This window comes from Ruoffia sp. FAM 26254 (assembly GCF_045528545.1).
Taxonomy (GTDB): domain Bacteria; phylum Bacillota; class Bacilli; order Lactobacillales; family Aerococcaceae; genus Ruoffia; species Ruoffia halotolerans.
Map to the genome: position 1 here is coordinate 1 of NZ_JBGQQY010000001.1, position 57,081 is coordinate 57,081.

Sequence of the window (57,081 nt, forward strand, 5' to 3'; positions counted from 1 at the left end):
AGTATTTCTATTTTTGAACGTTCCTCTATGGTAAGATGTGTGTAGCTCATAACAGACCTCCGTGTTTATGTTTTTGTCGTTACTAACATTTTACACGAACCTGTTATGGGTTTCTTTATTTGTCGCACTTAATTTTACAATTCATCAATTAAATAAAGCTTGTCTTTAAATGAATCTCCATGAATTTGTTCATATAAAGTAAAATATTCTTCAAAAGTTATCTCCGAACTCGTACCTAGCAATTCAAATTCTACATCAAATAAATTCACAATCATATTTAATTGTTGGAAGCCATTCTTCTCGTAAAATTGCAGGCGTCGTAAGCGTTCCTCTATGATACCTTCATCCGTTTGAACAACTTCAATTTCTAAGCAAATATTCATGTCATGATATTTTTCTTTAAGAAGTGATAAAACTTTTGAACCATAACCTAGGCTGCGATATTCAGGAGAAATTGCAAAGTATTCAACAAAAATTAATTGAGAACTTTTTAAAGTTGAAATCATACCAATAAAGCGTTCGTCTTCAGTCATTGCGAAGACTTCAGCAAAACCAGTTTCTTGATGTGAGAATAAAGTTTCAAAAGGTTTGCGTTCATACGAAGGAAAGGCATTAATATATAAAGTTTCCAAATCATCTGTCAAAGGTGAGTGAATGGAATTGATACGTTGGATTTTCATGTTATAAACTCTTTTCTAATATACTTATTCTATTGTATCTTTAATTGAAAAGGATTTAAAGAGTCTACTTTTATTATATTTTCATAAAGATAATCAGCAAGGGGATCAAATTTGTTTCATGTATGGTAAAATAGGTGAACATTTTAATAAATTTAAATTGTTTAAGGAGGTATAGATATGGAATGGATTAAATTAATAGGTATTGTCATTATCATATTAGGTTTTATTCTAAAATTTGACACAATCGCAACTGTTGTTGTCGCAGGACTTGTTACTGCATTAGTATCAGGCATTTCATTCATAGAATTTTTAACGATACTCGGAGAGGCATTTACGAACCAGCGTTTTGTAACCTTGTTCTTCTTAACTTTACCGATGATCGGCTTGTCAGAGACGTTTGGTCTAAAAGAACAAGCGATTCGATTTATTGAAAAGATTAAAGGACTCTCAACAGGTGGCTTGTTTACAGTGTATCAAGCAATTCGTGAATTATCGGGATTTTTCTCAATTCGACTTGGTGGACATCCACAGTTTGTGCGTCCATTGATCTATCCAATGGCAGAAGCAGCAGCGGAGTCAGATACGGATGGTAAATTAGATGAAGACGACGTTGAGAAAATTAAAGCACGCGCATCTGCAGCGGATAACTATGGTAACTTCTTTGCGCAAAATACATTCGCAGGATCTGCCGGAATTCAATTAATCAGTGCAACATTGATTGACTTAGGTTTAAACGGTAACCAAAGCTCATTAGCCATTGCGTCAATCCCAATTGCAGTGATTGCATTAGTATTAGCTGCCATTTTCAACTGGCGTTTTGACCGTCAATTACGTAAAAAAGCGAAAGCTAAAAAGTAGGAGGAGAAATCAATGGAACAATTTGCAAGTACAGTTTTAGAAATTATGTATATCGTCATTGGTTTACAATTACTTTATACAGCTTACCGTGTATTCAACGATGAGACGAATCCTACACGTATCGGAACGACATTATTTTGGGCGACTCTAGGAGTCCTATTCGTTGGTGGTAGTTATATTCCCAATATCATTAATGGAGTATTAGTGTTGATCATTGGGGTAATTACTTTATTCAAACAAGTATCGATCGGAGAAATCAAAGCCACACCGGAAAAAGAAGTTAAAGAGAATGCTGACAATACAGGTAATGGTATCTTCTTACCCGTCATGACTTTAGCGATATCTTCATTATTGATTGCCCAAATTTTCCCAGCATTAAGTCAATCGGTCTTAGGTATTGGAGCTTTAATCGGGACGATAACACTATTATTCACTATTCGTCGTGGACCAAAAACATTGCTTCCAGAAAGTGATCGCATGATTCAACAGGTATCAACAACAGGTATTTTACCTCAATTGCTTGGTGCTTTAGGTACAGTATTTACTGCAGCAGGTGTTGGAGATGTTGTGTCTGGACTTGTTCAAGGAGTCATCCCAGCTGAAAGTCGATTCTGGGGAGTTTTAGTATATGTCTTAGGTATGGTGTTATTCACAATGGTTATGGGGAATGCCTTTGCGGCCTTTACCGTTATTACGTTAGGAATTGGTGTGCCATTCGTATTCTCACTTGGTGCGGATCCAATTATTGCAGGAGCTTTAGCAATGACTGCTGGTTTTTGTGGGACTTTAATGACCCCTATGGCTGGTAATTTTAACGCATTACCTGTAGCATTATTAGAGATGAAGAGTGAATTTGGAGTCATTAAAGACCAAGTTCCATTCGCGTTTAGTATGATTGTAGTGCATGTAATTTTAATGTACTACTTACCATTTATCTAACAGGAGGAGTTTTTATATGAAAATTTTAGTAACAGGATTCGATCCATTTGGTGGCGAAGCAATGAACCCTGCCATTGAAGCAGTAAAATTATTACCAGATACAATTAAAGGTGCAGAGATTGAAAAATTGGAAATCCCAACAGTTTTCCACAAATCTGCAGATGTTGTCCGTGAGAAAATGAATGAATTCAAACCTGATGTTGTTTTAAATATCGGTCAAGCGGGCGGACGTATGGGCTTAACACCAGAACGTGTCGCAATCAATCAAGATGATGCCCGTATTCCTGATAATGAAGGAAACCAACCGATTGATTTAGCTATTCAAGAAGACGGCCAACCAGCTTACTTCTCAAAATTACCAATTAAAGCAATGGTAGAAGCGATGAAAAATGTAGGCATTCCTGCCTCAGTATCAAACACAGCTGGAACTTTTGTATGTAATCACATAATGTACCAAACACTTTACTTAGTTGATAAAGAGTTCCCAGAAGTAAAAGCAGGATTTATGCATATTCCATTCATGACTGAACAAGTATTAGATAAACCAAATCAACCCGCAATGTCATTAACTGATATGGCTCGTGGAATTGAAGCAGCGATCAAAGCAATTGTTGAATACAATGATAAAGACGATATTCAAGTGATCGGTGGAGCGACGCATTAATTTTTAACTCGGTAAGGCAATCTGATATACTTAGATTAACAAACTTACGAAAAGAGGAATGGACATGTCAATATTTGATCGATTAACAGGAAAAGCAGGTAAAGTCGATAACGCGAGTGCTATGAATGTGATTCAAGATATTTTAACGTCAACAGAAGAAGTTGTTTCAACATACAAATTGATTCGTGACTTTATTGTGTTCACTAACAAACGTCTTATCTTAATTGACATCCAAGGAGTCGGAAGCAAGCGTGACATCCAAAGTGTTCCGTATAAATCAATTAGTCGTTTCTCAATCGAAACGGCAGGGACAACTGATTTAGATGCTGAAATTGATATCTTCATCTCGAGCGCTACGGAACCGATTATTCGCTTAGAATTAGGTCGTAATCGTGACAATTTAAATGAAATAGCCCGTACCTTAGCTGAAGAAATATTAGGTTAGACAAACAAAAGGACTCATTTACCTGGTTAAACGGGTAAATGAGTCCTTTTAATATAATTTAATCACTTTAATCACCGTGACCGCTTTACTTCTACAGCCATTTATTCCGTTTAAACAGCCAGTAACCAATTAACACTAAAATTAGAGTAGTAATACCAATGATAATCATTGAAGATGCAGCCTCTTCACCTGGCACAGGAACGTTCATTCCCCAAGCGCTGGTTATAATGGTTGGAATTGTTAAAATAATGGACCATACAGTTAATACGCGCATAACTTGGTTCATATTATTATTGACCACATTCGATAAGATATCGCTCACTTTTTCATTGAGTTGCTTCAATTCATGCACCATGCCACTCGCTTGATGCAATTCAACATTAACATCACGCAGATGCTGCAAGTCATTATCCTCAATATCTAACTGGTTAAACTGTTCTTTTAGATGTTCTAGTACATCCCGATCATTATTAATGGCTGAATTAAAGAAGACGAGCGCTTTATTTAATTTCATTTGCGTGTAAAAGATTTCATTTTTTGTAGACTCTGTGACATCTGATTCTAAATCCCGAATTTCTCGGTCGATTTCCTCTAAAAGAATAATGAATAATCGGGCGATAAACCATAGTATATTCAATACTAGGCCCAACTCATCTAAGCCGTTAAAAGAATTCAATCTCATTTCTGTAATGTGATTGAGAGTTTTTAAGGAATCGATACTAGTGACAATGACTAAACCAGGTTTAAATACAATGGCGATAGGGGCAGTACGATACACGTCACGGAAGTCTTGTGTTCGCTCTTTAAAGGGGTAGTTAAAGAGTACCAAGGTGTATAAATCTCCATCATCGCCTTTATACGACTCCCACCGGGCAACTTCGTAAGAATCTAGACCACTCGTTATAAAATCCTCAGGAATATCAAATTGATCAAGCATCTGTTGAATTTCCTGTTCATTCGCTTGCCATAAATGATAGAAATCATACGATTTATCTTCTTGATTCTTCCCATAAGCCATTGTGTAATGTTCTAGCATGTCGCTCCTCCTTAAGTTAAATTATTCCACCAAATGACCAACAACATTCCGACGTGGTTCTGAACCCCAAAATGTCCAGAAATCTAATCCAACCACTTCCCCATTTTCTTGAGTCGAAACGGGAGCGCTTTTATTTATACTAATAAATGAAAAAGCCATTACAAAGGTGATTAATAAATTAATAATTTTTTTCATTGTAAATCCTCTTTAAAATTTATGAAACGGTGACAAACATAATTTACGATATAAATCGGTGCGCTGAACATTAATAACAAACCTAGACCAGGCTGGAAAAATGCGGTCACTATTATAATCAAATGCGCTAGTATTATCAGTAATGACATAACAGGATTTTTAATCGTTAGTAAAAATCCAATTATTATAGATTTCTTCAATGTAACTGAATGATTTGCAAAAATATAAAGTGAAAAATACAGTAAATTATGAGACTAAGAAAAATTAAAGCATATTTAAATGCGATAACGAGCGGACTCTGAGTTGTAACTGAACTAAGAATGAGTAAATCTAATCCAATGATTAAAATAAAAGGGAGAGATATCAAACCAAATTTAAGGCTTTTTCTCCACAGTTGTTTAAATGCGCTTTTAAATCGAAAAAATAACGATGAATTCGTTAATTCATCATTGGAAAAATAGCCATCGATCACATGAACTAAAGCGAAAAGGCTAGGGAATAGAGTTATCAAAGGTAAACTGAATAAAATAAATAGTAAATTTACGTAAACTAGAAAAGGTAAAAAATGTAAAAAATTAATAAGGTTATTTTTAATTAGACCTACCCCTTTCGAAGATTAGATTTCCAAAAATGTATACCTATTAAAAGATAAGCATCACTATTGGAACATAGCGTAAAGCGAATACAATTAGAATAAGAATCACTCAAACGAATACTTTAATGTATTAGAATTACTTTAATATTATTAAATCACCCTTATGATAATTAGTCAAACTATACAATGTTAATTATATCAATATAATAATATGAATGATTATTAATTGATAACAAAAAAACTGAATAACTTATCGTTACTCAGTTTAAGGTACCTATACTTTATTTAATGTTATAACCATGTTCTTTTGCTAGATCAATGTATTCTTGTAAGTCGCGTTTAAATACCCAATTTGTGAATGATTCAGAAAGTACTTCACTTGCTGTACGGTATACTAATGAAGGGATGTTACGAATACAGTAGACAAAGATATCGTCCACTTTAAGTAATGGTTCATCATAAGTTGTCTCAGAACTGAATTCAACGGCTTCACCAGGTTGAGCGGCTAAATCAACAACAAGCGTTCCTTTTTTCATGTTTTTAACATGGTCATAAGTTAACATATGATTTGTTGGATCAGTTACCGCAATTGCGTTAATAATCACATCGTATTCACTATAAGTTTTATAAAATTCATCTAAATTACTATGGTAGAACATACGAATATTATCAATAGCACCAAGTTTAGATGCAGCATTCATTGCACCTTGAGATACATTTCCCGAACCAAGAATCGCGATATTCGTTGTCGAATTGAACAGTTTACCGTAACTTAACATTGAATGAATGGTACCTACATAACCTGCGGTAACGCTGTTTTTGTAAGTAAAGTTACTTCGGATAAATGGAATAGGTTCAATCTTATCTTCAAAAGCAATGGTTGGTTGTGTGTTATCAATGTTTAAGATGATTAAATGTTTATCAGTTGCGACCCCTTCCATGAATGCTTTACCTTTGGCTTGTGGGTGGATCCAGCCAATGATAATTTGGTTATCTTGTAATAAATCATATTCCTCTTCCGGTATACCTTTCATCGAGTAAAGAGCATCTGCTTGCTCATAGACCTCTTTACGTGAAAGTATTGTACAGCCTTTATCTTCATATTCTTTATCAGTAATTTCTAAACTTTCACCAAAGCCAGCTTCGATTAATATATCATTTTCTAAGCCTTCGATGTGTTCTGGTAGTAGAGTAAGTCTCTTTTCTCCAGCATTACTGGGTTTTAAAATCCCTAATTTCATATAATACCTCCTATGTCCTTGTTACATTCTATTATAACCTTTACTAGTAAATATTTCAGTGAATTAAATAATTATAATAAAATTATGAAGATAGTATTGACATATAATATAATTAGATGGTATACTTCTGTTTGTCGTTGTCACGACCAACCACTTTTTTTATTGCCGGGGTGGCGGAACTGGCAGACGCACAGGACTTAAAATCCTGCGGTGGGTGACTACCGTGCCGGTTCGATTCCGGCCCTCGGCATAATAAGATATCGGTTTTTAATAATCTTTACTCTAGTAAAGAGTGAGGATTATTTTTTTGGTTCGTTAAAAAAACGGAACTTACAATAAAGCAAGCTCCGTTTGTATGTTATGTTAGTTACCATCCACTACATATTCCTCAGTCACTTCTCCGTTTACTAAATGTAACATAGGAGCGGAGTTTACGGCATTATGAAGGTCATCGTATTGGAATGATCCAGTCACGCCTTCGAATTGAATATTTTCCATAGCGTCACGGATCGCTGTTGGATCATCTGACCCTGCTTCTTCGATTGCTTGGAAGATTAAGTGAGCGCCATCGTAACTTAAAGCGTCGAATGTATCGGGTGCATGACCGAAGCGTTCTTCGAATTTCGCAACGTATTCTTGGGCACCAGGATTGTCACTACCTGTATGGAAGTGCGATGTAAAGTAAAGATCAGTAGCGTTTTGAGCGCCAGCAATTTCAGTTAAAGTATCACTTGCGAAGCCATGTCCACTTAGAATTGGTTGCATTAGACCCATTTCACGTGCTTGGCGAACGATGATTTAGATTATCTGTGTGACAAAATTCGAAACCGATACGGATTCAAAGCCTTGGTGCATGCTAATTCGTTATTGCCAGGGGCGACTGCAATCAGCCGCAGCAGCCTTGTCGGAGGACATGCAGGTGGTATGTCTGGACTTGAAGGTGCTGAAAGTCATGGTAAAGCGTACTAAGAAAACATTTACGGACTATAATCAATACAGAGACCGGCCATTCGGATTGAAGTGGGCAACGGCTTACGCCATGGATGGTGTGACACGTTTCCTTACAAGTGCTTTAACACGAAATAGGAATGCTATCTAAAATAAGATAGCAATAACTGATTATTTGACAGTTGGAATGAAAGCCGTCATGTTGGCTGAAACAGCTGGTCTGATACTCCTGCATGCGATTAAACAATGCAGAGTTTAATCGTTTGATAGCCAGGTGAAGTCGAGGAATTGTGTTTTACAGTTGAAAGTTTGTACGGAGATGTTGAAAATTATCCTAGCTATTTCTAAAAAATTGGGATTGGGGCAACGCCCCAAAAATAAAAAGAATCGTCTGAGACGAGGTACAAACTAAAATGTAAATTTTAGGTGTGACCGAGTGGAAGATGATTACTTTTTACTGCATGTGTGTACACACATGCGAAGTTCACCACAATACTTTATAATAGAATTACTATTCTTAGATTTGCGGAGGTTTTGATATGGATAAAAAAGCAAACAGACAACGGAACATTCAAAAAAAGTTTTTTGTTTCTGAATTAGAAAATAAAATTATTGAGAAAAATATGAGGGAAGCAAACCTACAAAATTTTTCTACTTACGCACGAAAATCTTGCTTAGATCCCGACTTCCGGGAAGGGCGACCAAAAAAATTCAATCAGCAACAAATCAATCTGGCCATGAATCTATTGGAAAGGCATTCCTATAAAGAGGTAGAGAAAATGACTGGCATCAGTAAAAGCACCTTGACGCGCAATAAGAGAAAACTGCAACTAAGTACTGATCTATAGAGTCTATTCTAATAAAGAGATTTATAATCTGTAAGCTTTGAAATAAACCTAATAAAAAAACTAAACTTCAAAGAACTTATTTTAATAGAGGAGACTGTTGCAATGGAAAATATAACTCAATTACTTCAACCTTACATTTCGCTAGCAGAACTTATTCAGATTTTGGTTTCATGTATTAGTTTAGCCATAGCTCTAAGTTCACTATATCAATCTAAAAAATCTATTCAGCTGACTGAAAAGTCAATATTAAGTGCCAACAGACCTTACGTTATGTTTTATATAGAAACTTTAGATACTGTTTATTTTGAAAAGTATATTGTCATTAAGAATTTTGGGAAAAGTGCTGCAAAAATTTTAGATTTAACCTTTATTTCCAAATTAGATGAAAATAATGACCTTAATCGGTTAGGGTCACTAGTTGGTGGAATAATTGCTCCAAATCAAAAATTCACTACAAGCATGGATACTACTTTTAATGAAACGATTACAGGTAAAATAAAATACCAAGATCTTGACGGGGCTATCTACGAGGAAGAATTTAAAATCAAAACAGATATGTCATCAAATCTGTTATGGCAAAAAATAAAAGACCAAGGAGATAGTGCTGAAGCGACAGCAATAAAACAAGCTTCTCAAAATATTGTTAAAGCATTCAAATAACGTTGCTTGATAAAATAAATTCCAAAAAAACGAGAAGAAGATTCCAGAAATACTGAAGAATTAAAAAGAAAAATTATCTAAGTCAAAAAGGAGTGATTTACATGGAATGGTACGAGAATCGAGTTTTATCTGCAATAAATGGGACTAATCCAATGCTGATAAAAGAATTAAAAGGTGGCTATGCTGTTTTTGGAGATGTTCAATTTTTGCCTGGCTACTGTGTGCTATTACCCAAAAAGGAAGTTAACTCTTTGAATGTCTTAACATTAGAGGAACGTGAACAGTTTCTTTCCGACATGAGTATTCTAGGTGATGCTATTATTCATAGTTGTACACCTATTAGAGTTAATTATGACATTTTAGGAAATACTGATAATTTTCTGCATGCCCATGTTTTTCCACGTTATGAATGGGAAAGTGAAGAACGGAAAAAAATGCCTGTATGGCTATACGATAGTTCCAACTGGCACAATAAAGAAACCTCTTATAACCCTATAAAGCATGATGAAATACGTAATAGCATTCTGGAATATTTGAACAAGAATTATGAATAAGAGTTACTTAGTCGTGGCATTAAACATAAGAGACCATCTTCTGTATAGTGTTTAACCTTCACTCACGGATTATGTAAGCCCGCATTCAAAAAGTGCATATAAAAATGATCTGTCGTTTTTTTCAGTGTATCATATCTTTATCGTACTTGATTAATTGGACATAGAATTTATTACGGGTTTATGGACACGTATTTCAGATCATTTAGAGAAAAATCATACCAAAATAGCAGTGTCCAGAAATGAACCATTTTCTGGACTGGTATTGGTGAAGGGCTTTCTGTAAAAAGTGATGACGACTCTCAAGGCAGTAAAGGTATCGGAAAAGCTGCACTATTTGTAAATTCTATTTTTCGAACTATTTTTTATAATTCAAAATCAATTGATTTTGGAGAAAATTCAGTAGGTATTATGCACTTTCTATCTTTTCCTTTTGAAGAAAATGACGAAAGTGATATTACTGAACCTGAAGGGAAATTTGTTGAATCAAAATGTAATCGCATACCTAATCAAACAGTATTTGGTGGTTATGAACGTGTTGATTATGGAACAGATTTATTCATTATGGGATTTGATGAAGATGACGGAAATTGGAAAAATCATCTGATTCTATCGATTGTATATAACTTTTTTATTTCCATTTATCAAGAAAAGTTAACTATTCCAGCTTCACTGAAGAAGGCGGGGACATATAAGACATCGAAATCAAGGGTAGCAATTGAAGTGAGTAAGCCCATAAAGTCTTGCTCGCCATCATTATAGAACACTTCATCAACAACTGTTCCGCCTAAATTTTCAAATTCTGCTTTGAAAGGCTCAGCTAAACCAACCGAATAGTCTTTTGATTGGTCAGTAATAACCACTGCATTGGTTGCGCCTAATTCGTCCATCGCAAACCTTGCAGCTGCGTTTCCTTGGAATGTATAAGTAAAGGCTAAACGGAAGATATTACTGATAACTTCACCGTTCTCATCTAAAGCTAAATTGTCTGCTGTTCCTACGGGATACATAGTTGGTAACTGACTTTCAACCGCAGTTGGACGGGATGCGTAAACTAGGTCAGACGTTGCAGGACCAAAAACTACAGATACACCTTCACTAGCTAAACGAGTCGCAATCGAAGTTGCTTCTGCTTTATTCGATGTGTTATCGTATTCTACGATTTCGACCATTCGACCACCTAAGAGACCGCCCGCTTCATTAACTTCCTCGGCAGCTAATGTTAGATTATCCATCATTGGTACAGCGTATGCTGATCCGACACCAGACAGTTCCAAGTTTGCTCCAATGCGAATTGGTTCTTGATCCTGTGCCTGTGCAGTAGTCATATCAGGTGTTAAACTTGTCCCTAAAGTAAGCATTGAAAGTAACGTTAATCCTAGTTTTCTTAATTTCATAATAATAATCCCCTTTTATAATATTCAATAGAAAAAATAAAAAGCCCTAATCTATCTTTCGGATAGAATAGGACTTTTAAAAAAGATTTTCCTATTCTGTGTTCAAACATGAATAGGACTGAGCAGTTATTCGATTTTTTCGAATAAGCTAAGTCCTGAGGCCGTTAATAATAATAATAATGGCGTTATTTAATTTCATGTTTGATAACAGAAGCATTGGAGTTTCCCCTTAAATTTTAATGATTTCTAATGTAATTCAAAAATATCACATGGAATTTAAATGTGCAAGCATTATTAATGGATTTTATTCGTGCTATAGTTTTATGACAATAAAAAACGGAACTCACTAGAAGTAAGCTCCGTTTATCTGTCTATTTATTAGTTCCCATCAACTTCAAATACTTCAGCTACTTCTCCATCGATATAATGTAACATTGGGGCAGTTTCTACGGCATTATGGTATTCATCATATTGGAATGCACCAGTGATTCCTTCAAACTGAATATTTTCCATTGATTCGCGAATTGCTTCAGGGTTATCTGTTCCGGCTTCTTCAATAGCTTGGAAGATTAAGTGGGCAGCGTCATAACTTAAAGCATCAAATGTGTCAGGTGATTCACCGTAACGTTCTTCGAATTTCGCAACATATTCTTGAGCGCCTGGGTTTTCACTACCAGTATGGAAGTGAGAGGTAATATATAAGTCTGTTGCATTTTGTGGGCCAGCAATTTCTAATAATGTATCACTTGCGAAGCCATGTCCACTTAGAATTGGTTGCATTAGACCCATTTCACGCGCTTGTCGAACAATGATTCCACCTTCACTAAAGAAACCAGGTATATATAAAATATCAAAATCAAGGACAGCCAATGAAGTCAATAGACCCATAAAGTCTTGCTCGCCAGCGTTGTAGAAGAGTTCTTCAGTAATTGTCCCACTTAAAGCTTCGAATTCTGCTTTAAAAGGATCGGCTAGACCAACCGAATAATCATTGGATTGGTCAGTAATAACTGCTGCGTTTGTTGCACCTAATTCGTCCATAGCATATCTAGCAGCAGCTTTACCTTGGAAAGAATACGTAAAAGCTAAACGGAAGATATTGCTTATTACATCACCATTCTCATCGATTGTTAGATCATCAGACGTTCCAACTGGATACATTGTCGGTAACTGACTTTGAATGGCAGAAGGGCGTGATGCATAAATCATATCTGATGTTGCTGGGCCAAGAACTGCTGCTACATCTTCACCGGCTAGGCGAGTCGCAATGGATGTTGCTTCAGTTTTGTTCGAAGTATTGTCATAGTCAATAATTTCGATCATGCGGCCACCTAATAAACCGCCCGCTTCATTGATTTCTTCAGCAGCTAATGTCAGATTATCGATGATAGGTACACCGTAAGCTGATCCGTATCCAGAGAGTTCTAAATTCGCACCAATGCGAATTGGTTCCTCTTCTTGTGCGTTTGCAGTGGACATAGCAGGCGTTAAGCTAGCCCCTAAAGTAAGCATTGATAGTAATGTTAGTCCCATTTTTCTTAGTTTCATAATAATAATCCCCTTTTTTAAGTTTTAATAGAAAAATAAAAGCCCTATTCTATCTTGCGGATAGAATAGGGCTTTTAAAAAGAAAATCCTATTCTGTCAACAAACACGAATAGGACTTGGCATATATTCGAATTTTTATCGAATAAGCTAAGTCCTGACAGCGTCGACGACGACGTTGTTTAATTTTGTATTTGTTAACAGAATCATTTAGTTTTCTCCTTGAATTTTAATTTTTCTAATGTGATACAAAGATAACACACGGAATTAAAATGTGCAAGCGTTATTAAATACTAGTTAATGAATATTATTAATATCATTAAGGAAAACATAGAAAAGGCATATCAATACCCTCAAGACGGTGTTATAATGACAAATGTAGGTAATCGATTACAATATGAGTATATTCGCAATGTATACCTTTTACAAACTGACAGGTATTTTTAGCCTTAATCGAAAATATAATTAAAAAAATAGTTAATAGAAAAATTAAAAGAAAGAGAATAAAATGAGTGAAAATATTATTAAACAAACCAAAGATGATAAAAAGTTCTTAATTATGGCCCACCGCGGATTCTGGGGTGGGAATGTAATTCAAAATACCCGTCAAGCTGCAATTACCGCTAAAAAAGCGGGAGCAGATATTATAGAGGTCGACGTATGTCGCTCAGCTGACGGCGTGTATTATTTATTTCATAAATTAGTCGTAAGAATGTTACTAGATGTTGATAAAGAGTTTGAAGAGATGACCTCTGAAGAGATTGATTCTTTAGTGTTACTCAATTCGAATGGACAAAAATCTGGCTACCGAGTAGAAAAGTTAGAAGACTTTCTAGATTGGCTTCCAATAAACTATATTGTAAATATAGATCGAACGTCAGATTACTGGGATGATGAAGCTCTTTTTGACATATTAATCAAATCAGGTAAGAAAGAATTATTATTCCTAAAAGCACCAGCTGAACCAAAGTCATTAGAGTTGTTAAACGAAGCGAATGTGAATATACCAATCGTTGCGATTGCCTACGAACAAGCTGACTTTGAACGAGTAAAGACTTATGAAAATATTCGATTAATTGGTGTTGATTTAAGAATTGATGATTTAAATCATCATTCATTGCTAGAAAGTAATTGGTTAAATAAACTGATTCACCAAGATATGATGATTATTGCCAATTCTGAACACCTTGGTAGAGAGTATAAACTATTCGATGTGCTGGACGATACAGCCGCAATTCTTTGTAGTGAAACTTATGTCTGGAGTATTATGAGAAAATACGGAGTCAACGTCATCAAGACCGATTGGCCTAATTTCGTGAATGATTACCGTAACCGTATTAGAGAAAGAAACTAGAAAAACCGCTAAAGTTGAAAAATGCTTTAGCGGTTTTTTTACTATTAATTTTTCAAATCACGGCGGTTATATCCAATGAAACCAAGCGCCGATAGTACAATAGCTACAACGATTATGACAAGTAGAGGGAACCCATCGAATTCCACTGGCGTATGGTAAAAGACAGATAAGTTATTTAACCATTCTGGAAATTCCATAAGTTCACCTAAATAACTCACGATGAAAGAGAATGTTAAGTAAAGCCAAATTAATTGCATGACTTTAGGAATAAAGCCGAGTATGAACGTTGCCAAGCTTAAAAGGAACCATATGCTAGGAACATATAACAAGGCCATTTCAACAAAAGTTACTAGAGATAAAGGTTCGTCCATCACAAGGCTGGCAGGGTAGTAAATACCTATCGCCATTAAAAGTTGCATAATTGCAATAAATACTAAACCGATACAATAATAGGTCAGTAACAACTTCGTGCGTGAAACAGAACGACTGTATATATTTTCCAATCGCCCAATATCTTCCTCATGCTTCAGGCTCGTGATCATCGTAACAGCCGGGATGCCAGTAAATAGCGACATAATCGCGAACAATAATCGTGTAAATTCTTCAGTTAAAGTAGCAGTGTCTAAATTTGGTAGAAAAGCTTGCAAAATATCCATGTCAGCAAAGTACGTTTCAAGATCACCTAAGATCGCTCCAAAAGCTGCTGCTATAAGGAAAATTCCTAAAGCCCATGAAATGAGTTTAACCTTTTCTTGACTCCAAACAAAACCTGGTAAAGTTTTTAAGAACCAAGAAGCATTTTTTCTACCTGGACGTTGCGGTAGTAATCCTTGAAAAATATCGCGACGACGATTTAATATAAAGCCAACGCCAATTAGAATTACTGATCCAACCGCTAATCCAATGATTGGCCACCATTCATTCGTCGCAAACACTTCAGTACGCACAGTCCAACCTAATGGTGAGAAAAGTGACAGAGTTTCATTACTAACGTCACCAACTGCACGAATAAGATATGAAAGAATGAGTACAGTGAAAGCAATCCCGCGAGTTCCACGTGTTGTCTCACTTAATTGAGCAGCGACCATGGTAGCTCCTGAAAAGAATAACCCAGTGGACCCAAGAACAGCTCCATACAATAATGAAGCCTCCCAAGTAAAATCTGCATTATCCATAACACCTAAACCGACCGCAATCACTATTGTTATGACTCCATTGAGTATAAGCATTAATAAAGTCGAAGCGGTAGTATAGGATAATTTTCCAACAGGTAATGATTGAACGAGCTCTAACCGTCCTTCTTCTTCATCCAACCGCGTTGTTGTGCTTACTAATAAAATGTTCATAACAGCCATGCCAATCGCTGTAAATAACAACATCTCTCCAGCAAAAGCAATCGCAGCCGTATAATCCTATGGTGACTGTGCAGGACCTAGCATTGCTGTCATGGCTGGGTTTTGCATTGTAATACCTAGGCCAACTAAGTCGCTTTGATTTTCATAAATCATCGGATAAACGTAAGCCACACTTATAGTTAGTCCAACGATCCCAACCAGCCAAAGAAATATATTTAGCCGATGCTGTCGAAATAATAAACTAAAAATCCGGCCAGTCTCTTTAAAAAGCTGTGTGAGCATAAATTACTGACCTCCTTGCGGATTCTCATAATGATGTAGGAATAAATCTTCTAAAGTTGGCGGTTGGCTTTCTAACTTAACTAAATTAAAGTCTGAAAGATGTTGCATAATTGCTTTAAGTCTCTGACTTTCAATCTGCATTTGATAATGATTATCGTCCATCTCCACCAAATCATGGATACCTTCTAATTGAGCCAAACCAGGCACTGGCATTTCAGTTTGAATCGTTAATTTACTTCGAGTTAAATGACGCAACTCATCGAGTGTGCCTGACTCGATAATTTGGCCCTTACGAATAATCGACACACTATCACACAGACGTTCCACTTCGGATAAGATATGACTCGATAGGAGCACACTTTTTCCATTTTCCTTTGCTTCAAAGACGAGCTCTTGGAAAAGCCGTTCCATTAATGGATCCAATCCAGAAGTAGGCTCATCTAAGATATAAAAATCCACATCTGCTGCAAAAGCGGCGATTAAAACAACTTTCTGACGGTTTCCTTTTGAATAAGTTCGACTCTTCTTAGTCGGGTCAAGTTCAAAACGCTGAATTAAATCATCCAGACGAGTTTGGTTCACTGGACCTCCATGCATCTTCAGTAACAGATCAATAGTTTGACCCCCAGTGAGGTTTGGCCAAAGATTTGCGTCACCTGGAACATAGGCAATGCGTCTATGAATATCAACGGATTGTTTCCACGCATCTTGGTCAAATACTTTAACGTGCCCCGAATCTGCTTTTAACATACCTAGCAGAACTCGAATTGTCGTTGATTTACCAGCACCATTTGGCCCAATAAAGCCATGGACTTCACCTTTGTTAACATTTAAATTGACTTTATCTAAGGCTGTGAAATTTCCAAAGCTCTTCGTTAAATTTTTTACTTCAATGACTTTTGACATGTTGTCCTCCTTATTTAGAACCGTCAGTAACGTATGCTGGTTTGTAATATACTGTCTTCAATAAATGAATGTAAGCAAAGAATTCATCGTAAAGTGGTGTTAGGTCTGCTGAATTGAGTTCTGTAAAATCCGTATCAGAAAATTGTGTCACAAGCTTATTCCGATAACCTTCTATTGACCAATAGATTAGATTCAACGCTTTCTCCGCGTCAATATCCTCACGAAATTTAGTTAAATCAATGTCTTTATTTAATACTTTATCAACTTGCTTTTCAATCGCTAGTTTCGCTTGCGATAAACCTACATATATAGTTGTGTAGCGGGATATATTTACAAAAATATGACCTAAAAAATCAAAAGTATCCTTAAATCTAGGGTATTCTTGATTTTTTATTTCTGAAAAATGAATAATCCGATCAAAAATATCCGTAATGTCATAATTAACCTTCTGAAAATACATCGTATCAATGCGTTCTAAAGCTAATTCAATTAAATACTTAAACAAGTCTTTCTTGTTATTGAAATAATTAAATAAACTCCCCTTACTAATATTCGCTTCCTTAGCAATTCGATTTGTTGAAGCGTCATCAAACCCTTTCTCAGCAAATTCTTTAAAGGCTGCATTTAGAATGCGTTCCTTCTTTGCATCATCAATTCGATTAAATTGCTGACTTTCAAACATATAGCACCTACTTTCTATAGTTGACCACCCTGGTCAACTTATTTGGATTTTAACATTATTGACCAGGGTGGTCAATCACTTTTATTTTCTAAAGCGAATAAATTAGAAAATTTTACCGAAAATATTTTAGTTTTATCAATTTGTATCATTAGGATAGTCCGATTTAATCGCTTTAATATAGATAGTTAAATATTATAAAAGTAGGATCATATGAATAAATTTTCATTCAATATTATCGAAAAATATCTTGAACATAGGTAAATAAAACATAGAGTCTAAACAGCAATGATTACTATTTACAAAAAAGGTGGAATGAGAAATGAAAAAAGTATTATTGATTTCGTTGGCAAGCATAACTTTGGTGGCAATAGCGCCCGGGGGAGAAGCAATGGTTACAGCACAGGAAAGTCAAGTAACAGAGAGCCAAGAAAAAACAACGTCGATCTCTATTGAAGGATTGGCTGAACATTATCATACGGGGGATGAGATTGAGTTAGTTGCTTCAATTGAGTGAGAGACTGAAGGGTCATGGCAATGGTATATCAAGGACAGTGAAGCATCGGAGTGGGAACCCGTAGCGGGTTTAACAAGTCAGATATTTTCAAGAGAGGCTACGACTAATGGTTTACAAATTAAAGCTGCATTACTAGAAAGTAATGGAGATTTAATTGAAGATTCAGAAGTGGTCGAAGTTGTTATTGATGACCACCATAGTGGGGATGAAGATGGGAATGGGGAACGAATTTATAATGGATTCTTCTATAATGATGAGATAGCTGATCGTGACTTATCTGATTGGGAAGGCGATTGGCAATCGGTCTATCCTTATCTTGAGTCAGGGGATTTGGATGAAGTTTTTGAATCTAAAGCTAGCGAGAACGACACAATGACAGCTCAAGCATACAAAGAATATTACACGACAGGTTATGAAACTGATTTGGATCGAATTGTTATTAATGATGATACGTTTACATTCTACTATGAAGATGAAAATGAAGTAAGTGCCCAATATGAATATGATGGTTATGAAGTTTTAACTTATGATCGTGGTAATCGAGGAGTGCGTTTTATCTTCAAAAAAGTAGATGGCCAAGCAGCGGATATGCCAGAGTTTATTCAATTTAGTGACCATAGTATTTCTCCGACAGATTCCGCTCATTTTCATTTATATTGGGGGGATAATCGTGATGAATTGCTAGAGGAGGTTGATCACTGGCCAACATACTATCCTTCTGAACTAGATGCTTCAGGCTTAGTCCACGATATGTTAGCCCACTAAGAATGCACTTTGTACTGCAGTCCTATTTAGAAAAGGAGATTGTGTATGATATTAAAAAATATAGCAAACACTTGATGGTGATGTTTATTAGCATGTTGATCGTAAATAACCTAGGGATGTCGAAGGTTGCATTTGCTAATGAATCTGAAGAAGGAAAAATAACTGTTGTTACTTCATTTTATCCAATGTATGAATTTGTTAAACAAGTTGGAGGTGATCGAATTAACGTCAGTCAATTGGTGCCAGACAATGCGAGTCCTCATGGCTATGAACCAAGTGTCTATAATATTGTGGCAGTTAATAATGCAGATGTATTTGTTTATAGTAGTAACACAATGGAACATTGGGTTGAATCACTACTTAACAATGTTGACAAAGAAGAGCTTGTAATTGTCCAAGCGAGTGGAAATGGAACAGAACAGCATCATAATCATTCAGAGCAAAATCTCACTGAAGCAGAAGAGGAAGGTTATGAGGCAATGGGTGTGGAAATTATCGACGAAATTGATGCTTCAATCATCTACTACCAACAAGGAGGAAATACTTCTATCGCTCAGACGATTGCTTTGGAAACCGGAGTAGAGGTCGCTCAATTATACGATTTAGAAGTAGCTCCTCAAGACCAGGACTTAGGCTATATTGAAGCTATGCAGGAAAATCTAAAAGCATTGAAGTTAAGTATTCAGTAGAAGACTAATCGAAATATAGATAGCTTCATGATACGGCTCAGTTTAAGAAAAAACGATAAAGTATTTTCCTTATTAGGAGGAATAGTCTAACGGGACCTGTCATGAGTTGACAAGTCCCGTTAACGGTTTAATTTCCCTTGTCGTGAGATGACCTGTCCCGTTAGTCGTCCAATTTCCCTTGTCGTGAGGTTTCATATAATACTCAGTTCAAATTAGATAGATTTATGATCACCCCTTAAATTCATTCACGAATTTAGGGGGTATTTATATAGGGAAAATCAAAAAAACGCCTCATAAACCAATCAGTCTACAAGGTGTATGATAACTTTAATTCTTTTTACGTTTTGCTTCTTTAATCAATTTTAACGCGCGTTTGCGGGTTATGATATTTGGACTTTTTAAGTGACGATAAGCACTTGATGCGTTCATTGCTCCCATGAATATTCGCTCCTCTACTTCAATTACCAGCTGGCTTTATGAACACCTGGGATTTGCCCAAGATGTGCATACTTTCTAAAGTTAACTCGTGACATTCCGAATTTTCGCATGTAACCTCGTGGACGGCCATCGATTTTATCGCGCAGTTTTAAGCGGTTAGGGTTTGAATCAATGGGTAATTTACTTAAACCTTCATAGTCTCCCGCTGCTTTTAACTCACGACGTAGGCCTGCATATTGTTCTACCAAGGCGATTTGTTTTTCATATTTTGCTTGTTTTGATTTTTTGGCCAAGTATGTAAATCCTCCTTATTTTTTAACTTCTGTGAATAAAGTACGACGTTTTAATTTTGGTGAGTACTTCATTAGTTCTAGTCGATCAGGGTTATTACGGCGATTTTTCGTTGTTAAGTATAAACGCTCGCCAGTCTCTTTGCTTTCCAATAAAATATTAATACGCATGGTGTACTCCTTTTATTTAAGTATTTAAATAGTAATGATTACTATTTATTCATAATATCAGGATTGGTCAAAGATGTCAATTTAAAAGTAAAATTGGAGGGAAGAAGTTGATCTATATTGAAACCAAACGTTTAACCTTAAGAAGTTGGAAAGAATCAGATATTGGCGAATTTATCCGAATGAATCAAGACAGGGAGGTTATGCGGTATTTTCCCAATGTGCTAACTGGGGAAGAATCGATTGATTTTGCAAGAAGAATCCAAAAAGAATTCGAAGAAAAGGGGTATGGGCTATATGCCGTGGAGGAGAAGGAATCCGGAGCGTTTCTTGGTTATGTAGGGCTTCATCAAGCGAACTTTGAAGCTGATTTCACACCATGTGTCGAAATTGGCTGGCGACTCAAACGAGAAGCCTGGGGGAAGGGCTATGCGACTGAAGCAGCTAAAGCATGCTTAGCATATGCCTTTGAAACGCTAAAACTAGATAAAATATACAGCTTCACTGCCAAAATCAATCAACCATCCAAGAATGTTATGAAAAAAATTGGGATGGAGTATCTCAAAGACTTTGATCATCCTCAGCTTTCAAGTGGACATCCATTAGAAAAACACGTTCTCTATAGCATTTCCTCAAACGAATAAATCGTATCGAATGCAACTTGGGATAAAGTGCAGTACAATAAAATTACAAGGAGGCGAAGATTATGAAAATAACGACAGATATGCTCCATCCAGAATTACGTCAAGTAGGAAAATGGATTCGTCGTTTACAACCTAAGATGAATCAACGAAAAATGAAAAAATTAGGGCGCTTTTCTCAAAAAGTTTTATATGGTAAATACTCGGGACCCAATCGCTTAAGAGAAGTGTGGATTCCACGTAAAGACGGATCATTGCTTCGATTATGCGTCTTTCGACCCCGTGAACGAATGTCATCAGATAAAGAAATCTTTCTAAATCATTCAGGTAAACAATGGGATGCTTCAATTGATAAAGCACCCGGGCTACTCTGGCTTCATGGGGGTGGCTACTCACTAGGTGCACCGGAGCAGGATGCAAGTCTTATTGATGACTTTATTAGAGTAAGCGGATCTGTTGTCGTTGCACCCGATTACACACTATCTGGCGATGCACCTTATCCTGCGGCATTAGAAGATGCTTACTTAGCTTTACAATGGTTAAAAGATCTTGCATCAGAGTACGGTGTGCGGTCTGATCAACTATTTATTGGTGGTAATAGTGCGGGTGGCGGACTCACTGCAGCTCTATCACTTTTAGCAAGGGACCGCGGCGAAGTGAATATTGCCTTACAAATCCCTTTGTACCCTATGTTAGATGCAAGTAGACAGACTGCTTCAGCGCAAATAGAGAATAGTCCAGTATGGAACAGCCAATATAATGAAGTTGCTTGGAAGATGTATTTAGGACCTGATTATCAAGCAGAAAACCTACCTATCTACGCTTCACCAGCACAAGCGACAGATTATTCAAATTTACCGCCAACTTATACGCATGTTGGAACAATGGAGCCTTTCTTCGATGAAACAGTCAGCTATATTAGTCATTTACTTGAGGCTGGTGTGCCAGTGCATTTTAAATTATTTGAAGGGGCGTATCATGCCTTTGATATCATTCAACCGAATACGCCAATTGCGAGAGAAGCGCGTGCTCATTTACTTACGACATTCAAATACGCTGTCGACAATTACTTTTCAGAACAACCCAATTAAAGAATCCAGAGAGGTTTGACTTTAAAATGTTAAGTTGCTACAATGCTTGTAATTAAAGCAAAGCAATTATTTTATCACCGGATGAAATAGTAGGCTCTTTTCCTTTTGTGTAGGTCTTAGAAACAAAAGGGAGGGGGTCTTTTTTGTTTGAGGAGGAAATGAATTTGGTCGGTCTGAGTAATCAAGCGTCAAGGACGCGAAAGCAGTTTATGCACTATGTTTCCTTAGCGATGGTAAGTATGATGGGACAATCGCTGTTTATCTTTGCGGATACATTCTTTATCGCAAATGGTGTCGGTTCACGGGGTATAGCAGCTTTAAATATTGTATTACCAGTAGTTAATGTATTTAATGGGATTGGCTGGATGTTTGGAATAGGTGGGGCAACTTTATTTGCGATTGCCCTTGGTAAGAAGCAATTTACTGATGCGAACCGTTTATTTAATATGACTTTTATGTTTACAATTAGTGCTGCAATTGTATTTGCGGCGATGACGAGTCTGTTCTCGGAACCCATTTTGCAATTTTTAGGTGCGAATGAAGGGACGTACCCTATCGCGAAAAGCTATTATGATATATTGATGTTCTTTTCACCACTGTTTATGGTCAATTTTGTTTTTATTTCATTTTTAAGAAATGATAATAATCCACGTCTTGCGATGTTTGCGATGTTAACAGGAGGGTTAGTGAATATCGTATTAGACTACATCTTTATATTCCCTTTACAAATGGAGTTAAAAGGAGCAGCAATGGCGACAGTGTTCTCTCCAGTAACGTCGATTCTAGTGGCAACTTTACACTGGCGCAGGGTTGATCATCACTTGCACTTTAATAAAGTAAGTATGCAAATTAAGAAACTTAAAGATATTGTAAGTCTGGGATTTTCTTCATTCTTTAACGAGTTTTCTTCAGCCGTCGTGATGTTTTTATTCAATATTGTATTATTAAGATTGGTTGGAAATATTGCTGTATCAGCCTATGCAATTATTGCCAATATTAATATTATAGTAATTGCTATATTTACAGGCTTAGGTCAAGGTTTTCAACCACTAGCAAGTAAGTTCTTAGGACAAGGAAATTCGAAAGAATTAAAACATGTGTTAAAACTTGCGCTCATTGCGGCGGTATTCCTTAGTTTGATCATTTTTGGAATAGGTTTCTTTTTCCCAGGCGGGTTAGTAGCAATTTTTAATAGTGAACAAAATCAAGAGATGGCACTGATTGCGCTTCAAGGGATTCCATTATACTTTATGTCATTCTTATTTACGGGAATGAATTTTGTTGTGATTTATTATTTGGCAGCGATCAATCAAGCGAGATCTTCGCTCATCTTATCGGCACTGCGTGGTTTTATTTTAATCATTCCGGTGCTACTTGTGATGGCCTTGTGGTTTAACCTTATCGGCGTGTGGCTCACGGTGATAATTGTTGAAGTTATGACATTTATATTCGCATTATATATTTTACGTAAGTCACTCAGCAGACTAGCGTAAGTAAAAACCCCCATCAACTGAATGATGGGGGTTTGTTGTTTAAATTATTTAATTAATTGAACTTGTACTTCTGAATCGATATATTCTTTTTCGCCAGCAACTTGTTCAACTGAACCAAATGGCATTTGAGCCACTAATTCGTATGATTCTGGTAGGGCGAATAGTTCACGGATTGCTTTATCAAATCCTTGTTCGTAGCCTACGTTAAAGTGTTGTAGTGATCCACCTAAGTTCATTTCAGCTAATGCTAACCAAGTAGCGTATTGTGAGTTAGCTGAGTTGTTTTGTTTGTATGCTTCAGTACGTTGACCTTGAGTAGGCATTTTAGCTACTGCATCGCGGTCTTCGAAGAATAATACTGTACCGATACCGTTTTTAGCCCCTTCCATAATTGGTGACATGAAGTCCCAAGTTGCTTGGTCTAAAACTTCTTTTTGAACATCTAAGATTAAGTTCCAAAGTTTAGTGTTTGCTTCACCAGTTAAAACAACTAAACGTGATGTTTGGCTGTTGAAAGCTGAAGGAACATCTTTTTGAGTTTCACGGATTGTAGCTACGATGTCTTCGATTGAATACTCGCTGTTTGTACCTAAAGCGTAGATTGAGCGACGGTTTTTGATTACATTTTTAAATTCTGCCATAATAAATAAATTCTCCTCTATTTCTAAATAATTAACTTACTGTTTATATTATAAAGGGTGTTTGAATGAATGTAAACCTCTAATTCGAGATAATAGACACAAAGGCGAAATTGTCGATTAGTTCATAAATTTTATTGCATAATGAGGGGAATATTTGGATAATGTTCCCTGATTAATTCTAAAACTTTCTTAGTCCGCATGTTTTTATTCGTAATATTCATAATCATCGCACCATCTTCCCCTTCGATGATTATTTCTTCAGTATAATCATTGCCGCGTTTTCTTCGAATAAAGCGAGAGCAATAGACAAAACGATGAATACGACTAACATCATAAATCTCCTTGTGATATTGAATTGTATCCTTACTAGCCGTGACATACGTTGCGTTGACAATTGAATAAATCGAGTAACCCAAAAGAACGAGTCCAATAATTAAAAAAATCAGGGGTATAAATGCAATGATGCTTAACTGATTATCAAAGTCGTCTTGGCCGAGCATCGGGAAAAGGATAAAGGAAAATGTGGCTCCATACCAAGTAAAGATTAAGCCGATGATTAAGAAAATAGCTGTAGCTAATTTCCCTCTTTTGATTGTAAAGTAAGTTTCCATTATGAGCACTTCTTTCAATTGGCTTAATTAAAGTATAAAGCTAATCTAAGTAGACTGCTATTGATATGGATAAATGTGCAATTATTCATTTAAAATGAGTAAAGAAATAGGCCAGCAACATGCATGCGCACCTCACTGGCCTGATAATTTAAAGATTATTAATACTCTGCATTATGATAAACATCAGTGACATCATCATCATCTTCAATAATATCGATCATAGCTTCAAAATCTTCTACAAGTGCCTCATCAAGTGGCACAGAAATATTTGGTTTCATCGTTAATTCAGATTGAGCTAAAGTGTAGTTTTCAGCTAAAGCATCACGAACAGCAGTAAAATCAGTTGGAGCTGTGTAAACTTCAACAACATCTTCTGACATTTCCATATCTTCGGCTCCCGCTTCAAGAATATTCATCATTAAAGTATCTTCGTCGTCTTCTAAACCTTCACGTTCAATTGCAATATAACCTTTACGTTCAAATTGAAAAGCGACAGAACCTTTTTCACCTAAATTACCACCATTATGATTAAAAGCTGTACGGATATTAGTTCCTGTACGGTTATGGTTATCTGTTAGTCCATAAACTAAGACACCAATTCCGCCCGGTCCATAACCTTCATAAACAACTTCATCATAGTTTGCGCCATCAGCTGAATCCGTTGCGCGCTTAATTGCTCGCTCAACGTTATCATTTGGCATATTCGCACTTTTTGCTTTATCAAGTACGAGACGCAGTGAAGGATTCATATCTGGATCGCCGCCGTTTTTTGCAGCTACATAAATTTCACGGGATAGCTTTTGGAAGATTTTACCTTTTTTAGAATCTTGTGCATTTTTTCGTTTTTGTATATTTTTCCATTTTGAATGCCCAGCCATCTAATCACTCCTTTTGTTAGTATCATCTAAGTAATCATATAATGAAACCACCTAATTGTAAAATAACTACCTAGTACAAAGGAGAATTTCCTTAAATTTAAAGCATATAACAATCTTTTTATCTATTCACTTGTTACAATGAAGATAAGAATATTCAATATGAGAGGACGATTTATATATGGAATTAGGCGTACACGATTTAGTAACATTAAATGACGGAGAAACCCCTGAGGCAGCATTTGAGCGAACAAAGTGCTTTGTTCAAGAGATAGAAAAGTTAAATTACAAACGCTATTGGTTTGCAGAACACCATAACTCACCGACCCACGCAAGTTCATCGCCAGAATTATTAGCAGCTTATATGTCTGCGGTGACATCAAAAATCCGCTTAGGTACGGGTGGAACAATGATTATGCACTACTCACCATTGAAAATAGCAGAAAACTTCAAAACTTTAACAGCATTAGCTCCCGACCGCATTGATATTGGACTCGGACGTGCACCTGGAAGTGGTCCGAATGAAATTGTTGCACTGGCACAAGGTAAACCTAACTCTTTTGATGATCAATACGACAAGATTGAAATCATTCTGGATTACTTATCAGACCAACAAGCAGATGGCTATTATGGAAGAACGAACGCGATGCCACAAGGGACATTAACTTTAACGCAGCCATGGATGTTAGGATCTTCTGGTCAATCTGCGAGTAAAGCGGGAGAAATGGGCTTAGGCTATAGTTTTGCGAAATTCTTTGGTTTAGAAACAGACCCTGAAGTATTCAAACAGTACCGCAATAAGTTTCAAGCGAGCCGTTTCTTTGAAAAACCATCTGTGATGGTCAGTTACTTAATTGTAGTGGCTGATACACAAGAAGAAGCTGATTACTTGGCTAAACCTATGGAACTATCACAATTGGCCTTGTCACGCGGACGTATGATTAAAAATGTCAGTCCCGAAGAGCTGAAAGATTATAAATATTCTGAACAAGAATTAAATTTCTTAAATAATCATTATGATAAACGCTTCATAATTAAAGGAACACCTGAGAAAGTTCAATCCATCTTAGAGGAAGAACAACAATTATTAGGTATCGATGAATTAATGGTTTATGCACCAATTCATGGTGAGAAAGAACGCTTAAATTCATACAAACACCTCGCGAAAATGTTCAATAAAATATAAAGCAATCCCTAAAGGAGGAATCCAATTTTAATGAATCAAGAATATGAAAGACTATTTCAAGCTGTAAACCTTCCTAATGGCAGTCAGCTTTCATCGCGATTTGCGATGGCACCAATGGTGGCAGCAGGGTCAACTTACGACGGCTTTGTCGGTGAAGATGATCTAAAATATTTTGAACGTCGCAGTCAAACAGGAGCCTTATTATTAACTGGAGCAGCGAATGTAGGACCATTTGGTAATGCTTTTGGTTATGGTTTAGGCATCCAATCAGATGCGCACATAACTGGTATGAAGAAATTAGCCAGTACCATGAAAGCACAGGGTGCAAAAGCAATGCTTCAGATTTTTCATCCAGGTCGCCAAGCTAAGTATTCCTATCAAGATGAAGAAAAAGTGTATGGGCCTAGTACAAAAGACTTTGTTTTCTTAGATTATCCAGTCACTGGTATGACAAACGAAGAAGTTTATGAATTTGTACAGTACTTTGCAGATGCTACTAAACGTGCGATTGAAGCAGGTTTTGATGGTGTTGAAATTCATGGGGCGAATCATTATTTAATTCAACAATTCTTCTCAGAATTATCGAACGAACGTGAGGATGAGTGGGGCGGAAGTCGAGAGAAACGAGCAGCCTTTCCTTTAGCTGTAGTTAAAGCCGTTCAAAAAGTAGCAAATGAACACGCTAAAGATGATTTCATCATAGGTTACCGTATAAGTCCGGAAGAAATTCATGGCGAGATCGTCGGCTATAACCTTGATGACGCCTTATATTTAATTGGCCAAGTAGCTGATTTGGGTGTGGATTATATTCATGTGTCTCAATTTGGACCTACCGGCTTTAAAAACAAAGCCCGTCTCGGTGAGCATAAAGGTGAAGTAATTAATGAAGTTATCCGCGAATTATTGGCCGATCGCACATTACTTGTTGGCGCTGGGGATTTAACAAGTCCTGATAAGTTGTTAGAAGCACTAAATTATGTAGATATTCTTGCGATGGGATCAGCAGCGATTGTCGAACCAGATTTAATGCAGAAATTAAAAGCAGGCGCGGAGGATTCTATTTCTTTACATGTTGAAGACATTTCTGACTTAGCCTTGCCAGAGCGATTTTATATGATGGTTGGGTCATTGAAAGGGAACGGATCCGTTCCCAAAGAAACGATCAAACAAATTGAAAAGTAAGATTTGACTCCTGGGTAATGAGCGAAGTGTGTCTGAATTTATTATGTTAGAAATTAATTTAGTACACGAATGAAATCCGTCCATATCGTATTGTCCGTGATTATAGGACCAGTATAAAATTACAAAAAAGCACTCAACCCAGGTTGAGTGCTTTTGCTATATCTATGCTTTCTTTTCTTTATAAGATATTTCGAAGACTTTAAGCTGTTCAAGCAGAGTTTTTAAATTAGCCATACTTGAAACATAACTGATTCTAAAGTGCCCGCGACCTGCCTCACCAAATATTTGAGCAGGTGTGACAGCGATTTTAACTTCATGGGCTAAATCTAGACAGAATTGGTAATCGTCACCTTCATACCAAACTGGGATTTTACTGAAAAGATAAAAAGCACCTTCAGGAATAATGAAGTCATATTCCAATTCTCTTAACCCTTCGATAAGAAAATCACGGCGTGCTTGATAATCTTCTAACATGCGTTGGATTTCGACATCGGTATTGTCGTAAGCTTCGATACTAGCGTATTGAATTTGAGTACTAATCGCTGTCAGAACTGACTGATGTAGTGGGTAGATTGAGTTAATTAATTCTGAAGGTCCGGCTAAGAAAGCAGAACGCCAGCCAGTCATTGCATGAGATTTTGACGTTCCATTAATCAACAAAGTTAATTCAGGTATAAATTTTGCCATCGACGTATGTTTAGATCCGTAACTAAATTCAGAATACACTTCATCTGAGATGACATAAATTTGCTGCTCTTTAATGACTTCAGCTAAGGCTTTAATCTCATCGTGAGTATAAGTAACTCCCGTAGGATTTGTCGGGTGATTTAAAAGCAGTGCTTTTGTCTTATCAGTGATGCTTTCTTTTAATAATTGAGGTGTTAACTTAAATTGAGTTGAACTAACATCAATGGCAACAGCTTTTGCGCCCGATAAAGAAATTTGAGTATTATATATAACATAATTAGGATCAACGACCAACACTTCGTCTCCTTGATTAACTAAGCCAGTCACCGCCAGGTATAAAGCTTGGGTTGCGCCCGCTGTGACGATGATTTGATTATCTGGAGAATAATCCAAATCATATTTACGTTTCAAGTAACGCTGAATCGCTTCACGCAGCTCATACACCCCTCGAGAATGGGCATAGAAACTTTGATCGGCATTGATTGATTTGATCGCTGCTTGTTTAATATTTTCTGGTGTCGGAAAATCCGGTTCACCAACATTGAAAAATAACAAATCTTCAATGTGACTGATTTGGTCGTTAAAAAGACGGATGAGATTCTCCGACGTGTTTAGTAAGTGTTTATTAATGTTTTTATAATCTATTCTCATCAACTCCTCTAATAATATGCTTAAGTCTAACATATTCTTTAATAAAATGTTTGACAAAGTAAAATTTGTATACTATTATAGTCTCAACAGATAAATAAAACGCTTTGATGTGGAAAGTAAATCAATCAAACTTTTTAGAGAGCTCACGCTTGGTGAAAGTGAGTAAGTGACGATTGGTTGAAAATGGCTACTGAGCGGTCATTCTGAATGCGTAACGCAATAAGGATGAACGGATGCACCCGTTAGAGATGCCACAGTATATGGTTATTGTACATTAAACACATGTACTGGTAGAGGTTATTTCAGTGATGAAATGACAAATTAAGGTGGTAACACGAAGTTTATACTCTCGTCCTTTTCATAGGATGGGAGTTTTTTTGTAGTTAAGTTTATGACGTAAGTCATATTTTTGTCAAATAATAGACTAGTCAATATATTTTTAAATAAGGAGAGGTTGAAATGAGAAAATGGTTAAAAAGATTAAGTGTAGTCGGATTAGCAGCAAGTTTATTAGTCGGTGCAAGTGCTCCGGTACAAGCACAAAGTGAATTTGAAGGGGAAGAAGTATCGGTTGGGATCGTACCTGGGCCATCTGAAGAAGTCTGGAATGTCGTTGTTGAGAAAGCAGAAGCGGACGGAATCACCATTGATTTAGTTTTATTCAATGACTATGTTCAACCAAACATTGCATTACAAGACGGTTCCCTTGATTTAAATGCCTTCCAACACGTAGCATTTTTAGATGACTGGAATGAAGCGAATGACGGAAGTTTAACTGGAATTGGTTATACCTTTGTTTCACCTATGGGTGCATACTCAGAAAACATCGAATCTTTAGATGACTTACAAGAAGGCGATACAATTGCTATTCCAAATGATCCAACAAACGGTGGACGTGCTTTACTTGGTTTAGAATTGGCGGGTGTCATTGAAGTAGATGATGAAGTGGGGCCTTTAGCAACAGTCAATGATATTACTGATAACCCATTAAACTTGGAATTTGAAGAATTAGATGCAGCTCAATTAGCTTTATCATTACCAGATGTTGCAGCAGCGTTCATCAACTTAAACTTCGCAACAGATGCGGGACTGAGCTTAGATGAAGCCATTTTCGTTGACGCGGATTATCCAGAAGAGTTAAATGAAGCTTACCGAAATGTCATTGCAGCTCTTGAAGAAAACCAAGACAACGCCCTATATTTACAAATCGTTGAGTACTATCAAACAGAAGAGGTCGCTCAAGCTTTATATGACACAACTAACAATGGTGACAAACCAGCCTGGGAAAATGCGCCAGTGATTGGAGAAAATGCTGAAGACGCAAGCAGCGAAGAAACAAGTCAAGAAGAAAGTAGCGAAGAGTCAACGGAAGAAGATGCTGAATAGTCAAAGATAAAAGGAGAAAAGTGCTATGTTAAAATTACTTAAGAAGTTAGGAAAAGTTGCCTTAACGAGTTCACTCATTCTAGCGCCAGCTACTCAAGTGGCATTTGCACAAGAAAGTTCAGGTGAATTTGAAGGCGAGAAAGTCAATATAGGTGTTGTTGGAGATAGTGGTGCAGAAGTTTGGGGCTATGTAGCGGATAAAGCTTTAGAACAAGAAGGTATTGAGATTGATGTCACACTATTAACTGACTATAACCAACCCAATGAAGCTTTAGCGAATGGGTCTTTAGATTTAAATGCCTTTCAACACGTTGCCTTTTTAGAAAACTGGAACGAAGCAAACGACGAAGATTTAGTGAACTTAGGCTTTACTTTAGTTACACCCATGGGCTTATACTCAGACAAAATTACATCAGTTGAAGAAATTGTGGATGGTGACAGTATCGCAGTCCCTAATGACCCAACAAACGGTGGTCGCGCCTTATTAGCCTTAGAAATCGCAGGATTAATCGAAGTAGATGACGCTGTAGGCGTATTACCAACGATTGATGATATTACTGAGAACCCATTAAATCTAGAAATTATCGAATTAGATGCAGCTCAAATTCCACAATCATTACCAGATGTTGCGGCAGCGATTATTAACACAGGTCATGCAGAAGACGCAGGTTTATCTGTAACAGAAGATGCTATCTTCGTAGATACAGATACACCAGAAGAGTTAAGTGATACTTACCGTAATATTATTGCGGCACGTTCTGAAGATGCTGAAAGTCCATTACTATTAAAAATCGTAGAACTATACCAAACGGCTGACGTAGCTGAAGTCATTATTGAATCAAGTAACGGTGGAAGTATTCCAGCATGGGAAGGCTATGAGCCTGCTGAAAGTACAGATGGATCAGAAGAATCAATTGAAGAATCAAAAGAAGAAGATACTGAATAAACATAAAAAAAGGAGAGATTTATCATGAAAAAATTCTTAAAATCATTAGGTGTATTATCATTAGCGGGTAGTGTTTTAGTTGGAGCAACTTCAGCAGTTCAAGCTCAAGGTGAATTTGAAGGCGAAACAGTAACCGTTGGTGTCGTAAGTGAAGCAGAAGAACAAGTTTGGGAATTTGTTTCAGAACAAGCCCTAGAACAAGAAGGTATTGAACTTGAATTAGTATTATTTACAGATTATGTTCAACCAAACGTTGCTTTACAAGACGGATCAACAGATTTAAATGCTTTCCAACACGTGGCTTTCTTAAACGAATGGAATGAAGCAAATGATGGTAATCTTGAAGCCTTAGGTTTCTCATACGTTACACCCTTAGGAGTATATTCTGAATCAATTACGTCGATTGAAGAAATTCCAGAAGACGCAGTAATTGCAATTCCTAATGACCCAACAAACGGTGGTCGTGCATTATTAGGCTTAGAATTAGCCGGCTTAATTGAAGTGGATGATGAAGCAGGAATCTTACCAACAGTTGCGGACGTAACTGATAACCCATTAAATATTCAATTTGAAGAATTAGAAGCAGCACAAATTGCGCAAGCTTTACCAGATGTGGATGCAGCAGTTATTAACAACACATTTGCTTTAGACGCTGGTTTAAGTGTTGAGGATGCTATTTTCCTAGATGCTGAAAATCCTGCAGACTTACCAGATGATTACAAAAACGTTATCGCAGTAAATGGTGACAACGCAGACAACGAATTATTTGCTAAAGTCGTAGAATTATACCAAACAGACGAAGTCGCTGAAAAATTAGCTGAAGCAAGTAACGGTGGAGATGTTCCAGCATGGACTGAAGAAGGCGAAGAAGAATCAGATTCATCAGAATCAGAAGAAACAACGGAAGAATCAGAAGAGTCAGAAGAATCGGCTGAATAGTCAAACACTTTAAAAGAAACAAACTTAAAGCGTAAGTAAGCTACAATGAAGAAAGTGGTTGTAGACTTTATTTGCGCTTTTTTAATAAAAAATGGAGGTTCGCAATGAAAAAATTATTATATTCATTCTTATCAATCATTACTATCGCAAGCTTTTTACCAATTCAAGCCTCTGCCCAAGGGGAATTTGAAGGTGAGAAAGTAACGATAGGCTTAGCCAGTTCAAATGCTTATGATTATTGGGATGTTGTCGTTGAAAATGCGCTAGAACAAGAAGGCATTGAAATTGAACTTGTGCTATTCTCAGATTACAATCAACCAAATGAAGCCTTACAAAATGGCTCATTAGATTTAAACGCTACGCAAGGGTATCCGTTTCTATTTTCTTGGAATGATGAAAATAATGGAACAATTACACCGATAGGGAATACATTAATTACGCCATTAGGTTTATATTCTGATAAACACACGTCAGTGGAAGATATTCCAGATGGCGGAACGATAGCGATTCCAAACGATCCATCAACTTATGGACGCGCGCTTCAAGCCTTAGAAATTGCTGGGTTAATTGATGTCGATGAGGCGGCGGGCATTTTCCCAGAAGAGAAAGATATTTTAGATAATCCCAAAGATTTACAGTTTGAATTATTAGACCCAGCAATGGCAGCTGTAGTACTGCAAGATGTTGATGCGGCAATTATTAATACTGGTTTTGCTTCAGATGCAGGACTTAAAGTTTCAGATGCGATTTTTGCGGATGCTCATAATTTAGATAATGTGAATCCGATGTACATTAATGTGATTGCAGCCCGTGAAGAAGACAAAGACAACCCATTATATTTAAAAATCGTCGAGTTATTCCAAACAGATGAAATTGCTGAAATTATTAAAGAATCAAGTGACGGTTCATTAATCCCGGTATTCAGAGAATACGACGTTGATATTGAGAATCAAACGGTCACAGAAGTGGCAGAGTAGAAACTTAGTAATAAAGGCAATAGAAAGTAGGAACTAAATTGGTACAAGTTATTCCAGAAATTCAAGCAAATAAAGAACAAATCGTAACATGGCGTCGTCATTTCCATCAACATCCTGAACCTAGTTTAAAAGAATTTAAAACAGCTGAGAAAATCCAAGAAATACTTACGGATCTCAATGTTCCTTTTGAAAAAGTAGGTGAAACAGGAACTTTAGGGACGATTACAGGAACAAAGAATGATGCGACCCAAAGCCAACGCGAGCGAAAAGTATTACTGCGTGCGGATATTGATGCCTTAGAAATCACAGAGGCGACTAGTCATGATTTCCCATCATTAAATGAAGGGATAATGCATGCGTGTGGTCATGATGCCCACAACTCAGGGCTTCTTGGTGCGGTTGCTTATTTAGTATCACACCGTGAACAGTTTGCTGGAACTGTCTTAGTGGCTTTCCAACAAGCAGAAGAAATTGGGAGCGGTGCGTACCAATTTATCGAAAGTGGTCTATTAGATGGCGTAGGTCAAGTGTTTGGTATGCATGTAGACCCAGCCTTACCAGTCGGTACCATTCAAGCAGTGCCAGGACCTACTATGGCATCTTGTGATATCTTTACAATTAATGTCATAGGTAAAAGTGCCCATGTTGCCCGCCCACATACTGGCGTTGATGCTTTAGCTGCCGGAGCAAATATTGTAACGGAATTACAAAACTTAGTATCCCGCTTACTGAATCCCTTAGAACCAGCAGTGATCGGGATTGGAAAATTCACTTCAGGTACGCGTTATAATATTGTTTCCAATCATGCAAAAATCGAGGGGACATTACGTACATTAAGTCATGAAACACGCGAACGTTTTTTAGCTAAGATAGAAGAAACGGCTCATGATATTGCGAAAGTATTTGGTGCAACGATTGAGTTTGAAAACTATCCGGCTGCAGCTCCAAACATTAATGACGAGGATGCAACATTACGTGCCCAACGTGCGGGAGCGAAAATTGTCGGAGAAGCAAACGTCATCAAACAAAGCCAACCAAGTATGGGCTCAGATGACTTTGCAGATTTCTTAACTAGGATTCCAGGAACTTATGCCCGAGTTAGAGTAAGTAGCTCTGAAGATACTTCATACGGTTTGCATCACGAGAAATTCAATTTAGATGAAGACGTGTTACCAATCATGGCATCTTTCCACGTTGAATTCGCATTAGATTACTTGAATCAAGCATAGATTATTTAGGATACGTCATTGTGGCGTATCCTTTTTTGATAGGGAGAATTTTGGGTTGAAAAATGTGTCCTTGAGAAATATTCAAGGCACCAAACCATCCTTGAGAAAATTTCAGGGATGCAAAACACCGAAAAGGATCCCTGAGAAATATTCAAGGCACCAAACCATCCTTGAGAAAATCTCAAGGATGCAAAACGCCAAAAAGGATCCCTGAGAAATATTCAAGGCACCAAACCATCCTTGAGAAAATCTCAGGGATGCAAAACGCCGAAAAGGATCCCTGAGAAATTATCAAGGCACCAAACCATCCCTGAAAAAAATCTCAAGGACACGAAACACGAAAAATTGTCCCTGAGAAAATCTCAAGGACACGAAACACGAAAAAATGTCCTTGAAAAAATCTCAGGGACACGAAATACGAAAAAATGTCCCTGAAAAAATCTCAGGGACACGCCCACACCCCAATACAAACAAAAATCCCCAACAATTCCGGTTATACAACCAAAACTGCTGGGGAAATGAGCATTTAGCCCAAACCATAAAAACTAAAATAATCTCTGCTGAATATTAAACGTGACATCATTTGTCTCTTCATTATAAGCAGCGATTATTTTTTCCTGATCAGGTGTTAAATCTACTTCAGGGATTTTAAGTATCGTGTGTAAGACTTCACGAGGATAATACAAGCGTTGCTCTCCACGCGGTACTCCGGTTAACGACTGCACTAAGGCACTGACTTGTGACAATTCAACGACTTGATTTTGTTTTGTTAAGAAATCAATCTGTGTTCTCGTACTTGTTGAGTCTGGGCGATAGAAATCATAGGGCAAGTCAAAGGAACTATTTTCACCAAAGTAATATTCTGGGTCGAAGCCTTCAGCCCGCATTTCGTTTTGAATTGAAGACGTTAATTCATCACGCTGGTCATCGCTCGATAAGAGTGACTTGAATGGTTTCCGGTTTAAGAAACGGTATGCTAAATCCTTCAATATGTCGTCATCTTCAAGTAACCAATGTGAGAAATAACTACTTAAAACGTAGTCATCTAGACGTAAATAGTCTTCTAAATCCCATTCACCTTCTAAGAAAGGAATCAACAAATCAATGGAATGTCTCATTGTTTCCGGTTTTTGGTCGTAACAATATTTGGCACGAGCAAGTAAGTTACGTAACACTTCTTCCATTCCGCGTGAAACGGGGTGGAAATACACTTGCATATACATTTGATAGCGACTCACAATATAGTGTTCAACTGCGTGCATCCCTGAGAAATCAAATACAATTTGATTGTTGAATGGCCGAATGACACGCAAAATTCGAGTAATATCAAAAGCACCGTAACTCACGCCAGCATAATAGGCGTCGCGAATTAAATAATCCATTCGGTCAGCGTCAATTTGACTGGAAATTAATTGAACGACTTGCTGATTAGGGTAAGTTTTATTAATGACGCTGGCAACTTTTTCTGGAAAATCATCACCCATTAACTTCAATACATGATTAATTTCAGTATCTGGTGACATAATAATTTTTTGAGTGACTACTTCATGGTCGGTATCGAAAATCCCTTCAAACGTATGTGAGAAGGGCCCGTGACCAATATCATGCAGAAGTGCCGCACATAAGGCAACAAGGCGTTCACTATCGTCCCATAAGCCATCACCGGCTTCGAGACTAGGATAATTACGTACGAAATTGTTGATGATGCGACGTGTAATCTCATACACACCTAAGGAATGGTTGAAACGGCTATGCTCTGCACCGTGGAAGGTGTAAGAAGACGTCCCAAGTTGACGAATTCGACGCAGACGTTGGAATTCGACCGTATCAATTAACTTTAAGATAATCGAATCTTGAATATGAATGTAGTCATGAACGGGATCGCGAAATACTTTCTCTCGAGGCAAGATTTGTAATTGATATTTATCATTATTAGTAGCCATCATTAACTCCTTAAGGTAATTGATTAGGTTGGATTTTGTATGACCGAGCGGTTGTCTTGTCGAATGCTTTTTCGTATAAAGCTTTTAAATCAGGGTCTTCATAGTCGCCTTGAGTGAGTGAACCGTATTTCTCCATCGTTGAAATTAATAATTTTTGATATCCAGCGACTTGAATTGGTTCACCGATGACTGCTTCAATCGTTGTCATTGAGTTAGGATTGATTAAAGGATAGTCACTACCCGCTTCACCTGTACGGTAATAAGCCTGGAGTAATTCAGCGCGTGCCTGTTGGTCACCATTGACACTTAAGTAAGCAGCCGTTGTGACACCAGATTTGAAGCGACGTTGCGCAATGCCACCAATTTTTTTCCCGTTGACAACTAAGTCGTATTTTCCAGGACAATAAGAATCTGGAATTTCATAGCTTTCTACATTGACACCGAATGGCTCTAAGGACTGCGCCACTAAAGCAACCATTTGTTCGTAAGCATGATCAATCGATAAGTCAAAATGACGATTATCACTCACCAATCCAAAGTTTATGACCCCCGGGTCATTAACAACAGCTAAGCCACCATGAGGACGTTGAACTAGTGTGTATCCAAGGTCAACGAGATAATTATTCGCATTGCCCAGTTCTGGCAGACGAGTATCTTTTGCCCCAAGTAGGATAGTTGGATAGTCAAATGGATAGAAGTGTACGACACCATAAGGTTTACGAGCGTCATCGTTTAGAGCTGGAACCCAGCGGATGAAGCTGTCTTGGTAACTGAGTGCACTGTTTGGATCCCTTTTTGATGGATTGTCTTGTTCTGAAAATACAAGCCATTGTTGGGATGATATATATTCTTGATTTGAAAGCATAGAAACCTTCCTTCATTTTGTAATTATTTTATAGTTATGTATAATTATAACAAAAAATCGATTATAATAGTAAATAACTATAGATTGTGTGGTGAAAATGTGCAGAGAAAAAATATTTATCTTGAAGTTGATCAAAAGATTCGCTATCATAAGCAAGCTCATAAAGATGAATGGTTGTTAGAGACTAAAGGAGAGTTAGTTGATTTAAAGACTTTTTCAAAAATCTCCTATGTCGACCGCGAAGATATTCCAATTGAAGTAAAGTGGTATACTCAACGTGACGCAGGGCATCTGATAGCAGAGATTAAACAACCGCAATATACATTAACGTTTAATCCATCTAAACAAACATATACATCCTATATGACACCGCAAGGGCTATGGGAATTAGCAGTTGAGACCGAAAAAGTTCAATTTTCTGAAACAGAAACAGGTGTGAAGTTAATGATTCAATACCAAGTATTAATTAACGAAGAACCGCTTGGAGACTATGAATTTCAATTGCATTATCGTAATTAAATCGGTAATATATTAGAATACGAGGAAGGAAGTGGAAGCTTTGATTTTAAAACAATTTGAGAATGAAAATATTGAAGAACTTTCTTCGATTGAAGTTGCACATGCGATTCTTGAAGAGACAGGTGATGTCTATGATTTCACTGCATTAATGGTTGCGATTCAAGACTATTTAAATGTAAGCGAAGAAGAGATGGAAGCGAAAATGACACGCTTTTATACAGACATCAATATTGATGGACGCTTCATTTCATTAGGAGATAACCGTTGGGGACTACGCGCTTGGTATCCCATCGATTCAATCGATGAAGAAATTGTAAGTTCAATTGATGATGAAGATTTACCACGTCGTCGCAGACGCAAGAAAAAACGCAAACTAAATGCGTTTGACGAAAATGACGACATGATTGACTACAACGATGATGATCCAGAAGATCTAGATGATATCTATGATGATGAAGAAGACTTTGACGATGAAGAAGATGAAGTCGAAGAAGTTGTTCCAATCGTTAAAGACGAAGAAGATGACGAAGACGACAACCAAGAACTTGGTGTCTATGCACGTGATTTATCTGAACTAGGTGACGATGATCTAGAACTTGATGAAGAAGACGAGGACTTTGATGAAGATATCGATGATGAAGATATCGATGATGACGATTTTGAAGATGAAGAAGACGAAGACTAAAATTTTTTATTGACGAAACGACAAAGTTGTCGTATTATCTAAATTGGGCACCTTTCAAGAGGAAGGTCAATCTACTTAATTAGCACCCCTATTCCATCGGAATAGGGGGCTTTTCTATTTATATCCCGAAAATATATAAAGAGGAGCTTACAATAATGGCAAAATATATATTTGTTACAGGTGGCGTTGTGTCATCAATTGGTAAAGGTATCGTCGCTGCGTCTTTAGGACGTTTACTTAAAAACAGAGGATTGAAAGTTAATATTCAAAAATTCGATCCATACTTAAACATTGACCCAGGTACAATGAGTCCATATCAACATGGAGAGGTTTTTGTAACAAATGATGGAGCAGAAACTGACTTAGATTTAGGCCATTATGAACGATTTATCGACATTAATGTTAATGAATACTCAAGTGTCACAGCCGGTAAAGTCTACGATGAAGTTCTACGTAAAGAACGTCAAGGTGAATATAATGGCGCAACCGTCCAAGTTATACCACACGTGACAAACGAAATTAAAGACAAAATTATGCGTGCAGCAGAAACAACTGACGCTGACGTTGTTATCACTGAAGTCGGTGGAACAATTGGAGATATTGAAGGATTACCGTTTATTGAAGCACTACGTCAAATGCGTACAGAAATCGGGCACGAAAATGTTCTTTACATTCATACAACTTTAATTCCTTACTTAAAAGCAGCAGGAGAATTAAAAACGAAACCAACACAACATAGTGTGAAAGAATTACGATCATTAGGTATCCAGCCAAACATTTTAGTAGTGAGAACTGAAGAGGCATTACCACAAAGTATTAAAGATAAATTAGCTCTATTCTGTGATGTAACAACGGACGCGGTGATTGAGTCACGAGACGTTGAAACACTTTATACAATCCCATTAAGCTTACAAGAGCAAAAAATGGACCAATTAGTCTTAGATTACTTTGGTCTTGATTTACCTGAAGCAGATATGACTGGTTGGAGAGAATTAGAACAACGCGTTCTACATCTAGAAAACAAAGTAAAAATCGGTTTAGTTGGTAAATACGTTGAATTACCTGACGCATACCTATCAGTAGTAGAAGCCTTAAAACATGCCGGATTCTACCACAATAGTGATATCGAATTATCTTGGATTAATGCTGAAGATATTAACGCGGACAACGTAGATTCTTACTTGAAAGATGTTGATGGTATCTTAGTGCCAGGCGGCTTTGGTGAACGTGGTGTTGAAGGTAAGATTGAAGCCATTCGTTATGCTCGTGAAGAAGAAGTGCCATTCTTTGGTATTTGTTTAGGTATGCAATTAGCGACCGTTGAGTTTGCACGTAATGTTGTTGGCTTAAAAGGGGCACATTCTTCAGAATTAGACCCAGAATCACCACATAAAATCATTGCCTTATTAGCAGATCAAACAGAAGATATGACTTTAGGTGGAACATTACGTCTAGGTCTATACCCTGCAAAATTATCAGAAGGCTCATTAGTTCGTGACTTATACGACGGAAGCGAAATGATTGAAGAACGTCACCGTCACCGTTATGAATTCAATAATGAGTACCGTGAAGCTTTAAGCGAACACGGTATGTCATTCTCAGGTGTGAGTCCTGACGGGAAGTTAGTTGAGATTATTGAATTGAAAGATCACCCATTCTTTGTGGCACCGCAATTCCACCCAGAATTCACTTCACGTCCAAACCGTCCACAACCAATTTTTAAAGGCTTTATTGAAGCAAGTTTAGAACATCAAAACAATCGCAAATAACAATTGACATTGGTGTAAATAATCACTATAATTCCATAAAAGTAGTAAAGCTTTAATCGTGTTCCGTGAGACGCGAAAGTGTTGCTAACTGATTTCTTTATAGGCATTTTATAGAGATTAATAGTGAACCCATTTTGTACAATGCAAGGGGAACACTATCGTTATGCACTCTTTCACGTCGTAAACGACCGGTAACATGATCTGTTATCGGTCGTTTTTTTGTACTCTCGATTAAAAATAATGAATGAAAGGTGAGACAATGGATAAACAAAAACCAATCATTGCGCTAGATTTCGCCACTAAAGAGGCAGCCATCGCTTTTCTAAATCTATTTAAAAATGAATCTTTAAATTTAAAAGTCGGCATGGAACTATTTTACAAAACAGGGATGGATTTTGTGCATTACTTAAAAGAGGAAGGACACAGCGTGTTTCTAGATTTAAAATTACATGACATTCCAAACACGGTCAAAAGTGCCATGAAAGTGCTCGCTCAAAGTGGTGTAGACATGGTAAATGTTCATGCCAGTGGCGGACTGAAAATGATGCAAGCAGCCAAAGAAAGCCTGGAGGAAGGGGCTTTGAATAATCACAAACCCTTACTAATCGCAGTGACACAACTCACCTCAACTTCGCAAACTCAAATGAATGAGGAACAAAAGATATTAGGGCCGATTCAAGATAGTGTCCAAAATTATGCGATACTCACACAAAATGCAGGCTTAGATGGCGTTGTTTGCTCGCCCTTAGAAGCTTCAATCATCAAAGAAGCAACATCAAACCAGTTTCTAACTGTGACACCCGGCATTCGAATGACCGCAAAATCAAACGACGACCAAACACGGATTATGACACCTAGAGATGCAGCCAAAAACGGCAGTGACTATATCGTTGTGGGAAGACCGATCACGCAAGCGCCTGACCCGGTAGAAGCTTATCAATATATCTTAAAAGAATGGCAAGCCGAATTAAAATAATTGAAGGGGAATGAATCATTTGAATATGTCAGTATCAGAACAAGTAGCAGAAAAATTACTCGCGATTGAAGCAGTAAATTTAAAACCAGATCAACCTTATACTTGGGCAAGTGGACTCAAAGCCCCAATTTATTGTGACAATCGTTTAATCATGAGTTTCCCAGAAACACGTGACTTTATCGAACAAGCTTTAGCAGATTTAATTAAAACTCAATTTGAAGGCGTTGAAGTCATCGCCGGAACTGCCACTGCCGGTATTCCGCATGCGGCCTTTGTTGCTAATCTCTTAAACCTACCAATGATTTACGTCAGATCAAGTGCGAAAGACCATGGAAAGGAAAATGCCATCGAAGGCTACCTTAAACCAGGCAGCAAAGTTGTCATGGTCGAAGATTTAATTAGTACAGGTGGAAGTGTATTGGACGCAGCTTCAAAAGTAGAGCAGGCTGGAGGTGAAATTATCGGTTGCGCCGCAATCTTTAACTACATGTTAGAAAGCGGACAAAAAGCGTTTAGTGAAGTTGAATACTCACTTGAAACATTAACAAACTACCGCGAACTAGTAGAATATGCTGTCAGCGATCTGAAATTAAAAGCCTACTATGACACGTTAGTCGAGTGGTATCAAGATCCAGCAAAATGGTCAAAACAATTTGAAGCATAGAAAACTCTGTCCCTATAGTCATCTATAACAATTTTAATAAAGAATGCCGAGAGCATTCATTAAAGGAGATTATACAAAATGAAAAACTTAAACAAATCACAACGTAACGCTTTATTATCAGCCATTGTCGCGTCAGGAACCGATGATTTAAACGTTATGTTCCTAGCCTTTTCGATGTCTACAATCATTTCTCAATTAGGTATCTCAGGAGCACAAGCAGGGTGGATTGCGACTATTACAAACTTCGGTATGTTGTTCGGAGGAATTTTATTTGGAATCTTAGCAGACCGTTACAGCAAACTAAAAGTTTTTAAATGGACAATTTTAATCTTTTCAATTGCCACAGGATTAATCTTCTTTACAAATAATATCTATTACTTATATGCAATGCGCTTTATTGCCGGGATTGGTGTCGGTGGTGAATATGGTGTGGCGATCTCAATCATGGCCGGAATCGTGCCAAGTGAAAAAATGGGACGCATCAGTTCATTAAACGGAATTGTTGGCCAAATCGGTTCCATTTCTTCAGCCCTACTTGCAGGATTGATTGCTCCAATATTCGGGTGGCGCGGACTATTCCTATTCGGTTTACTTCCAATTTTAATCGTAGTTTGGGTGAGTCGTACAGTTAAGGAAGAAGAATTACATATTGAAAGTTATTCAGATGAAGATGATGAATCAGCACAAGGTAGCATTAAAGATTTATTCAAAGACCGAAAAACATCGTATCAAACAATCGTTTTAATGGTTATGACAACTGTTCAAATCGCCGGTTACTTCGGTATGATGAACTGGTTACCAACAATGATGCAACAAAATGTTGGCGTCAGTGTCAGTGGTTCTTCAACTTGGATGATCGCAACAATCATCGGTATGTGTATCGGAATGTTTGTCTTCGGGCAAATCTTAGACCGCATTGGCCCACGCTTAGCTTACGGAATCTTCTTAATAAGTTCTGCTGTGGCAGTATATTTATTCACTTTTGCTAATAGCTCAACATCAATCTTAATCGGTGGAGCTATCGTTGGATTCTTTGTGAACGGGATGTTCGCAGGTTACGGAGCGGTTATTACACGCTTATACTCTTACAAAATCAGTGCGATTGCGAATAACACAATCTTGAATGTGGGACGTGCTGTTGGGGGGTTCTCATCAGTCATCATTGGTTACATCTTAGATATGTCAGGTGTACCTTTAGTAATGCTTTTCTTAGCGGGGCTGTACATTATCAGTTTCGGTTTCATGATTACATTACCTCAATTGAAGGCTAATAATTATAAAACATTGGACAATAAAGTGGATATTGACACAAGTACGTCAACAGTTAAAAACAACAAACGCTTAGCTGAAGCATAAAAATTTATTAAAGGAATCTAGTTGAAAAGCTAGATTCTTTTTAAGTTTTTGGGGACTAATATTGAAAAGAATATAATGGTAATCCCGCTTATTCCAGAGTGTTAGTTTCGGTGACCGTAGTGGCACGACTCTAGCTAATCACTTCGGCGTTATATTGTGATTGAGCTTCCGTCTCGCTGATCTACTGATTCCGTAAGTCGCTTCGCTCCAACGGTATCATGTGCGATCCGTCGACCTGATATTACTGTACCTCTACTAACACTCTGTCATAAGCTAAGCACTTTTTTTAATATTTAGTGAAAATAAAACCAACCGCCAGTATTTTATATTATCAAATCATCAAAAATGACAAAATAATCTCTAATCAAATTTAACCCCTTAAATGAATAAGTGAAAAAAGTCAATTAAAATGCCTACAAATCAAGCCATAGCGCCAATCTGCTTATTTACTAGCAATAGCGCGGTTTTTGGAGTATAATAAACGTATAAAATAACATTATAGGGGGAATTTTAAGTATGACTCGTTTAGTAAGTATGACAGATATGTTAAACAAAGCAAAAGAAGAAGGGTACGCTGTAGGACAATTCAACATTAACAACCTTGAGTGGACTCAAGCTGTATTAACAGCTGCAAAAGAAAACAACTCACCAATTATCTTAGGTGTATCAGAAGGTGCAGCTAAATATATGGGTGGAACTAAAGTTGTTGCAGCAATGGTTAACGCTTTAATGGAAACAATGGACATTACAGTACCAGTTGCTCTACACTTAGACCACGGATCTTCATTTGACACATGTAAAGACGCAATTGACGCTGGTTTCTCATCAGTAATGATTGACGGATCTCATCACCCAATCGATGACAATATTGCAATGACTAAACAAGTTGTTGAATATGCTCACGAGCACGGTGCTTCAGTTGAAGGTGAAGTTGGAACTGTTGGTGGAGAAGAAGACGGAGTTATCGGTGGAGTTGCTTATGCTGATTTAGCTGAATGTGTACGTTTAGTACAAGAAGCTAACGTTGATGCTTTAGCAGCAGCATTAGGTTCAGTTCACGGAACTTACGATGGCGAACCAAAATTAGGCTTCAAAGAAATGGAAGAAATTTCTGAAGCAACTGGTATGCCTTTAGTATTACACGGTGGTTCAGGAATTCCAGAACACCAAGTTAAAAAAGCAATTAGCTTTGGACATGCAAAAATTAACGTTAACACTGAATTACAACAACAATGGACAAAAGCTGTTCGTGAAAAATTAAACACGGATGATAAAGTATATGATCCACGTAAAGTAATCGCACCTGGTAAAGATGCAATTGTTGCGACAACTAAAGAAACAATGGATATGTTTGGATCATCAAACAAAGCTTAATAATTCATTCCCAATACTAAACTAAACCCGTTCTAACCGAGATTCATCTTGGTTAGAACGGGTTTTTCTGTCTGATAATTTATAGATAGAGAATAAATTGCAACTCAAGCCAAATGGCGATGCGGTTCGTCTTTAGTTGGTCTAACTCAAGCCAAATGGTGATGTGGTTTGTCTCTAGTTGGTCTAACTCAAGCCAAATGGTGATGCGGTTTGTCTCTAGTTGGTCTAACTCAAGCCAAATGGTGATGCGGTTTGTCTCTAGTTGGTCTAACTCAAGCCAAATGGTGATGTGGTTTGTCTCTAGTTGGTCTAACTCAAGCCAAATGGTTATGTGGTTTGTCTCTAGTTGGTCCAACTCAAGCCAAATGGTGATGCTGTTTGTCTTTAGTTGGCCTAACTCAAGCCAAATGGTTATGCGGTTTGTCTCTAGTTGGTCTAACTCAAGCCAAATGGTTATGTGGTTTGTCTCTAGTTGGTCTAACTCGAGCCAAATAACTTTGCCATTTGGCTCAAGTACACCAAAAAACTACCTAAAAAATAGTGCCAGCAAGATTTCTCTCGCTAACACTAAAACTTTTTAATAGCCTGGTTTTGTTGGATGTTTATCAATCACAAATTGATTGTTTTCTAAAGCTTTTTTACCAGAATCAGTTAAACGCATGCCGCGAACATCGAAGTGTTCATCTAATTCTTTATTGGAATAATGCTTTTTGATTTCTTCCACTAAGCCTGTTTTATTTAATTTTGAATAGCCTTTAACGTTTTTCATTTTTAATAAGCTCTTCAACAAAGTGGCTGTGACGTGATCCATTGATTCATAAGGCGACTCTTGAACCACATAACCGTGTTCGATTAAGTCTTTTAAAGATTGGTGAGCGTTAATGCCGTAATCATATTCAAAGTATTTCGGCATCACTGATTCGTTTGTGAATGTCCCTAAAGAAATGCGCCAAATTAAGATGATATCTCCCGGTAATAAGCCTTCTTCAGTACGTTGCATATTGCGCAAGGGTACACGCGTTTCGCTTGTTAAATCTAAATCACGGAACCATTTTCTTAGATTACGTTCTGGTGAGATGTAAGGTAATTCAGGGTAATCTTTGTAAATTTTTTCAATTTCTTTGATTTCTTCTTCTGTACCATTAATAGGATAATTTATTTTCATATTTTTCCTCCTAAGATAATAATAAATATGCTATCAGTGCATAAAGTAATAGATGAACTGGATAGAACCAGTAGAATGCTTTGGAGCTGAGATTTCCTTTTAAACCATTGTAAAAATAGGTAATAATGAAAGCAGGCATCGCAAACCAACTGCCGATAAATGCAAAAGCACCAAAAAGGGATTGGAATAACCGAAAATCCCGTAGGACATACAGAATAATAATGACGGATACGCCTAAAGTAGAATAATCTGTGTCCAAGATGAAGACAAATGCTAAGGAGAGCACAACCCCCACAAAGCGGTAAATGGGTTGCTCAAATTTTTCTATACACCAAATAGCAAACAGCCCACTAAATAAGGTGAACATCACATTCTGTCCAGAAAAATCAAAGAATGTATGCGATCTCGCTAAGTCAAAAGGAATTTCAGAAATTAGCGCAAAGATACCGAGACGTTTTAAATACTTTTTCACATCGCTTGTATGCTGAAAGCCTTCGACAATTAAAAAACAGAATAACGGAAAAGCGAGCCGACCGACTGCCCGACTTGCGGTGTACACGGAGTTCCATGTTTCGAAATTAGCTTGACCATTCCCCGCTTGCAACCAGGGCAGGAGCACGAAAGCACCTAAGTGATCAATTAACATCGAAGCCATCGCAATGATTTTGATGGTCGCACTATTTATAAACGTATTCTGAGGCTTATTTAAAGCTTCCATATGATAAAGTATCCTTTCTGAGTCAAATCCTTCATTTTGAAATACAATGTTTACATAACAGTAATTAAGTTATGGTACTGTATAGAAAATATTTTTTAACACTCTAATGTTCAATTAGAGGAATTATACATATTTTAACAAGAAAAACATGGATATAGTAGTCCTTTCTTTGAAGGATTCCGGGCTTATGTTAGAATCATAAAACAAGAATGTTAATTTATTAGGAGCGTTATGATATACTTCAACTATATAAAATTTAAGGAGAATGAATCCGTGACACAACCTTCACCGATCATAAGTAAAACTCAAATGACGTTGATTGATCATATGTTGGAATATAATCAATATCGACCGTTATTATCTTATATAAAAGAGAATACTACACTGAACGATTCCTACCTTACTCACTCAATTCAGCTTGCTCAAGCTTTTCTAGATGTAAATATTCGAGAAATTGAGCAACTAGCTCCCAAAGTAGACCGCCAATATTTACTCAAGCCCACATACCTAGAACGCCGAGTGTATAGCTATGCACATTATATGAATGTTCAATTTGAACGATCTGAATATATGGATTATTTTCGTGCACTCAGTCCGTTGTTGGTTGATTTACTGCGCTTAATTATCGAAGAAGATTTTATGCCGGAATTAAGTCAATATATCCAACCAATTGTCAAGGAAACCGTTGAAGGAACGCCGGTTTATCGTGGTTTACAGTGGAAGCAAGCAAAAGTGGAGGAAGAAGCGAATAAAGTGGCTGAGACCTTTACAAAATATTACGGCGACCGCTTCAATTATAAGCATTATGTAAGTTCGAGTCATTTATTAAAACTCATTGACGATCATAGTAGAAATGACGAAGTGAGAGCGAAAGCCATTTCTTTAAGACATATTGAAAAATATGTCCGAAATATCGTGGCTCACGAAGTAATTTATGTCAGTGATGAACTAGTTGAACGTCGTTCGGGGATGAACGTGAAACAAATTCATCGTCTCCTTCAGGAAGCACTAATACTTGCTGGACTAGATGACAAGCGCCAATGGGCGATTTTGAACGAAATAAATAAAGCAATTAAAAATAATATACAAGACAGAACGAATTAAGGAGCGAAACATGAAAAAATTAGTTATTCGTGGAGGAAAACCTCTAAACGGCGAAATTACAATTAACGGAGCAAAAAACAGTACGGTGGCACTAATACCAGCCGCAATTATCGCTGATTCACCAGTTGTACTTGAAGGCGTGCCAGATATTCAAGATGTTCACTCATTACTTGAAATCCTTGCTGAATTTAATGTAAAAACCGAATTTAAAAATAATACACTAATGATTGACCCAACAGATATGGTGTCAATTCCAATGCCAACAGGAAAAATCCAAAGTTTACGTGCATCTTATTACTTTATGGGAGCAACTTTATCGAAATTTGGTGAAGGTGTTATCGGACTACCTGGAGGATGTTTCTTAGGACCTCGTCCAATTGACCAACATATTAAAGCTTTCCGTTCACTTGGAGCAACGGTTGAAGACGAATTTGGTGTGATTACTTTATCAACGCCAAATGGCCTAGAAGGTTCAAGAATTTACATGGACGTTGTATCAGTGGGAGCAACAATCAACGCGATTCTAGCTTCTGTCCGCGCTAAAGGAAAAACAATCATCGAAAATGCGGCACGTGAGCCAGAAATTATCGATGTTGTGACACTTCTGAACAAAATGGGAGCAAATATCCGTGGTGCTGGAACAAGCTTGATCCGTATTGAAGGTGTCGACGAAATGCATGGTACCAACCATACAATCATTCCAGACCGTATAGAAGCGGGTACTTACATTACAGCGGCAGTCGCAATGGGTGAAAATGTTCGTGTCACAAACGTTATTTATGAACATATCGAAAGTTACATTGCTAAACTAGACGAAATGGGTGCGATGATGACGATTGGTGAAGATTCGATTGACATCAAGAAATCTGACAACTTAAATATGGTTAATATTAAAACACTGCCATACCCTGGTTTTGCGACTGACTTACAACAACCTTTCACACCATTACTTTTAAAAGCTCACGGTGAAGGAACCATTATGGATACAATTTATCCACAACGTGTGAAACACATTCCAGAATTAAACCGCATGGGAGCAAATATCAAAGTAGATGGTGATATTATCCGCATTAGTGGCCCATCGAAACTCCAAGGTGCCCCAGTCCGTGCAAGTGATTTACGTGCAGGTGCATGTCTTGTAATTGCTGCTTTAATCGCTGATGGCGAGACAGTCATCACAGGTGTAAGCAATATCTTACGTGGATATACTGACATCGTAGGTAAATTAAAAGCTATTGGTGCCGATATTGAAATGATTGAAGACGACACTGTCGAAGAATAATAAACATGACTATATTTGGGCAGATCAATTAAATTCTGTCCAAATATATTTTTGTATTCAAATCACCCCCACTCGCCCACAAAACAAACTCCCCACAAACATTCAAGTAAAGAAAAGGAACTGATAAAATGACAGATGCATTTTCATTGCCAACATTATTAAATAAAGACGTAAAAGAGCTCTATGGTTACGCCCGCGAACTTAAAATCCCTAACTATAGTGAATTAAGTAAAAAAGAATTAGCTTTAGCGATTATGCGTACACAAGAAGAGAAACAAGGCTTCTTCCAAGTTGAAGGAGTTTTAGATATTTTACCTGGGGATGGTTTTGGTTTTATTCGTCCAATTAACTACTCGCCGAGTCAAGAAGATATCTATATTTCAAATTCACAAATTCGCCGTTTTGATTTAAGAAACGGGGATAAAGTAGCCGGCCCAGCGCGTCCACCAAAATCAAATGAGCGCTATTACGGTTTGATGCAAATTTCAACCGTGAATGGTAAAGACCCAGAAGAAGCGAAAGAACGCGATCACTTCCCAAGTTTAACGCCATTATATCCAGAAGAACAAATTAAATTAGAGTACAAGCAAAATGCAATCAGTAACCGTTTAATAGATGTGTTCTCACCGATTGGATTTGGACAAAGGGGCCTTATTGTTTCACCACCTAAAGCCGGTAAAACTTCAACATTAAAAAGCATTGCTAATGGGATTTCGCATAATTATCCTGATGCAGAACTCATTGTGATGTTAATCGATGAGCGTCCAGAAGAAGTAACAGATATCGAACGTAGCGTGAATGGTGAAGTGGTTTCATCAACGTTTGACCAAAAACCTGAGAACCATATTCGTATTGCAGAATTAGTCTTGGACCGCGCCATGCGTTTAGTTGAAGATGGCCGAGATGTTGTTATATTAATGGATAGTATCACACGCCTTGCTCGTGCCTACAACTTAGTAGTTAAACCAAGTGGCCGTACATTAAGTGGTGGGTTAGATCCCGCGTCATTCTACTTCCCAAAACGCTTTTTTGGAGCAGCGCGTAATATTGAAGATGGCGGTTCATTAACTATTTTGGCGACAGCTTTAGTGGATACAGGCAGCCGTATGGATGATTTAATCTATGAAGAATTCAAAGGGACAGGGAATATGGAAATTCACCTATCTCGCCAACTAGCAGAACGCCGTATCTTCCCAGCGATTGATATTCAACGTTCAGGAACACGTAAAGAAGAATTGCTGATTCCAGAAGAAGAGTTAGACAAGATTTGGAAGTTCCGCAAAATGATGGTCGGAAATTCTCTTGAATACACTGATCAACTCATCGGAATTCTCCGTCACACAGATACTAACGAAGAATTCTTAGGGCAAATTGAAAAATTAGTCCAAAAATAATCGAAATTCAAGGGCGATGTCATGAAAATGATGTCGCTTTTTTATTTTGGGCTGGTAAATGGAGAAAAGCGATACTATGGGAACTCAAAGTGACGCTTCATACCAACCTTATTGTCCCAGACAATATCCATACGAAAAAAGACAAGCAATCTGCCAGTTAGCAGTTGCTTGCCTCTATAAGAGTTTATTCAGAAATTGATACTGGAACAAATTCAAATTTTGTTACATCAATCAAGCCCATGTCGGTAATTTTAAGTGCAGGAATTACAGAAAGTGGCATGAAACTTAAAGTCATAATTGGATCAACACGGTGAGAAATTTCTAACTTCTCGTGTGCAACTTTATTAATGGTATCTTGTTGTGCCATCACTTCTTCGGCTGTTAAATCACTCATCAAGCCGCCCACTGGGAGAGGAAAATTAGCAATGACTTGACCGTCTTTAACTAACACGACACCGCCTTGAAGTCGCTCCAATTCTTTCACAGCAAAAGCCATATCAGAATCATTTGTTCCCGCAACAACCACATTATGATTGTCATGTGCAATCGATTGAGCAATTGCTCCGTATTTCATTCCATAATCTTTAAATAGAGCCACACTCACATTACCAGTTAAGTGATGGCGTTCAATCACAGCAATTTTAACTACTGGAATGTCAGGATTATATTCAAAAATCCCATCAGCATCGCGGTCCACTTGAATAATTACTTCATTCGTAATGACTTCCTGTTCTACGACTTCGATGGCACGGACAGTATCAGACTCTAAAGGTAAAACTAAACGCTCTTCGCTAAAATCCTTATACTTCACGCTCGATTCAACGACTTCGTAATTGGCACGCTGAATCGGAACTAAATATTCGCCGTCTTTAGCAATCAATTGGCCTTCAACATAAGTGCGTTGAATAGTTAATTTATCGAAATTATCAAAAACAATGAAGTCAGCGCGTAAACCAGGTGCAATTGCTCCGCGGTCACGCAGACGTGTCGCTTCAGCAGTATTAATTGTTGCCATTTGAATGGCAGTTATTGGATCCAGACCTTCTTCAACACAAATTCGTAAACTATTATCTAGATGACCTAACTTTAAAAGTGTCTTTGCTTGGACATCGTCACCAGATAAAAGACAGCGACGGCTATTGGAAGAAGTGACTCCTTTAAGTAACATGCGTAAGTTTTGTGTCACAGACCCTTCACGCAAGAAGACGTACATTCCGCGACTTAATCGCTCATGCATTTCTTCAATCGTAGTACATTCATGATCATTTTCCACCCCAGCAGCAATATAAGCATTCAAATCTTTACCTGTAACCATCGGACTGTGTCCGTCAATACGCTTGCCGTGCTCACGAGCCACCATCACTTTGTCAATGACGCTATCCTCATTATTAATAATACCTGGAAAGTTCATAAATTCAGCTAAACCATCAACTTGCCCGTCAATAATTGGTTGAACCATATCTTGGGCAGTGATAACTGCGCCAGAGTTTTCCATATTCGTTGCAGGCACACAAGAAGGCATCATATAACGGATATCAATCCCTACATTCTGAGATGCATCAATCATGTAGCTTAATCCGTCCATGCCAACCACATTAGCAATCTCATGAGGATCTGCAAGCGCCGTTGTTGTCCCATGAATCGCTAATAACCGTGCAAATTCTTCTGGAGTCACATAGGAAGATTCAACATGAATATGTGGTTCGATTAACCCGGGTGCTACAATCTTACCTGCTAAGTCGTGAACCTCTTTACCTTCATAATCGCCCCCAATGCCGGCAATGACGCCTTCTGTGATCGCAATATCCCCTTCAATTAATTGCCCTTGATAGACATCGACAATTCGTGCATTTTTAATGACGAGATCTGCCGATGTTCGCCCTGCTGCCACGTCGATTAAATGTTTTAGTGATGCTTTATTCATGATGTCCTCCTTTAAAAAATAACTTTTATCTATAATAGGCAATAGATGGACTACCTTTCAATGATTAGCGGATAATAAACGTATAATAAATACCATTGTTCGTGTTATTCACTGAAGTGAATAAGTTGTTCTTATTTTATACTAGCTTGCATTTCAGTTATAATGATAGTGTAAAGAAGGCAAAGACAGGTGATAAAATGGCGAAAAAAGATAAAACAAATGTGATGCGTGTGCTTGAGCAAAATAAAATCGAGTATACTGGCTATCAATGGGAAGATGTAGACAAATTAAAGGTTGAGTCGCCCATTTATAAAACCCTTGTTACACAAGGGAAATCGGGTGAACATTACGTCTTCGTTGTTCCAGTAACGCAAGAATTGAATTTAAAAAAAGCCGCTAAAGCTGTTTGCGAAAAAAATATTCATATGATCAAAGAAAAAGAATTACTTCCACTCACAGGCTACATGCATGGAGGTTGTTCACCCATTGGGATGAAGAAGCAATTTAAGACTGTGCTAGATGAATCGGCGAAAGAGTACGAACTTATTTTATTCAGCGGAGGAAAAGTTGGCTTTTCAGTGGAAGTAAACCCAAGGGATTTAGTAGCAGTTATTAACTTTGAACTCGCAGATATTGCGACAGCATAATAGAGGAGAGATAGTATGGCAGACTTTAAATTTGAAATTATAGAACATTACGGCCAATTAAGTGAGAATGCGAAAGGCTGGTCAAAAGAATTAACAAAAGTGAGTTGGAATGAACGTGAGCCCAAATTTGATATACGAGACTGGAGTCCAGAATACGACAAAATGGGGAAAGGACTAACTTTTACAGAAGAAGAATTAAGAGTACTTCGCGATGTATTAAATAAGATGGATTTATAAAATGATTGAATACCAAAAGAAAGTCGATATTACCCACGAGGCACTGATTTATTTATATGAAAGTGTCGGATGGAGCGCTTACACACAAGATAATCCGGACTTAACGAGTTTACTCGAAGGAGCCAAGCATTACTTAACAGCTTGGGACGGAGAACGTCTAATTGGCTTGATTAGAGTCGTAGGCGACGGTGTATACATTGCTTATATTCAAGATGTTTTGGTCCATCCTGATTATCAAAGGCAAGGAATCGGAAAGTATTTAATGCAAAAGATGTTAAAAGAGATCCGATACGCAAAGCAGATTATATTAACTACTGAGAATTCACCTGCAACGAAAGCATTCTATCAGTCACTAGGAATGAAGGAATTCAATGAAACTGGTGCGTTAGGTTTCTCAATGTAGCGTGCTTGAGATGAAAAAGTCGAGGAGGACTTTATCATGAGTAAACAGAAGAAGAGCGATAACAAAGGTAATACTGGGATGTGGATGGGAATTTGTATAGCCTTAGGAGTTGCTTTTGGGATAATGATGGACAATATTGGAATAGGGATTGCATTAGGCGTAGCCTTTGGAGCTGCCCTTAGCTCAATCAATAGGGACCCAAAAGAAAAAGATAAAGAGAAGTAAACTATTGAACAGTCATCAGGTACTATATGTCGTTGATCAACACTATAGGTGAATAAAAATTGACTAAAAATAATAAAAATAAAAAAGGTGTGTTGTAAGATGAAATGCAACACACCAAATTCTTATTAAATATTTCTGCTTTAAGTTGAGTTTAGTAGATTATTATTTGCTGAACTTCACTTTCAAACAGAAATGTTGAGTTCAGCTTTGGCATTTACCAATGAACTGCATTTTTAACGAAAAAAATGGAGTTCATGTCAACAAAAAACGCTAAACTTCAATTCTCTCACTTTCACTCTTACTTACTGATAATACTGTGCCTGTGCACTCCATAATTCCTGGTACTTTCCTTTTTCATTCACCAGTTCTTTGTGTGTGCCTCTTTGTACGATCTCCCCTTGATCAAAGACGAGTATTTCATCGCAGAATTTGGAGCTTGAGAGTCTATGGGAAATATAAAAAGCTGTTTTATCTTTTACTAAGTTATCAAAGTTTTGATATATTTTAAATTCAGTCATTGGGTCCAGTGCAGCGGTCGGCTCATCTAAAATCATAACTGGCGCATCCTTATATAAAGACCGAGCGATGGCTATTTTCTGTTCTTGGCCCCCAGAGACACTGACGCCTGATTCTTCAAATTCTGTTCCCAGGTAGGTTTCTTCCTGATTGGGTAGATTTCTAACGAAGTCGCCTAACCCGACTTTATCTAAGGTAGACAACACTTTCTTTCTATCAAAAGAGGGTTTTACAGAAACGTTTTGTCCCAATGAAAATCCGACTAGATGGTAGTCCTGGAAGACAACGCCAAACAGATTGAAGTATTCTCTTAAATCATACTTATGGGCATCGATTTTATTCATTTTTATTGTCCCTTCACTCGGTTCATATAAACGAATCAGTAGCTTAATAAACATTGTTTTACCTGAGCCATTTTCTCCAACTATGGCATACTTTTTACCGACTTCAAACTTTTCAGTGATGTTCTTTAGGACTGTTTCATCTGAGCCGGGATAAGAAAAACTCATATTCTCTATTGCGAAATGATAGTCATTATCTAACCTTTTTTCTACAGGTAAACTGCCGACGACCTCTTCATCAGGCAAGTCCATGAATGCATAATACTGCTCTAATTCACCTGGTGAAGAAATCATCATCATGCCGTGCTGGATAACATCTGGTAAAGCAGAGACCATTTGACTGAGTGCGCTGGAAAGTTGAATAATCAAAGCAACAGGTAAAGCTCCGATTAAAACAAGCAAGCCGACATAGGCATAGGTCAAATAGGTCATCACCTGAAATAAGCCGGTAGTAGGGATCATCATGGATCGAAAGCGTTTATAGTTTTCAGACAGTAATCTCCCTGTCTGTTCAGACTCAGCTCTTTTATTTTCGATCATTTTTTCAGTTAAATTGTAGAGGCGCATTTCTTTTCCGGACTTAAAGTCCTGAAGGATCCCATCTTCATAGAAAAATCGGGCATTAGATTCTTTCAATTCCGCAAGAAGCGCTTTTAGCCGTTCACCTGATTTTTTGGATGACGCGATTTGAATCCATACACTGATTCCAATCAGTAGAAGAAAGACACTGATAACAAGACTTGGGTGCATCCACCAAAAGTCGTCTGGTAGTAAGCCGGTGTCTACTCTAAATAACGGAGTGAGTAAAATAACCCCCCATATAATACTGACCAATCCAGGCATCATTTCTTTTATACGGACATTGATCATCGGAAGAGAAGATTGGCTGCTCATCATATTTCGGTTGATGATTTCTAATTCTTCTCTTACTTCTGAACTTTCCGCATAATGGTAATGCATAGTTAACATCTTTTTATTTGGTTCAGCAAAGAGTTTTCTAATAAACAGAGAATCCTCATGAGTGATTAGCGGGTCTATCCATCCAGAAATCAGTTGCAACACCAACAAGATGACCAAATACTGCATGATTAAAGAAGGGATGCGTGTCATGTCATCTCTTGTTAAGGCATCCACAATTTGGGTCATATAGATGTAGCCGATAAAAGGCAAACTGTATCTCGCCAATGATTGGACAAAGAACAGAACATAGTAAGTTTTGCCAACTCTAAACAAATCTTTAAAGGCACGTTTATACACGGTCAGCTTTTCCATTAAATCACCCCTCCTGTTACGACTGGCTCGTCTTCTTCCTCTTTTTCTTCCTTATCATGTTTATAGTAATAGGCTTGTGCTTCGTAAAGCTTAAAGTAATCTTTTTGCTCAGCCATTAATTCTTCGTGCGTTCCGACTTCTGTTATATCTCCATTTTTGATGTAAATAATGCGATCACAAAAACGGGTAGACGAAAGTCGGTGAGATATAAAAATAGATAATTTATCTTTAGAAAACTGGAAGTAATCCTGATAAATCTGATGTTCGGCGATCGGATCCAAAGCCGCAGTCGGTTCATCCAGTAAGAGAACGGGTGCGTCTTTATATAAGGCTTGAGCTAGTTTCAATTTTTGTAACTGCCCTCCCGACAAATTCACTCCATCTGGATAAACAGCGCGCACAATTTTTGTCTCGTCTCTTGACTTGAACTTTGAAATGATGTCAGTCAAGCCACTTTGTTTCAAGACACGATTATACTTTAATTCATCAAAGGGCAAGCCTTGAATGACCGTCTCTTTAATGGAATAGGTCAATAAAAATTTCTCCTGAAATACAGGCGCAAATAAAGCATAATAGTCTGAAATGTTAAACTCACTCTGAGCTACTCCGTTAATATAAATTTCTCCAGTATCTGGTTTAAGTAAACCGGCAATTAAATTAGTCAGTGTCGATTTCCCAGCCCCGTTTTCTCCTACTATAGCTAAATTTTCGTATGGTTTAATGGTTAAAGATACATTGTTTATCGTTGATGTATCATTATTTGGATAAGTATAGGTCACATTTTTTAATTCAATCGACAGAGGTTCTTTTGGCAAAGGTCTGCCTTCTCCATGGTTAAATATTTGACCTTGAGACATAAAGTCATCATATTTTTTTGTCTCGTTTAAACTCGTATTCATTTTGCCTATAGCGTTGACTAAAGTCATGATGGTTTGAGCTAAGATCGTGACAGACCCGGCAAAGATGACAAAGCTAGAAACCGGAATCGCTCCTGCCGCAATCAATTGAACACTTCTAATATAAGATAAGGCAGATAGACCGATAATCCCTATATTTACCAGAGTACTTTCTGTCCATGTCAACTTTACTTTCGGTTTGATAAGCCGGTGGTATTCCGCAATT

63 protein-coding genes, 1 tRNA gene and 1 other annotated feature (1 of these 65 only partly in view) are annotated in these 57,081 nt (G+C 37.4%); of the genes, 37 read left to right on the forward strand and 27 right to left on the reverse strand.

Annotation, left to right across the window (positions count from 1 at the left end; all coding sequences use genetic code 11):
- Positions 1-134 precede the first annotated feature (134 nt).
- A complete protein-coding gene (locus ACEN3Z_RS00005; RefSeq protein ID WP_407088998.1) occupies positions 135-680 on the reverse strand; it encodes a GNAT family N-acetyltransferase in 546 nt (181 codons plus the stop codon).
- Between the two features lie 177 nt (positions 681-857).
- Between ACEN3Z_RS00005 and ACEN3Z_RS00010 the strand changes: the two genes are divergently transcribed.
- The 4 genes from ACEN3Z_RS00010 (at position 858) to ACEN3Z_RS00025 (ending at position 3,586) form a co-directional block, all read left to right on the forward strand.
- A complete protein-coding gene (locus ACEN3Z_RS00010) occupies positions 858-1,538 on the forward strand; it encodes a DUF969 domain-containing protein (protein ID WP_197104245.1) in 681 nt (226 codons plus the stop codon).
- Between the two features lie 12 nt (positions 1,539-1,550).
- On the forward strand, positions 1,551-2,477 hold the full coding sequence (locus tag ACEN3Z_RS00015) for a DUF979 domain-containing protein (protein WP_407088999.1): 927 nt from the start codon (positions 1,551-1,553) through the stop codon (positions 2,475-2,477).
- Between the two features lie 16 nt (positions 2,478-2,493).
- Complete coding sequence (pcp, locus tag ACEN3Z_RS00020) at positions 2,494-3,141, forward strand: pyroglutamyl-peptidase I (protein WP_138404930.1); 648 nt, start codon at positions 2,494-2,496, stop codon at positions 3,139-3,141.
- A gap of 64 nt (positions 3,142-3,205) precedes the next feature.
- A complete protein-coding gene (locus ACEN3Z_RS00025) occupies positions 3,206-3,586 on the forward strand; it encodes a PH domain-containing protein (protein WP_138404929.1) in 381 nt (126 codons plus the stop codon).
- A 91-nt stretch (positions 3,587-3,677) separates the two neighbouring features.
- On the opposite strand, the gene ACEN3Z_RS00030 is transcribed toward ACEN3Z_RS00025, so the two are convergent.
- From ACEN3Z_RS00030 to ACEN3Z_RS00045, 4 genes are all read right to left on the reverse strand, one after another.
- Positions 3,678-4,622 carry a magnesium transporter CorA family protein gene (locus tag ACEN3Z_RS00030; RefSeq protein WP_138404928.1) on the reverse strand — a complete coding sequence of 315 codons (945 nt, stop codon included), beginning with the start codon at positions 4,620-4,622 and terminating at the stop codon, positions 3,678-3,680.
- A 21-nt stretch (positions 4,623-4,643) separates the two neighbouring features.
- A complete protein-coding gene (locus ACEN3Z_RS00035) occupies positions 4,644-4,817 on the reverse strand; it encodes a hypothetical protein (protein ID WP_171031334.1) in 174 nt (57 codons plus the stop codon).
- Positions 4,818-5,013: 196 nt separating this feature from the next.
- Complete coding sequence (locus ACEN3Z_RS00040; protein WP_407089150.1) at positions 5,014-5,412, reverse strand: DUF624 domain-containing protein; 399 nt, start codon at positions 5,410-5,412, stop codon at positions 5,014-5,016.
- A 281-nt stretch (positions 5,413-5,693) separates the two neighbouring features.
- Positions 5,694-6,653, reverse strand: coding sequence for a N(5)-(carboxyethyl)ornithine synthase (locus tag ACEN3Z_RS00045; RefSeq protein WP_407089001.1), 960 nt, complete (start codon positions 6,651-6,653; stop codon positions 5,694-5,696).
- Positions 6,654-6,817: 164 nt separating this feature from the next.
- Between ACEN3Z_RS00045 and ACEN3Z_RS00050 the strand changes: the two genes are divergently transcribed.
- Positions 6,818-6,903 (forward strand) — tRNA-Leu (locus tag ACEN3Z_RS00050).
- 113 nt (positions 6,904-7,016) lie between these two features.
- Here ACEN3Z_RS00050 and ACEN3Z_RS00055 read toward each other — a convergent pair.
- Entirely contained in the window at positions 7,017-7,418 is a 402-nt protein-coding gene (locus ACEN3Z_RS00055; protein WP_407089003.1) for an ABC transporter substrate-binding protein, read from the reverse strand.
- A gap of 187 nt (positions 7,419-7,605) precedes the next feature.
- Here ACEN3Z_RS00055 and ACEN3Z_RS00060 point away from each other — a divergent pair, with 187 nt between their 5' ends.
- From ACEN3Z_RS00060 to ACEN3Z_RS00075, 4 genes are all read left to right on the forward strand, one after another.
- On the forward strand, positions 7,606-7,752 hold the full coding sequence (locus ACEN3Z_RS00060) for a hypothetical protein (RefSeq protein WP_010051960.1): 147 nt from the start codon (positions 7,606-7,608) through the stop codon (positions 7,750-7,752).
- A gap of 388 nt (positions 7,753-8,140) precedes the next feature.
- Positions 8,141-8,449 carry a plasmid mobilization protein gene (locus tag ACEN3Z_RS00065; protein ID WP_407089005.1) on the forward strand — a complete coding sequence of 103 codons (309 nt, stop codon included), beginning with the start codon at positions 8,141-8,143 and terminating at the stop codon, positions 8,447-8,449.
- A 102-nt stretch (positions 8,450-8,551) separates the two neighbouring features.
- A complete protein-coding gene (locus tag ACEN3Z_RS00070) occupies positions 8,552-9,109 on the forward strand; it encodes a hypothetical protein (RefSeq protein WP_407089007.1) in 558 nt (185 codons plus the stop codon).
- Between the two features lie 101 nt (positions 9,110-9,210).
- Positions 9,211-9,663, forward strand: a complete 453-nt coding sequence (locus ACEN3Z_RS00075; protein ID WP_407089008.1) for an HIT family protein — start codon at positions 9,211-9,213, stop codon at positions 9,661-9,663.
- Positions 9,664-10,304: 641 nt separating this feature from the next.
- Here ACEN3Z_RS00075 and ACEN3Z_RS00080 read toward each other — a convergent pair.
- Together ACEN3Z_RS00080 and ACEN3Z_RS00085 are read right to left on the reverse strand one after the other, a co-directional pair.
- Complete coding sequence (locus ACEN3Z_RS00080) at positions 10,305-11,057, reverse strand: ABC transporter substrate-binding protein (RefSeq protein ID WP_407089010.1); 753 nt, start codon at positions 11,055-11,057, stop codon at positions 10,305-10,307.
- Positions 11,058-11,435: 378 nt separating this feature from the next.
- Positions 11,436-12,605, reverse strand: coding sequence for an ABC transporter substrate-binding protein (locus ACEN3Z_RS00085; RefSeq protein WP_407089011.1), 1,170 nt, complete (start codon positions 12,603-12,605; stop codon positions 11,436-11,438).
- 505 nt (positions 12,606-13,110) lie between these two features.
- Here ACEN3Z_RS00085 and ACEN3Z_RS00090 point away from each other — a divergent pair.
- Entirely contained in the window at positions 13,111-13,956 is an 846-nt protein-coding gene (locus ACEN3Z_RS00090) for a glycerophosphodiester phosphodiesterase family protein (RefSeq protein WP_138404924.1), read from the forward strand.
- Positions 13,957-14,000: 44 nt separating this feature from the next.
- On the opposite strand, the gene ACEN3Z_RS00095 is transcribed toward ACEN3Z_RS00090, so the two are convergent.
- The 4 genes from ACEN3Z_RS00095 to ACEN3Z_RS00110 are packed head-to-tail and all read right to left on the reverse strand — an operon-like array spanning position 14,001 to position 17,181.
- A complete protein-coding gene (locus ACEN3Z_RS00095) occupies positions 14,001-15,335 on the reverse strand; it encodes an ABC transporter permease (RefSeq protein ID WP_407089013.1) in 1,335 nt (444 codons plus the stop codon).
- 33 nt (positions 15,336-15,368) lie between these two features.
- Entirely contained in the window at positions 15,369-15,593 is a 225-nt protein-coding gene (locus tag ACEN3Z_RS00100; protein ID WP_407089014.1) for a hypothetical protein, read from the reverse strand.
- Positions 15,594-15,596: 3 nt separating this feature from the next.
- Positions 15,597-16,499 carry an ATP-binding cassette domain-containing protein gene (locus ACEN3Z_RS00105; protein WP_407089015.1) on the reverse strand — a complete coding sequence of 301 codons (903 nt, stop codon included), beginning with the start codon at positions 16,497-16,499 and terminating at the stop codon, positions 15,597-15,599.
- Between the two features lie 10 nt (positions 16,500-16,509).
- Positions 16,510-17,181 (reverse strand): TetR/AcrR family transcriptional regulator, encoded by a 672-nt coding sequence (locus ACEN3Z_RS00110; protein WP_407089016.1) that lies wholly within the window; start codon positions 17,179-17,181, stop codon positions 16,510-16,512.
- 388 nt (positions 17,182-17,569) lie between these two features.
- Between ACEN3Z_RS00110 and ACEN3Z_RS00115 the strand changes: the two genes are divergently transcribed.
- From ACEN3Z_RS00115 to ACEN3Z_RS00125, 3 genes are all read left to right on the forward strand, one after another.
- Positions 17,570-17,695 carry a hypothetical protein gene (locus tag ACEN3Z_RS00115; protein ID WP_407089018.1) on the forward strand — a complete coding sequence of 42 codons (126 nt, stop codon included), beginning with the start codon at positions 17,570-17,572 and terminating at the stop codon, positions 17,693-17,695.
- Between the two features lie 168 nt (positions 17,696-17,863).
- A complete protein-coding gene (locus ACEN3Z_RS00120; RefSeq protein ID WP_407089020.1) occupies positions 17,864-18,460 on the forward strand; it encodes a ZinT family metal-binding protein in 597 nt (198 codons plus the stop codon).
- A 116-nt stretch (positions 18,461-18,576) separates the two neighbouring features.
- Positions 18,577-19,149 carry a metal ABC transporter solute-binding protein, Zn/Mn family gene (locus tag ACEN3Z_RS00125; RefSeq protein WP_407089021.1) on the forward strand — a complete coding sequence of 191 codons (573 nt, stop codon included), beginning with the start codon at positions 18,577-18,579 and terminating at the stop codon, positions 19,147-19,149.
- Between the two features lie 327 nt (positions 19,150-19,476).
- Here the strand turns inward: ACEN3Z_RS00125 and ACEN3Z_RS00130 are convergent, their stop codons facing one another.
- Genes ACEN3Z_RS00130 through rpmG form a run of 3 tightly spaced genes read right to left on the reverse strand, consistent with a single transcriptional unit; the run spans position 19,477 to position 20,048 of the window.
- Positions 19,477-19,587: a putative metal homeostasis protein gene (locus ACEN3Z_RS00130; RefSeq protein ID WP_407089023.1), complete on the reverse strand. Its 111-nt coding sequence runs from the start codon at positions 19,585-19,587 to the stop codon at positions 19,477-19,479.
- A gap of 23 nt (positions 19,588-19,610) precedes the next feature.
- Entirely contained in the window at positions 19,611-19,880 is a 270-nt protein-coding gene (gene rpsN, locus ACEN3Z_RS00135) for a 30S ribosomal protein S14 (RefSeq protein ID WP_407089025.1), read from the reverse strand.
- A gap of 15 nt (positions 19,881-19,895) precedes the next feature.
- On the reverse strand, positions 19,896-20,048 hold the full coding sequence (gene rpmG, locus ACEN3Z_RS00140) for a 50S ribosomal protein L33 (protein WP_407089028.1): 153 nt from the start codon (positions 20,046-20,048) through the stop codon (positions 19,896-19,898).
- 107 nt (positions 20,049-20,155) lie between these two features.
- Here rpmG and ACEN3Z_RS00145 point away from each other — a divergent pair, with 107 nt between their 5' ends.
- The 3 genes from ACEN3Z_RS00145 to ACEN3Z_RS00155 all read left to right on the forward strand — a co-directional run bounded on the left by ACEN3Z_RS00145 (position 20,156) and on the right by ACEN3Z_RS00155 (position 23,270).
- On the forward strand, positions 20,156-20,689 hold the full coding sequence (locus ACEN3Z_RS00145) for a GNAT family N-acetyltransferase (protein ID WP_407089030.1): 534 nt from the start codon (positions 20,156-20,158) through the stop codon (positions 20,687-20,689).
- Between the two features lie 62 nt (positions 20,690-20,751).
- On the forward strand, positions 20,752-21,777 hold the full coding sequence (locus ACEN3Z_RS00150; protein WP_407089032.1) for an alpha/beta hydrolase: 1,026 nt from the start codon (positions 20,752-20,754) through the stop codon (positions 21,775-21,777).
- Between the two features lie 164 nt (positions 21,778-21,941).
- Entirely contained in the window at positions 21,942-23,270 is a 1,329-nt protein-coding gene (locus tag ACEN3Z_RS00155; protein ID WP_407089034.1) for an MATE family efflux transporter, read from the forward strand.
- 44 nt (positions 23,271-23,314) lie between these two features.
- Here the strand turns inward: ACEN3Z_RS00155 and ACEN3Z_RS00160 are convergent, their stop codons facing one another.
- The 3 genes from ACEN3Z_RS00160 to ACEN3Z_RS00170 all read right to left on the reverse strand — a co-directional run bounded on the left by ACEN3Z_RS00160 (position 23,315) and on the right by ACEN3Z_RS00170 (position 25,400).
- The gene (locus ACEN3Z_RS00160; protein WP_407089036.1) at positions 23,315-23,911 is read right to left on the reverse strand and encodes a nitroreductase family protein; all 597 of its coding nucleotides are present in this window, start codon (positions 23,909-23,911) and stop codon (positions 23,315-23,317) included.
- A 131-nt stretch (positions 23,912-24,042) separates the two neighbouring features.
- Positions 24,043-24,522, reverse strand: coding sequence for a hypothetical protein (locus tag ACEN3Z_RS00165; RefSeq protein WP_407089038.1), 480 nt, complete (start codon positions 24,520-24,522; stop codon positions 24,043-24,045).
- Positions 24,523-24,680: 158 nt separating this feature from the next.
- Positions 24,681-25,400 (reverse strand): YebC/PmpR family DNA-binding transcriptional regulator, encoded by a 720-nt coding sequence (locus ACEN3Z_RS00170; protein ID WP_407089039.1) that lies wholly within the window; start codon positions 25,398-25,400, stop codon positions 24,681-24,683.
- Positions 25,401-25,578: 178 nt separating this feature from the next.
- Here ACEN3Z_RS00170 and ACEN3Z_RS00175 point away from each other — a divergent pair, with 178 nt between their 5' ends.
- Positions 25,579-26,583: an LLM class flavin-dependent oxidoreductase gene (locus tag ACEN3Z_RS00175; RefSeq protein WP_407089041.1), complete on the forward strand. Its 1,005-nt coding sequence runs from the start codon at positions 25,579-25,581 to the stop codon at positions 26,581-26,583.
- A gap of 30 nt (positions 26,584-26,613) precedes the next feature.
- Positions 26,614-27,765 (forward strand): NADH-dependent flavin oxidoreductase, encoded by a 1,152-nt coding sequence (locus tag ACEN3Z_RS00180; RefSeq protein WP_407089043.1) that lies wholly within the window; start codon positions 26,614-26,616, stop codon positions 27,763-27,765.
- A 162-nt stretch (positions 27,766-27,927) separates the two neighbouring features.
- On the opposite strand, the gene ACEN3Z_RS00185 is transcribed toward ACEN3Z_RS00180, so the two are convergent.
- Positions 27,928-29,103 carry an aminotransferase class I/II-fold pyridoxal phosphate-dependent enzyme gene (locus ACEN3Z_RS00185; protein WP_407089044.1) on the reverse strand — a complete coding sequence of 392 codons (1,176 nt, stop codon included), beginning with the start codon at positions 29,101-29,103 and terminating at the stop codon, positions 27,928-27,930.
- Between the two features lie 95 nt (positions 29,104-29,198).
- Positions 29,199-29,463 (forward strand) — a binding site (T-box leader).
- 99 nt (positions 29,464-29,562) lie between these two features.
- Here ACEN3Z_RS00185 and ACEN3Z_RS00190 point away from each other — a divergent pair.
- The 5 genes from ACEN3Z_RS00190 (at position 29,563) to ACEN3Z_RS00210 (ending at position 34,580) form a co-directional block, all read left to right on the forward strand.
- The gene (locus tag ACEN3Z_RS00190; protein WP_407089046.1) at positions 29,563-30,489 is read left to right on the forward strand and encodes a MetQ/NlpA family ABC transporter substrate-binding protein; all 927 of its coding nucleotides are present in this window, start codon (positions 29,563-29,565) and stop codon (positions 30,487-30,489) included.
- Between the two features lie 25 nt (positions 30,490-30,514).
- On the forward strand, positions 30,515-31,435 hold the full coding sequence (locus tag ACEN3Z_RS00195; RefSeq protein ID WP_407089048.1) for a MetQ/NlpA family ABC transporter substrate-binding protein: 921 nt from the start codon (positions 30,515-30,517) through the stop codon (positions 31,433-31,435).
- Between the two features lie 24 nt (positions 31,436-31,459).
- Entirely contained in the window at positions 31,460-32,374 is a 915-nt protein-coding gene (locus ACEN3Z_RS00200; protein WP_407089050.1) for a MetQ/NlpA family ABC transporter substrate-binding protein, read from the forward strand.
- 104 nt (positions 32,375-32,478) lie between these two features.
- Positions 32,479-33,351 carry a MetQ/NlpA family ABC transporter substrate-binding protein gene (locus ACEN3Z_RS00205; RefSeq protein ID WP_407089052.1) on the forward strand — a complete coding sequence of 291 codons (873 nt, stop codon included), beginning with the start codon at positions 32,479-32,481 and terminating at the stop codon, positions 33,349-33,351.
- 38 nt (positions 33,352-33,389) lie between these two features.
- A complete protein-coding gene (locus tag ACEN3Z_RS00210) occupies positions 33,390-34,580 on the forward strand; it encodes a M20 family metallopeptidase (protein ID WP_407089054.1) in 1,191 nt (396 codons plus the stop codon).
- Between the two features lie 545 nt (positions 34,581-35,125).
- On the opposite strand, the gene ACEN3Z_RS00215 is transcribed toward ACEN3Z_RS00210, so the two are convergent.
- Both ACEN3Z_RS00215 and ACEN3Z_RS00220 read right to left on the reverse strand, forming a co-directional pair.
- Entirely contained in the window at positions 35,126-36,523 is a 1,398-nt protein-coding gene (locus tag ACEN3Z_RS00215) for an HD domain-containing protein (RefSeq protein WP_407089056.1), read from the reverse strand.
- Between the two features lie 10 nt (positions 36,524-36,533).
- On the reverse strand, positions 36,534-37,388 hold the full coding sequence (locus ACEN3Z_RS00220; RefSeq protein ID WP_407089057.1) for a biotin/lipoate A/B protein ligase family protein: 855 nt from the start codon (positions 37,386-37,388) through the stop codon (positions 36,534-36,536).
- Positions 37,389-37,487: 99 nt separating this feature from the next.
- Between ACEN3Z_RS00220 and ACEN3Z_RS00225 the strand changes: the two genes are divergently transcribed.
- The 7 genes from ACEN3Z_RS00225 to fba all read left to right on the forward strand — a co-directional run bounded on the left by ACEN3Z_RS00225 (position 37,488) and on the right by fba (position 44,731).
- Positions 37,488-37,907, forward strand: coding sequence for a DUF1934 domain-containing protein (locus tag ACEN3Z_RS00225; protein ID WP_171031304.1), 420 nt, complete (start codon positions 37,488-37,490; stop codon positions 37,905-37,907).
- Positions 37,908-37,947: 40 nt separating this feature from the next.
- Positions 37,948-38,592 (forward strand): DNA-directed RNA polymerase subunit delta, encoded by a 645-nt coding sequence (gene rpoE, locus ACEN3Z_RS00230; RefSeq protein WP_407089059.1) that lies wholly within the window; start codon positions 37,948-37,950, stop codon positions 38,590-38,592.
- 155 nt (positions 38,593-38,747) lie between these two features.
- Positions 38,748-40,361, forward strand: coding sequence for a CTP synthase (locus ACEN3Z_RS00235; protein ID WP_197104213.1), 1,614 nt, complete (start codon positions 38,748-38,750; stop codon positions 40,359-40,361).
- 259 nt (positions 40,362-40,620) lie between these two features.
- Entirely contained in the window at positions 40,621-41,337 is a 717-nt protein-coding gene (pyrF, locus tag ACEN3Z_RS00240) for an orotidine-5'-phosphate decarboxylase (RefSeq protein ID WP_407089061.1), read from the forward strand.
- A gap of 10 nt (positions 41,338-41,347) precedes the next feature.
- A complete protein-coding gene (pyrE, locus tag ACEN3Z_RS00245; protein ID WP_407089063.1) occupies positions 41,348-42,001 on the forward strand; it encodes an orotate phosphoribosyltransferase in 654 nt (217 codons plus the stop codon).
- A gap of 78 nt (positions 42,002-42,079) precedes the next feature.
- Positions 42,080-43,357, forward strand: a complete 1,278-nt coding sequence (locus ACEN3Z_RS00250; protein ID WP_407089065.1) for an MFS transporter — start codon at positions 42,080-42,082, stop codon at positions 43,355-43,357.
- A 516-nt stretch (positions 43,358-43,873) separates the two neighbouring features.
- Entirely contained in the window at positions 43,874-44,731 is an 858-nt protein-coding gene (fba, locus tag ACEN3Z_RS00255) for a class II fructose-1,6-bisphosphate aldolase (RefSeq protein WP_407089066.1), read from the forward strand.
- Positions 44,732-44,810: 79 nt separating this feature from the next.
- Here fba and ACEN3Z_RS00260 read toward each other — a convergent pair whose 3' ends face one another.
- The 3 genes from ACEN3Z_RS00260 to ACEN3Z_RS00270 form a co-directional block, all read right to left on the reverse strand.
- Complete coding sequence (locus ACEN3Z_RS00260; RefSeq protein WP_407089068.1) at positions 44,811-45,086, reverse strand: hypothetical protein; 276 nt, start codon at positions 45,084-45,086, stop codon at positions 44,811-44,813.
- A 222-nt stretch (positions 45,087-45,308) separates the two neighbouring features.
- A complete protein-coding gene (locus ACEN3Z_RS00265; protein WP_407089070.1) occupies positions 45,309-45,896 on the reverse strand; it encodes a hypothetical protein in 588 nt (195 codons plus the stop codon).
- Between the two features lie 10 nt (positions 45,897-45,906).
- The gene (locus ACEN3Z_RS00270; RefSeq protein WP_338487114.1) at positions 45,907-46,614 is read right to left on the reverse strand and encodes a TraX family protein; all 708 of its coding nucleotides are present in this window, start codon (positions 46,612-46,614) and stop codon (positions 45,907-45,909) included.
- Positions 46,615-46,887: 273 nt separating this feature from the next.
- Here ACEN3Z_RS00270 and ACEN3Z_RS00275 point away from each other — a divergent pair, with 273 nt between their 5' ends.
- From ACEN3Z_RS00275 to rho, 3 genes are all read left to right on the forward strand, one after another.
- Positions 46,888-47,718 (forward strand): hypothetical protein, encoded by an 831-nt coding sequence (locus tag ACEN3Z_RS00275; RefSeq protein WP_171031303.1) that lies wholly within the window; start codon positions 46,888-46,890, stop codon positions 47,716-47,718.
- A 10-nt stretch (positions 47,719-47,728) separates the two neighbouring features.
- A complete protein-coding gene (locus ACEN3Z_RS00280) occupies positions 47,729-49,000 on the forward strand; it encodes a UDP-N-acetylglucosamine 1-carboxyvinyltransferase (RefSeq protein ID WP_407089073.1) in 1,272 nt (423 codons plus the stop codon).
- A 128-nt stretch (positions 49,001-49,128) separates the two neighbouring features.
- The gene (gene rho, locus ACEN3Z_RS00285) at positions 49,129-50,394 is read left to right on the forward strand and encodes a transcription termination factor Rho (protein ID WP_138404525.1); all 1,266 of its coding nucleotides are present in this window, start codon (positions 49,129-49,131) and stop codon (positions 50,392-50,394) included.
- Positions 50,395-50,578: 184 nt separating this feature from the next.
- Here rho and ade read toward each other — a convergent pair whose 3' ends face one another.
- Complete coding sequence (gene ade / locus ACEN3Z_RS00290) at positions 50,579-52,318, reverse strand: adenine deaminase (protein WP_407089075.1); 1,740 nt, start codon at positions 52,316-52,318, stop codon at positions 50,579-50,581.
- A 197-nt stretch (positions 52,319-52,515) separates the two neighbouring features.
- On the opposite strand from ade, the gene ACEN3Z_RS00295 reads away from it, so the two are divergent.
- Genes ACEN3Z_RS00295 through ACEN3Z_RS00310 form a run of 4 tightly spaced genes read left to right on the forward strand, consistent with a single transcriptional unit; the run spans position 52,516 to position 53,830 of the window.
- On the forward strand, positions 52,516-52,965 hold the full coding sequence (locus tag ACEN3Z_RS00295) for an aminoacyl-tRNA deacylase (RefSeq protein WP_407089077.1): 450 nt from the start codon (positions 52,516-52,518) through the stop codon (positions 52,963-52,965).
- Positions 52,966-52,980: 15 nt separating this feature from the next.
- Positions 52,981-53,202 (forward strand): YdbC family protein, encoded by a 222-nt coding sequence (locus ACEN3Z_RS00300; protein ID WP_138404522.1) that lies wholly within the window; start codon positions 52,981-52,983, stop codon positions 53,200-53,202.
- A gap of 1 nt (position 53,203) precedes the next feature.
- Entirely contained in the window at positions 53,204-53,605 is a 402-nt protein-coding gene (locus tag ACEN3Z_RS00305; protein ID WP_138404521.1) for a GNAT family N-acetyltransferase, read from the forward strand.
- Positions 53,606-53,641: 36 nt separating this feature from the next.
- Positions 53,642-53,830 carry a hypothetical protein gene (locus ACEN3Z_RS00310; protein WP_138404520.1) on the forward strand — a complete coding sequence of 63 codons (189 nt, stop codon included), beginning with the start codon at positions 53,642-53,644 and terminating at the stop codon, positions 53,828-53,830.
- Positions 53,831-54,132: 302 nt separating this feature from the next.
- Here ACEN3Z_RS00310 and ACEN3Z_RS00315 read toward each other — a convergent pair whose 3' ends face one another.
- Positions 54,133-55,959 carry an ABC transporter ATP-binding protein gene (locus ACEN3Z_RS00315; RefSeq protein WP_407089080.1) on the reverse strand — a complete coding sequence of 609 codons (1,827 nt, stop codon included), beginning with the start codon at positions 55,957-55,959 and terminating at the stop codon, positions 54,133-54,135.
- Positions 55,959-57,081, reverse strand: partial view of an ABC transporter ATP-binding protein gene (locus ACEN3Z_RS00320; protein ID WP_171031302.1) — the 3' portion only. 701 nt of this gene lie beyond the right edge of the window; 1,123 of the gene's 1,824 nt are visible here — the last part of the coding sequence; the start codon falls outside the window, past its right edge; it ends in the stop codon at positions 55,959-55,961. The genes ACEN3Z_RS00315 and ACEN3Z_RS00320 overlap by 1 nt, the downstream gene beginning before the upstream one ends.

Coding starts and splice junctions, on each gene's coding strand:
- ACEN3Z_RS00115 (WP_407089018.1), top strand. CDS start 17,570: ATGGTTACAGCACAGGAAAGTCAAGTAACAGAGAGCCAAGAAAAAACA.
- ACEN3Z_RS00215 (WP_407089056.1), bottom strand. CDS start 36,523: ATGGCTACTAATAATGATAAATATCAATTACAAATCTTGCCTCGAGAG.
- ACEN3Z_RS00030 (WP_138404928.1), bottom strand. CDS start 4,622: ATGCTAGAACATTACACAATGGCTTATGGGAAGAATCAAGAAGATAAA.
- ACEN3Z_RS00010 (WP_197104245.1), top strand. CDS start 858: ATGGAATGGATTAAATTAATAGGTATTGTCATTATCATATTAGGTTTT.
- pyrF (WP_407089061.1), top strand. CDS start 40,621: ATGGATAAACAAAAACCAATCATTGCGCTAGATTTCGCCACTAAAGAG.
- pcp (WP_138404930.1), top strand. CDS start 2,494: ATGAAAATTTTAGTAACAGGATTCGATCCATTTGGTGGCGAAGCAATG.
- ACEN3Z_RS00080 (WP_407089010.1), bottom strand. CDS start 11,057: ATGAAATTAAGAAAACTAGGATTAACGTTACTTTCAATGCTTACTTTA.
- ACEN3Z_RS00310 (WP_138404520.1), top strand. CDS start 53,642: ATGAGTAAACAGAAGAAGAGCGATAACAAAGGTAATACTGGGATGTGG.
- ACEN3Z_RS00055 (WP_407089003.1), bottom strand. CDS start 7,418: ATGCAACCAATTCTAAGTGGACATGGCTTCGCAAGTGATACTTTAACT.
- ACEN3Z_RS00035 (WP_171031334.1), bottom strand. CDS start 4,817: ATGAAAAAAATTATTAATTTATTAATCACCTTTGTAATGGCTTTTTCA.
- ACEN3Z_RS00085 (WP_407089011.1), bottom strand. CDS start 12,605: ATGAAACTAAGAAAAATGGGACTAACATTACTATCAATGCTTACTTTA.
- ACEN3Z_RS00220 (WP_407089057.1), bottom strand. CDS start 37,388: ATGCTTTCAAATCAAGAATATATATCATCCCAACAATGGCTTGTATTT.
- ACEN3Z_RS00270 (WP_338487114.1), bottom strand. CDS start 46,614: ATGGAAGCTTTAAATAAGCCTCAGAATACGTTTATAAATAGTGCGACC.
- ACEN3Z_RS00200 (WP_407089050.1), top strand. CDS start 31,460: ATGAAAAAATTCTTAAAATCATTAGGTGTATTATCATTAGCGGGTAGT.
- ACEN3Z_RS00190 (WP_407089046.1), top strand. CDS start 29,563: ATGAGAAAATGGTTAAAAAGATTAAGTGTAGTCGGATTAGCAGCAAGT.
- ACEN3Z_RS00295 (WP_407089077.1), top strand. CDS start 52,516: ATGGCGAAAAAAGATAAAACAAATGTGATGCGTGTGCTTGAGCAAAAT.
- ACEN3Z_RS00015 (WP_407088999.1), top strand. CDS start 1,551: ATGGAACAATTTGCAAGTACAGTTTTAGAAATTATGTATATCGTCATT.
- ACEN3Z_RS00305 (WP_138404521.1), top strand. CDS start 53,204: ATGATTGAATACCAAAAGAAAGTCGATATTACCCACGAGGCACTGATT.
- ACEN3Z_RS00075 (WP_407089008.1), top strand. CDS start 9,211: ATGGAATGGTACGAGAATCGAGTTTTATCTGCAATAAATGGGACTAAT.
- ACEN3Z_RS00070 (WP_407089007.1), top strand. CDS start 8,552: ATGGAAAATATAACTCAATTACTTCAACCTTACATTTCGCTAGCAGAA.
- ACEN3Z_RS00175 (WP_407089041.1), top strand. CDS start 25,579: ATGGAATTAGGCGTACACGATTTAGTAACATTAAATGACGGAGAAACC.
- ACEN3Z_RS00170 (WP_407089039.1), bottom strand. CDS start 25,400: ATGGCTGGGCATTCAAAATGGAAAAATATACAAAAACGAAAAAATGCA.
- ACEN3Z_RS00185 (WP_407089044.1), bottom strand. CDS start 29,103: ATGAGAATAGATTATAAAAACATTAATAAACACTTACTAAACACGTCG.
- pyrE (WP_407089063.1), top strand. CDS start 41,348: ATGAATCATTTGAATATGTCAGTATCAGAACAAGTAGCAGAAAAATTA.
- ACEN3Z_RS00300 (WP_138404522.1), top strand. CDS start 52,981: ATGGCAGACTTTAAATTTGAAATTATAGAACATTACGGCCAATTAAGT.
- ACEN3Z_RS00005 (WP_407088998.1), bottom strand. CDS start 680: ATGAAAATCCAACGTATCAATTCCATTCACTCACCTTTGACAGATGAT.
- ACEN3Z_RS00065 (WP_407089005.1), top strand. CDS start 8,141: ATGGATAAAAAAGCAAACAGACAACGGAACATTCAAAAAAAGTTTTTT.
- ACEN3Z_RS00090 (WP_138404924.1), top strand. CDS start 13,111: ATGAGTGAAAATATTATTAAACAAACCAAAGATGATAAAAAGTTCTTA.
- rpmG (WP_407089028.1), bottom strand. CDS start 20,048: ATGCGTATTAATATTTTATTGGAAAGCAAAGAGACTGGCGAGCGTTTA.
- rho (WP_138404525.1), top strand. CDS start 49,129: ATGACAGATGCATTTTCATTGCCAACATTATTAAATAAAGACGTAAAA.
- ACEN3Z_RS00025 (WP_138404929.1), top strand. CDS start 3,206: ATGTCAATATTTGATCGATTAACAGGAAAAGCAGGTAAAGTCGATAAC.
- ACEN3Z_RS00165 (WP_407089038.1), bottom strand. CDS start 24,522: ATGGAAACTTACTTTACAATCAAAAGAGGGAAATTAGCTACAGCTATT.
- ACEN3Z_RS00110 (WP_407089016.1), bottom strand. CDS start 17,181: ATGTTTGAAAGTCAGCAATTTAATCGAATTGATGATGCAAAGAAGGAA.
- ACEN3Z_RS00100 (WP_407089014.1), bottom strand. CDS start 15,593: ATGCTCACACAGCTTTTTAAAGAGACTGGCCGGATTTTTAGTTTATTA.
- ACEN3Z_RS00205 (WP_407089052.1), top strand. CDS start 32,479: ATGAAAAAATTATTATATTCATTCTTATCAATCATTACTATCGCAAGC.
- ACEN3Z_RS00250 (WP_407089065.1), top strand. CDS start 42,080: ATGAAAAACTTAAACAAATCACAACGTAACGCTTTATTATCAGCCATT.
- fba (WP_407089066.1), top strand. CDS start 43,874: ATGACTCGTTTAGTAAGTATGACAGATATGTTAAACAAAGCAAAAGAA.
- ACEN3Z_RS00235 (WP_197104213.1), top strand. CDS start 38,748: ATGGCAAAATATATATTTGTTACAGGTGGCGTTGTGTCATCAATTGGT.
- ACEN3Z_RS00265 (WP_407089070.1), bottom strand. CDS start 45,896: ATGAAAATAAATTATCCTATTAATGGTACAGAAGAAGAAATCAAAGAA.
- ACEN3Z_RS00195 (WP_407089048.1), top strand. CDS start 30,515: ATGTTAAAATTACTTAAGAAGTTAGGAAAAGTTGCCTTAACGAGTTCA.
- ACEN3Z_RS00095 (WP_407089013.1), bottom strand. CDS start 15,335: ATGTTGTTATTTACAGCGATTGGCATGGCTGTTATGAACATTTTATTA.
- ACEN3Z_RS00125 (WP_407089021.1), top strand. CDS start 18,577: ATGTCGAAGGTTGCATTTGCTAATGAATCTGAAGAAGGAAAAATAACT.
- ACEN3Z_RS00105 (WP_407089015.1), bottom strand. CDS start 16,499: ATGTCAAAAGTCATTGAAGTAAAAAATTTAACGAAGAGCTTTGGAAAT.
- ACEN3Z_RS00130 (WP_407089023.1), bottom strand. CDS start 19,587: ATGGGAGCAATGAACGCATCAAGTGCTTATCGTCACTTAAAAAGTCCA.
- ACEN3Z_RS00315 (WP_407089080.1), bottom strand. CDS start 55,959: ATGGAAAAGCTGACCGTGTATAAACGTGCCTTTAAAGATTTGTTTAGA.
- ACEN3Z_RS00160 (WP_407089036.1), bottom strand. CDS start 23,911: ATGGCAGAATTTAAAAATGTAATCAAAAACCGTCGCTCAATCTACGCT.
- ACEN3Z_RS00150 (WP_407089032.1), top strand. CDS start 20,752: ATGAAAATAACGACAGATATGCTCCATCCAGAATTACGTCAAGTAGGA.
- ACEN3Z_RS00280 (WP_407089073.1), top strand. CDS start 47,729: ATGAAAAAATTAGTTATTCGTGGAGGAAAACCTCTAAACGGCGAAATT.
- ACEN3Z_RS00180 (WP_407089043.1), top strand. CDS start 26,614: ATGAATCAAGAATATGAAAGACTATTTCAAGCTGTAAACCTTCCTAAT.
- ACEN3Z_RS00060 (WP_010051960.1), top strand. CDS start 7,606: ATGGTAAAGCGTACTAAGAAAACATTTACGGACTATAATCAATACAGA.
- ACEN3Z_RS00045 (WP_407089001.1), bottom strand. CDS start 6,653: ATGAAATTAGGGATTTTAAAACCCAGTAATGCTGGAGAAAAGAGACTT.
- ade (WP_407089075.1), bottom strand. CDS start 52,318: ATGAATAAAGCATCACTAAAACATTTAATCGACGTGGCAGCAGGGCGA.